General features: G+C 43.7%; 68 protein-coding genes. 63 read left to right on the top strand and 5 right to left on the bottom strand.

All coding sequences use genetic code 11. The features are described 5' to 3' along the window. The coding region (gene rpsI, locus ACRRQV_RS17665) for a 30S ribosomal protein S9 (protein WP_432533488.1) at nucleotides 1-62 on the top strand (62 nt) is incomplete at its 5' end. Between the two features lie 93 nt (nucleotides 63-155). On the opposite strand, the gene ACRRQV_RS17660 is transcribed toward rpsI, so the two are convergent. The 5 genes from ACRRQV_RS17660 to ACRRQV_RS17640 all read right to left on the bottom strand — a co-directional run bounded on the left by ACRRQV_RS17660 (nucleotide 156) and on the right by ACRRQV_RS17640 (nucleotide 3,278). Further along, nucleotides 156-1,295 carry a tyrosine-type recombinase/integrase gene (locus tag ACRRQV_RS17660; RefSeq protein WP_432533485.1) on the bottom strand — a complete coding sequence of 380 codons (1,140 nt, stop codon included), beginning with the start codon at nucleotides 1,293-1,295 and terminating at the stop codon, nucleotides 156-158. 54 nt (nucleotides 1,296-1,349) lie between these two features. Further along, nucleotides 1,350-1,547: a hypothetical protein gene (locus ACRRQV_RS17655; RefSeq protein ID WP_432533482.1), complete on the bottom strand. Its 198-nt coding sequence runs from the start codon at nucleotides 1,545-1,547 to the stop codon at nucleotides 1,350-1,352. Nucleotides 1,548-1,568: 21 nt separating this feature from the next. Further along, nucleotides 1,569-2,027: an ImmA/IrrE family metallo-endopeptidase gene (locus tag ACRRQV_RS17650; protein WP_432533479.1), complete on the bottom strand. Its 459-nt coding sequence runs from the start codon at nucleotides 2,025-2,027 to the stop codon at nucleotides 1,569-1,571. A 105-nt stretch (nucleotides 2,028-2,132) separates the two neighbouring features. Continuing rightward, nucleotides 2,133-2,855: a hypothetical protein gene (locus ACRRQV_RS17645; protein WP_432533476.1), complete on the bottom strand. Its 723-nt coding sequence runs from the start codon at nucleotides 2,853-2,855 to the stop codon at nucleotides 2,133-2,135. Between the two features lie 66 nt (nucleotides 2,856-2,921). After that, entirely contained in the window at nucleotides 2,922-3,278 is a 357-nt protein-coding gene (locus ACRRQV_RS17640; RefSeq protein ID WP_432533473.1) for a helix-turn-helix domain-containing protein, read from the bottom strand. 160 nt (nucleotides 3,279-3,438) lie between these two features. On the opposite strand from ACRRQV_RS17640, the gene ACRRQV_RS17635 reads away from it, so the two are divergent. The 62 genes from ACRRQV_RS17635 (at nucleotide 3,439) to ACRRQV_RS17330 (ending at nucleotide 46,001) form a co-directional block, all read left to right on the top strand. After that, nucleotides 3,439-3,666, top strand: a complete 228-nt coding sequence (locus tag ACRRQV_RS17635) for a helix-turn-helix transcriptional regulator (RefSeq protein ID WP_432533470.1) — start codon at nucleotides 3,439-3,441, stop codon at nucleotides 3,664-3,666. A gap of 90 nt (nucleotides 3,667-3,756) precedes the next feature. Beyond that, nucleotides 3,757-4,281, top strand: coding sequence for a hypothetical protein (locus tag ACRRQV_RS17630; protein WP_432533467.1), 525 nt, complete (start codon nucleotides 3,757-3,759; stop codon nucleotides 4,279-4,281). Beyond that, a complete protein-coding gene (locus ACRRQV_RS17625) occupies nucleotides 4,262-4,939 on the top strand; it encodes an ORF6N domain-containing protein (RefSeq protein WP_432533464.1) in 678 nt (225 codons plus the stop codon). Before ACRRQV_RS17630 ends, ACRRQV_RS17625 begins: the two co-directional genes overlap by 20 nt. 25 nt (nucleotides 4,940-4,964) lie before the next feature. After that, a complete protein-coding gene (locus ACRRQV_RS17620) occupies nucleotides 4,965-5,114 on the top strand; it encodes a hypothetical protein (RefSeq protein ID WP_432533461.1) in 150 nt (49 codons plus the stop codon). Between the two features lie 62 nt (nucleotides 5,115-5,176). After that, entirely contained in the window at nucleotides 5,177-5,410 is a 234-nt protein-coding gene (locus tag ACRRQV_RS17615; protein WP_432533458.1) for a hypothetical protein, read from the top strand. Nucleotides 5,411-5,453: 43 nt separating this feature from the next. Continuing rightward, nucleotides 5,454-5,747: a hypothetical protein gene (locus ACRRQV_RS17610; RefSeq protein ID WP_432533455.1), complete on the top strand. Its 294-nt coding sequence runs from the start codon at nucleotides 5,454-5,456 to the stop codon at nucleotides 5,745-5,747. Between the two features lie 71 nt (nucleotides 5,748-5,818). Further along, nucleotides 5,819-6,346: a hypothetical protein gene (locus ACRRQV_RS17605; protein ID WP_432533452.1), complete on the top strand. Its 528-nt coding sequence runs from the start codon at nucleotides 5,819-5,821 to the stop codon at nucleotides 6,344-6,346. Continuing rightward, nucleotides 6,334-6,468: a hypothetical protein gene (locus ACRRQV_RS17600; RefSeq protein ID WP_432533449.1), complete on the top strand. Its 135-nt coding sequence runs from the start codon at nucleotides 6,334-6,336 to the stop codon at nucleotides 6,466-6,468. The genes ACRRQV_RS17605 and ACRRQV_RS17600 overlap by 13 nt, the downstream gene beginning before the upstream one ends. Before the next feature lie 148 nt (nucleotides 6,469-6,616). Then, on the top strand, nucleotides 6,617-6,889 hold the full coding sequence (locus ACRRQV_RS17595; protein WP_432533446.1) for a hypothetical protein: 273 nt from the start codon (nucleotides 6,617-6,619) through the stop codon (nucleotides 6,887-6,889). 23 nt (nucleotides 6,890-6,912) lie between these two features. Then, nucleotides 6,913-7,170, top strand: a complete 258-nt coding sequence (locus tag ACRRQV_RS17590; protein ID WP_432533443.1) for a hypothetical protein — start codon at nucleotides 6,913-6,915, stop codon at nucleotides 7,168-7,170. Beyond that, nucleotides 7,157-7,513, top strand: coding sequence for a YqaI family protein (locus tag ACRRQV_RS17585; protein WP_432533440.1), 357 nt, complete (start codon nucleotides 7,157-7,159; stop codon nucleotides 7,511-7,513). The genes ACRRQV_RS17590 and ACRRQV_RS17585 overlap by 14 nt, the downstream gene beginning before the upstream one ends. Before the next feature lie 88 nt (nucleotides 7,514-7,601). Continuing rightward, on the top strand, nucleotides 7,602-9,575 hold the full coding sequence (locus tag ACRRQV_RS17580; RefSeq protein WP_432533437.1) for an AAA family ATPase: 1,974 nt from the start codon (nucleotides 7,602-7,604) through the stop codon (nucleotides 9,573-9,575). After that, nucleotides 9,575-9,784 (top strand): hypothetical protein, encoded by a 210-nt coding sequence (locus ACRRQV_RS17575; RefSeq protein WP_432533434.1) that lies wholly within the window; start codon nucleotides 9,575-9,577, stop codon nucleotides 9,782-9,784. The genes ACRRQV_RS17580 and ACRRQV_RS17575 overlap by 1 nt, the downstream gene beginning before the upstream one ends. A 1-nt stretch (nucleotide 9,785) precedes the next feature. After that, on the top strand, nucleotides 9,786-10,709 hold the full coding sequence (locus ACRRQV_RS17570; protein ID WP_432533431.1) for a recombinase RecT: 924 nt from the start codon (nucleotides 9,786-9,788) through the stop codon (nucleotides 10,707-10,709). After that, a complete protein-coding gene (locus ACRRQV_RS17565) occupies nucleotides 10,709-11,410 on the top strand; it encodes an MBL fold metallo-hydrolase (protein WP_432533428.1) in 702 nt (233 codons plus the stop codon). Before ACRRQV_RS17570 ends, ACRRQV_RS17565 begins: the two co-directional genes overlap by 1 nt. Nucleotides 11,411-11,439: 29 nt before the next feature. Continuing rightward, nucleotides 11,440-12,414, top strand: coding sequence for a DnaD domain protein (locus tag ACRRQV_RS17560; RefSeq protein WP_432533425.1), 975 nt, complete (start codon nucleotides 11,440-11,442; stop codon nucleotides 12,412-12,414). 247 nt (nucleotides 12,415-12,661) lie between these two features. After that, nucleotides 12,662-13,054, top strand: a complete 393-nt coding sequence (locus tag ACRRQV_RS17555) for a replication terminator protein (RefSeq protein WP_432533422.1) — start codon at nucleotides 12,662-12,664, stop codon at nucleotides 13,052-13,054. Nucleotides 13,055-13,094: 40 nt separating this feature from the next. After that, complete coding sequence (locus tag ACRRQV_RS17550) at nucleotides 13,095-13,805, top strand: hypothetical protein (protein ID WP_432533419.1); 711 nt, start codon at nucleotides 13,095-13,097, stop codon at nucleotides 13,803-13,805. A 76-nt stretch (nucleotides 13,806-13,881) separates the two neighbouring features. Further along, complete coding sequence (locus tag ACRRQV_RS17545) at nucleotides 13,882-14,055, top strand: hypothetical protein (protein WP_432533416.1); 174 nt, start codon at nucleotides 13,882-13,884, stop codon at nucleotides 14,053-14,055. A gap of 13 nt (nucleotides 14,056-14,068) precedes the next feature. Further along, nucleotides 14,069-14,785, top strand: a complete 717-nt coding sequence (locus ACRRQV_RS17540; protein WP_432533413.1) for a hypothetical protein — start codon at nucleotides 14,069-14,071, stop codon at nucleotides 14,783-14,785. Further along, a complete protein-coding gene (locus ACRRQV_RS17535; protein WP_432533410.1) occupies nucleotides 14,782-14,976 on the top strand; it encodes a hypothetical protein in 195 nt (64 codons plus the stop codon). The genes ACRRQV_RS17540 and ACRRQV_RS17535 overlap by 4 nt, the downstream gene beginning before the upstream one ends. Beyond that, nucleotides 14,957-15,397 (top strand): hypothetical protein, encoded by a 441-nt coding sequence (locus ACRRQV_RS17530; RefSeq protein ID WP_432533407.1) that lies wholly within the window; start codon nucleotides 14,957-14,959, stop codon nucleotides 15,395-15,397. The genes ACRRQV_RS17535 and ACRRQV_RS17530 overlap by 20 nt, the downstream gene beginning before the upstream one ends. Nucleotides 15,398-15,541: 144 nt before the next feature. After that, nucleotides 15,542-15,778: a hypothetical protein gene (locus ACRRQV_RS17525; RefSeq protein WP_432533404.1), complete on the top strand. Its 237-nt coding sequence runs from the start codon at nucleotides 15,542-15,544 to the stop codon at nucleotides 15,776-15,778. Nucleotides 15,779-16,112: 334 nt separating this feature from the next. Further along, a complete protein-coding gene (locus tag ACRRQV_RS17520) occupies nucleotides 16,113-16,544 on the top strand; it encodes a RusA family crossover junction endodeoxyribonuclease (RefSeq protein ID WP_432533401.1) in 432 nt (143 codons plus the stop codon). 2 nt (nucleotides 16,545-16,546) lie between these two features. Further along, nucleotides 16,547-16,738 (top strand): hypothetical protein, encoded by a 192-nt coding sequence (locus ACRRQV_RS17515; protein ID WP_432533398.1) that lies wholly within the window; start codon nucleotides 16,547-16,549, stop codon nucleotides 16,736-16,738. A 2-nt stretch (nucleotides 16,739-16,740) separates the two neighbouring features. After that, nucleotides 16,741-16,926 (top strand): hypothetical protein, encoded by a 186-nt coding sequence (locus tag ACRRQV_RS17510; RefSeq protein ID WP_432533395.1) that lies wholly within the window; start codon nucleotides 16,741-16,743, stop codon nucleotides 16,924-16,926. Then, nucleotides 16,923-17,069 (top strand): hypothetical protein, encoded by a 147-nt coding sequence (locus ACRRQV_RS17505; RefSeq protein WP_432533392.1) that lies wholly within the window; start codon nucleotides 16,923-16,925, stop codon nucleotides 17,067-17,069. Before ACRRQV_RS17510 ends, ACRRQV_RS17505 begins: the two co-directional genes overlap by 4 nt. Before the next feature lie 318 nt (nucleotides 17,070-17,387). Continuing rightward, nucleotides 17,388-17,816 (top strand): XtrA/YqaO family protein, encoded by a 429-nt coding sequence (locus tag ACRRQV_RS17500; RefSeq protein ID WP_432533389.1) that lies wholly within the window; start codon nucleotides 17,388-17,390, stop codon nucleotides 17,814-17,816. Continuing rightward, on the top strand, nucleotides 17,813-18,202 hold the full coding sequence (locus tag ACRRQV_RS17495; RefSeq protein ID WP_432533386.1) for a hypothetical protein: 390 nt from the start codon (nucleotides 17,813-17,815) through the stop codon (nucleotides 18,200-18,202). Before ACRRQV_RS17500 ends, ACRRQV_RS17495 begins: the two co-directional genes overlap by 4 nt. 62 nt (nucleotides 18,203-18,264) lie before the next feature. Beyond that, nucleotides 18,265-18,561 carry a hypothetical protein gene (locus ACRRQV_RS17490; RefSeq protein WP_432533383.1) on the top strand — a complete coding sequence of 99 codons (297 nt, stop codon included), beginning with the start codon at nucleotides 18,265-18,267 and terminating at the stop codon, nucleotides 18,559-18,561. A 32-nt stretch (nucleotides 18,562-18,593) separates the two neighbouring features. Next, nucleotides 18,594-19,091 (top strand): hypothetical protein, encoded by a 498-nt coding sequence (locus tag ACRRQV_RS17485; RefSeq protein WP_432533380.1) that lies wholly within the window; start codon nucleotides 18,594-18,596, stop codon nucleotides 19,089-19,091. An 88-nt stretch (nucleotides 19,092-19,179) separates the two neighbouring features. Next, nucleotides 19,180-19,374, top strand: coding sequence for a hypothetical protein (locus tag ACRRQV_RS17480; protein ID WP_432533377.1), 195 nt, complete (start codon nucleotides 19,180-19,182; stop codon nucleotides 19,372-19,374). Nucleotides 19,375-19,386: 12 nt separating this feature from the next. Continuing rightward, entirely contained in the window at nucleotides 19,387-19,875 is a 489-nt protein-coding gene (locus ACRRQV_RS17475) for a helix-turn-helix domain-containing protein (protein ID WP_432533374.1), read from the top strand. 139 nt (nucleotides 19,876-20,014) lie between these two features. After that, complete coding sequence (locus ACRRQV_RS17470; protein ID WP_432533371.1) at nucleotides 20,015-20,170, top strand: hypothetical protein; 156 nt, start codon at nucleotides 20,015-20,017, stop codon at nucleotides 20,168-20,170. Nucleotides 20,171-20,229: 59 nt separating this feature from the next. Beyond that, nucleotides 20,230-20,643, top strand: a complete 414-nt coding sequence (locus tag ACRRQV_RS17465; protein ID WP_432533368.1) for a DUF3908 family protein — start codon at nucleotides 20,230-20,232, stop codon at nucleotides 20,641-20,643. A gap of 80 nt (nucleotides 20,644-20,723) precedes the next feature. Next, nucleotides 20,724-21,305, top strand: a complete 582-nt coding sequence (locus ACRRQV_RS17460; RefSeq protein ID WP_432533365.1) for a helix-turn-helix domain-containing protein — start codon at nucleotides 20,724-20,726, stop codon at nucleotides 21,303-21,305. Further along, a complete protein-coding gene (gene terL, locus ACRRQV_RS17455) occupies nucleotides 21,286-22,716 on the top strand; it encodes a phage terminase large subunit (RefSeq protein ID WP_432533362.1) in 1,431 nt (476 codons plus the stop codon). Before ACRRQV_RS17460 ends, terL begins: the two co-directional genes overlap by 20 nt. Before the next feature lie 66 nt (nucleotides 22,717-22,782). Then, nucleotides 22,783-24,972 carry a phage minor head protein gene (locus tag ACRRQV_RS17450; RefSeq protein ID WP_432533359.1) on the top strand — a complete coding sequence of 730 codons (2,190 nt, stop codon included), beginning with the start codon at nucleotides 22,783-22,785 and terminating at the stop codon, nucleotides 24,970-24,972. A gap of 2 nt (nucleotides 24,973-24,974) precedes the next feature. Continuing rightward, a complete protein-coding gene (locus ACRRQV_RS17445) occupies nucleotides 24,975-26,201 on the top strand; it encodes a hypothetical protein (RefSeq protein WP_432533356.1) in 1,227 nt (408 codons plus the stop codon). Then, nucleotides 26,201-26,587 (top strand): hypothetical protein, encoded by a 387-nt coding sequence (locus ACRRQV_RS17440; RefSeq protein WP_432533353.1) that lies wholly within the window; start codon nucleotides 26,201-26,203, stop codon nucleotides 26,585-26,587. The genes ACRRQV_RS17445 and ACRRQV_RS17440 overlap by 1 nt, the downstream gene beginning before the upstream one ends. Nucleotides 26,588-26,602: 15 nt before the next feature. Continuing rightward, nucleotides 26,603-27,694, top strand: a complete 1,092-nt coding sequence (locus tag ACRRQV_RS17435) for a hypothetical protein (protein WP_432533350.1) — start codon at nucleotides 26,603-26,605, stop codon at nucleotides 27,692-27,694. 13 nt (nucleotides 27,695-27,707) lie between these two features. Next, on the top strand, nucleotides 27,708-28,061 hold the full coding sequence (locus ACRRQV_RS17430; RefSeq protein WP_432533347.1) for a hypothetical protein: 354 nt from the start codon (nucleotides 27,708-27,710) through the stop codon (nucleotides 28,059-28,061). A 1-nt stretch (nucleotide 28,062) separates the two neighbouring features. Then, nucleotides 28,063-28,479: a hypothetical protein gene (locus tag ACRRQV_RS17425; protein ID WP_432533344.1), complete on the top strand. Its 417-nt coding sequence runs from the start codon at nucleotides 28,063-28,065 to the stop codon at nucleotides 28,477-28,479. Further along, entirely contained in the window at nucleotides 28,476-28,847 is a 372-nt protein-coding gene (locus ACRRQV_RS17420) for a hypothetical protein (RefSeq protein WP_432533341.1), read from the top strand. Before ACRRQV_RS17425 ends, ACRRQV_RS17420 begins: the two co-directional genes overlap by 4 nt. Beyond that, the gene (locus ACRRQV_RS17415) at nucleotides 28,840-29,274 is read left to right on the top strand and encodes a hypothetical protein (protein ID WP_432533338.1); all 435 of its coding nucleotides are present in this window, start codon (nucleotides 28,840-28,842) and stop codon (nucleotides 29,272-29,274) included. The genes ACRRQV_RS17420 and ACRRQV_RS17415 overlap by 8 nt, the downstream gene beginning before the upstream one ends. An 11-nt stretch (nucleotides 29,275-29,285) precedes the next feature. Continuing rightward, the gene (locus ACRRQV_RS17410; protein ID WP_432533335.1) at nucleotides 29,286-29,639 is read left to right on the top strand and encodes a hypothetical protein; all 354 of its coding nucleotides are present in this window, start codon (nucleotides 29,286-29,288) and stop codon (nucleotides 29,637-29,639) included. Between the two features lie 12 nt (nucleotides 29,640-29,651). After that, nucleotides 29,652-29,894, top strand: coding sequence for a hypothetical protein (locus ACRRQV_RS17405; protein ID WP_432533332.1), 243 nt, complete (start codon nucleotides 29,652-29,654; stop codon nucleotides 29,892-29,894). A 2-nt stretch (nucleotides 29,895-29,896) separates the two neighbouring features. Then, nucleotides 29,897-30,709: a hypothetical protein gene (locus ACRRQV_RS17400; protein ID WP_432533329.1), complete on the top strand. Its 813-nt coding sequence runs from the start codon at nucleotides 29,897-29,899 to the stop codon at nucleotides 30,707-30,709. A gap of 25 nt (nucleotides 30,710-30,734) precedes the next feature. Then, nucleotides 30,735-31,217 carry a hypothetical protein gene (locus ACRRQV_RS17395; protein ID WP_432533326.1) on the top strand — a complete coding sequence of 161 codons (483 nt, stop codon included), beginning with the start codon at nucleotides 30,735-30,737 and terminating at the stop codon, nucleotides 31,215-31,217. A gap of 77 nt (nucleotides 31,218-31,294) precedes the next feature. Next, nucleotides 31,295-31,537, top strand: coding sequence for a hypothetical protein (locus ACRRQV_RS17390; RefSeq protein ID WP_432533323.1), 243 nt, complete (start codon nucleotides 31,295-31,297; stop codon nucleotides 31,535-31,537). A 42-nt stretch (nucleotides 31,538-31,579) separates the two neighbouring features. Then, entirely contained in the window at nucleotides 31,580-36,433 is a 4,854-nt protein-coding gene (locus tag ACRRQV_RS17385; protein WP_432533320.1) for a peptidoglycan DD-metalloendopeptidase family protein, read from the top strand. Continuing rightward, nucleotides 36,430-37,242 carry a phage tail family protein gene (locus ACRRQV_RS17380; protein WP_432533317.1) on the top strand — a complete coding sequence of 271 codons (813 nt, stop codon included), beginning with the start codon at nucleotides 36,430-36,432 and terminating at the stop codon, nucleotides 37,240-37,242. The genes ACRRQV_RS17385 and ACRRQV_RS17380 overlap by 4 nt, the downstream gene beginning before the upstream one ends. Nucleotides 37,243-37,259: 17 nt before the next feature. After that, the gene (locus ACRRQV_RS17375; RefSeq protein ID WP_432533314.1) at nucleotides 37,260-39,215 is read left to right on the top strand and encodes an SGNH/GDSL hydrolase family protein; all 1,956 of its coding nucleotides are present in this window, start codon (nucleotides 37,260-37,262) and stop codon (nucleotides 39,213-39,215) included. Nucleotides 39,216-39,288: 73 nt separating this feature from the next. After that, complete coding sequence (locus tag ACRRQV_RS17370) at nucleotides 39,289-39,645, top strand: hypothetical protein (protein WP_432533311.1); 357 nt, start codon at nucleotides 39,289-39,291, stop codon at nucleotides 39,643-39,645. 103 nt (nucleotides 39,646-39,748) lie between these two features. Then, nucleotides 39,749-42,016 carry a prophage endopeptidase tail family protein gene (locus ACRRQV_RS17365; protein ID WP_432533308.1) on the top strand — a complete coding sequence of 756 codons (2,268 nt, stop codon included), beginning with the start codon at nucleotides 39,749-39,751 and terminating at the stop codon, nucleotides 42,014-42,016. A gap of 12 nt (nucleotides 42,017-42,028) precedes the next feature. Continuing rightward, nucleotides 42,029-42,235 (top strand): hypothetical protein, encoded by a 207-nt coding sequence (locus tag ACRRQV_RS17360; RefSeq protein ID WP_432533305.1) that lies wholly within the window; start codon nucleotides 42,029-42,031, stop codon nucleotides 42,233-42,235. A gap of 133 nt (nucleotides 42,236-42,368) precedes the next feature. Beyond that, a complete protein-coding gene (locus ACRRQV_RS17355) occupies nucleotides 42,369-42,722 on the top strand; it encodes a hypothetical protein (protein ID WP_432533302.1) in 354 nt (117 codons plus the stop codon). Further along, nucleotides 42,706-43,065, top strand: a complete 360-nt coding sequence (locus ACRRQV_RS17350; RefSeq protein WP_432533299.1) for a hypothetical protein — start codon at nucleotides 42,706-42,708, stop codon at nucleotides 43,063-43,065. The genes ACRRQV_RS17355 and ACRRQV_RS17350 overlap by 17 nt, the downstream gene beginning before the upstream one ends. Before the next feature lie 15 nt (nucleotides 43,066-43,080). Further along, the gene (locus ACRRQV_RS17345) at nucleotides 43,081-43,329 is read left to right on the top strand and encodes a phage holin (RefSeq protein WP_432533296.1); all 249 of its coding nucleotides are present in this window, start codon (nucleotides 43,081-43,083) and stop codon (nucleotides 43,327-43,329) included. A gap of 1 nt (nucleotide 43,330) precedes the next feature. Further along, nucleotides 43,331-44,257 (top strand): N-acetylmuramoyl-L-alanine amidase, encoded by a 927-nt coding sequence (locus ACRRQV_RS17340; protein WP_432533293.1) that lies wholly within the window; start codon nucleotides 43,331-43,333, stop codon nucleotides 44,255-44,257. Between the two features lie 139 nt (nucleotides 44,258-44,396). Further along, nucleotides 44,397-44,762, top strand: coding sequence for a YolD-like family protein (locus tag ACRRQV_RS17335; protein ID WP_432533290.1), 366 nt, complete (start codon nucleotides 44,397-44,399; stop codon nucleotides 44,760-44,762). A 306-nt stretch (nucleotides 44,763-45,068) separates the two neighbouring features. Further along, entirely contained in the window at nucleotides 45,069-46,001 is a 933-nt protein-coding gene (locus ACRRQV_RS17330; protein WP_432533287.1) for an Abi family protein, read from the top strand. Nucleotides 46,002-46,215 lie beyond the last annotated feature (214 nt).

Genomic DNA, 46,215 nt, shown 5'->3' with positions numbered 1-46,215 from the left:
AAGAACGTAAAAAACCAGGTCTTCGTTCAGCTCGTCGCGCACCTCAGTTCTCAAAACGCTAATACAGCAATGTTTAAAGCCCTTTTCTCATTACGAGAAGAGGGCTTTTTTTGTGTGCAAAATAGGCTTGTGACCACCGTTTGACCACTGAATTTTCAAAGGGTCATATAGTCGACGAATTTCTTCGTGGTTTCTTGCTTCCGTTCCTTTGTAATATGGGTGTATAAATTCATGGTCGTGTCGAGACGCGCATGTCCCAATCGCTCTTGGACGTCCTTCATGGAGGCGCCAGAGGCAAAGAGCATAGAAGCATGCGTATGACGCAATCCATGGACGCCGATATCCTCTACGCCAATTCTTTTACATAACCGGGCAAGAACATCGTTTGGATAAGCAGATCGCAGGGGCTTAAGGTCCTGACGTGGAAATAAAAACTTATCAACTTTTGGATTCCCATTTACCATCCTTAATTCCTTGTTCATTTTAACCAGCTGTTTCAATAGTTTAAACGTCTGTTCGTCTACTTCCACATCTCGCAAAGAATTTTTGGTTTTCGGCGTCATAAGGAAAAATTCTTTGCTCCGCCAAAAGACCGTACGAGCTACCCGCACGCTATTGGTTTCCTCAATCAAACTAGTCTCTAATAATCCCGATAACTCGCCTTTACGAAGGCCTGAGACGAGAAACAGACGAATCATGAGGTAATCTCTAAAAGGTAGCTCTTGTTCTCCTTTGCTGATCACTTTCTGAAACACGTCCTTTTCCCAGAATTTCATTTCTTTTTCATTGTCGGCTAAGAATTGTTCTTCCTCCATTGGATATTCAATCTGTCCCATTGGATTTTTGAAGAGGTAATCATTTCTCATGGCGTACTTGAATACCAGATTTGCTTGAATTACATAGTCCTTATAAGAAGTCATATGATCAGCCAAATCATTTACGTATTTTTGGCAGTAGGCGCGGGTAATATCTTTCATTTTCAACTTAGCGAAATGCGGCAAGATGTGTTTCCGGAACTTGGATTCCTTCGTATATCGGGTGGATGGCTTGATTTTGCGCTTGTGCTTCTCATACCACTCATTGAATACTTCTTCGAAGGTTATATCCTCTTTTTTCTCCTCGCCTGTCATAAGTTCTCTCAATAGCTTTGCGGCTGCCTTTTCTGCATCGGATTTTCGCTTGAACCCTCTTCTTGTTGTTGATTTTCTATCGCCGGTGGCTGGATCCTTGCCGATATCCATCTTAAATAACCAACGCTCGCCGGATTTCGTCGTATATTTTTGGAATGATGCCACTGTTAAACCTCCTCTTTTCCATCCTTCTTCAAATCGTTGAATAGTAAAAGGTGGTTAGTTATTCAATTTGCCAAGTTCCTGTACGTCGATAGGATTGCCATAAGCATCGCTATACCCCTTAATTTCTCCACATAGCACGCCCTGACGCTTCACAATCCTTTTGAATACCAGAAATACTTCAGTTTCTCCGATACGTCCTGCGCCATTCTGCATAGCTTCTTTAATGTCCATATAGATTTGCTCGCCATTCATCGGAATCCCTCATTTCATTTTTTAAAAAGCCATATTGCGCAAATATTGTTCCAAGCGTTTCTCGGCAAAAACTCGCTCCACTCCAAATTTCTCCATGATCACCCAAACTGCTTCTCGTTCGTATGCCGGCAAGTCCATGCCCTCTAACATAAAAGAGGGGACACAGAGATTGTACGCGAAGTTAATGGCCTTCCATTCCTGCCATTCTCGCATCATAACTGACATTAAGGCTTGGTCTCCTTCGTGCCAAAGATGATGGCACAACTCATGTCCGAACTCCTGCCAGCGTTGATTATCTGGCTTTCGGCTATCCAAAAATATATGACCAGCAATGTACATAGCGTCATACGGCAAATAGTGGAGGACTAAGCCCAATCTGGAGGAAACGGTCTCTGTATTTAATTGATGAGGATGATAAATACTGAGGCGATGTAAGAGCTGCCGTATGTATTCTTCAAGATTGTTATAAGTTCTGCTCATACCACCACTCCTTTTAGAACAAATGTTCCCCTTTATTGTAAATTAAAACCCTACTTTTGAAAAGTAGGGAATAATTTCAAATTTTATTGAGTTAATATCTTAAATTTATTCATTAGAAACTTTTAGTTTAACTCGTTGTTCTTCGCCCATTTGTCCGGTTTCGGTATTCACGGCTCCATTTTCCACTTTCCATGGCGGATCCATGATAAGCGTCAGTTCTTTTGGTTCTGAACCATCTTCTAATGGAATGATAGAATATCCTTCGGCTTCTACTGGACCATAATAAGTTTGGTGGATAGGGTTACCTGTAAGAATACCTGACTCTGGAGATACTTGTTCTTTCGTATCCGTCACGATTGTCATGCCGCCAGAATAGTCTACATCGAACTCGTTGATGTTTTCGGCTTGAGTTGTGATAAGCAAAGCCCGTACTGTTTCTTTTTCTTCAAAGTCATATAGAAATTCTTCAGATGGTTTGAAATCGACTAGGAACGCAGTGAATTCTAAATTGAATCCTTCAAATTCAACGCGAATCATGCCTTCTTCGGTTTCTTGCTTAGGATCTTCTGCTTCATAAAATTGAATAGGATGAGCACTGCCTTCTGCTAATTCAGCAGCGTCCGCATACTCGAGGGAGGCTTCATCTGATTCAGTTTCGGGTTCTTCAACTTCGGTACTTTCCTCAGCTTCTTTTGCAGGCTCAGGTGTCGCTGGTTCAGTTGGTGCCGTCTCTTTTGGTTGATCAACTGGCTGACTCGCTTCTTCTGAACCGCAAGCGCCAAGCAAAAGCATACTGCCTAATCCGAAAAGGAATAATTGCTTTTTCACATGATAGCCTCCTAATAAAGAATGGTTTAATTTATTTAGTATTTGATTCAATAGGGGTTTTATAAATTACTTTTCATCAAGTGTTTTAATTATTTCCCAAGCAGCAAATAGAGCTTCACGTCTTTTTTCAGGACTGTCTTTGTACTCGCTGTATAGCTTGGATATTCGCGGGTCGTTTAGGAATTTTTCGAATTCTTCTTCATCGCTGCGCGGAGATTGTTTCTTTTCGTCACGGCCGAGGAGGTAATCGGTAGAAACATTAAAATAGTCAGCAATTTTTTGTAAAGTTTCATAATCAGGACGTCTTTTTCCTGTTTCGTATTTAGACATCGCATCATACGTGACTCCAAGAGCCTTAGCGAAATCTTCCCTAGAAAGGTTTTCTTTATCCCTCAATTTTCTAATGCGATCATGGACTTCCATTCGTTACACCTCCAACTATTCACTTTGTTTAATTTTATACTATTTGTCCAATGAAAAAATAAAATTGGACAAAATGTATAATTATTGTTGACTTTGGACAAATCGTCCTTTATAGTAAAAACAGATAGACAAAACGTCCAAAAAAAGAGAGGTGAAAAAAATGAGAAAAAAACTTAAGGAATTGAGAGAAGAAAGAAATCTTTCGGTTAAAGAGGCAGCAGAATTCCTTGGTATATCTGAATCCCACTATTACAAAATTGAAAGCGGACTTAGAAGTCCTAATTTCAAGTTAGCTGGTGAATTTGCTAAATTCTTTGGAACTAATGTTGATGAGCTTTTTTTTGGAAACGAATTAGACGAATCGTCTAAAAAGCGAGTAGCCATCTAAGGAAGGGGAGGATTAGCCGAAAGGAATGCTCTTACCAGGGCATCCTAAACCCTTGCTAGGAAATATTATGAAAAGAAAGGGGGCAGGGAGATGGATAAAATGAATATTCTTTCCTTCTTAGAAAAGCTAGATGAACTGGAAGCCCTTATTAAATACTCTTATAAAAATCCAAGAGCATTAGGCGATTCTCTCGATAACCTAAAACAACTGGAATCTTTGCTTTCCGCTTATCCATTTTTAGAAACTGCAGTTCAAATGGCGATTATAAATAATTTCATGTCTACAAGAGAAACAGAATTCGATAAGCATGCTTGGTTTTCTAAAAATTATAAGCATTTGTTGCCAGAGAGTTACGAGCTAACTTACCGTTCGAACGATCCTAAACATATTCCAGACTTTTGGTTGAAAAAATCAGAAACTTTCATTCCGGTAGAAATTAAACTTAAAGCCTTTACGGCCAGCAGCTTAAAGCAACTACAAAGATATATGGATTTTTATAAGTGTGATGAAGGTATTGCTGTCGGTGAAAAAGTAACATGCGATTTACCTGAAAACATTCTTTTCATATCATTCAACAATTCGGAGGTTGAAGCAAATGAACTTATCAGTAATTGAAAAAAGCGGGCAACGCGTTCTGACAACTATGCAACTGGCTGAATCTTTCGGAACTGATAGTAAAACAATCAATCGAAACTTCCAGCGTAATTCAGAAAGGTTCATTGAATCCAAACATTATTTCGCATTGACTGGCAATGACCTTCGGGAGTTTAAAGGGTCACGTCAAATTGACCCCACCCTTAAATATGCTTCTGTGCTTTATTTATGGACTGAAAAAGGCGCTTGGCTATTAGCGAAATCTATTAACTCTGACCAAGCTTGGGATGCTTACGAAATGCTAGTTGATGAATACTATAGAATGCAAAGTCAACTTAAACCTCTCTCAGAAAAAGAGCAGCTGTTGGCCTCGATGAGATTAACGATTGAAATGGCTAATGAAGTTGAGGATGTCAAAAAAGAAGTCACGGAGATTCGCTCGATGGTAGAAAACCAAATCACTTTGGACCACGGGGAGCAGCGGAGATTACAAATAGCGGTTTCAACAAAAGTTTATGAACTGGAGAGCAATCCAAGACTTCGGCCGAAATTGTTCCAGGAGTTATATCGAGAAATCAAGAATCGATTTGGGGTCGCTTCTTATAAAGATGTAAAACGCCAGGAACTACAAACTGCTATCAAATACGTTGATGCTTGGCTGCCTAGGAAGGTTTCCTGAAAGTTGAATGAAAAGGAGAGTGAAAATGGTGAAAACATTTATGACGCGATTAATCTATATCAGCCAAAAAGAGGATGAAAGAGTGAACTCAAAGGATGAAAAAGATAAAAGAAAACAACGCATTGAAAATTACGCACGTTCATTAGGCGACAGAGTGAAGAATGGACAAATCTAACTGTACAAACAAACTGTGAGCCGCATGAGACACAAAGTTAAAAGAAACGGAGGGGAAATCTTATGGAAAAATTTCTAGAAAATTTGAAAGAAGAATTGAACGAAATCAGCGACATTCAACCAATGATAACGGTGAAACGTTCAGATTTAGAAAACTTGATTAAGGCATACGAAAAACCATTATTTTCGAATCGCGAAGAAATTGAAGCAATTATAACGGCGCTTAAATATTACGAGAGTGAATTTGGATCAAATTCTGCTGAACGCCAAGCGCTCTTGACAATGCAGAAATTATAAAAAAGAAGGGACGTGAGGAGCGCCCCTTGAGGAGGGAAGAAACGTGGCAAGACAAATGGTAACCATTGAAAGTCTGGAGGATCAGCTCTTTCAGTTGAAGCTGGAGAAGGCCATTCAAAAAGCTTATGAAAAAGGGATTGAGGATGGGAGGAGCAAGTACTATTACCCGCCAGTTTTAAAAAAGGCGGATCTAGTAACCATCCTGCAGGTTGAAATGCCAACCGTAACGAAGCTCGTCGCGAATCCGACGTTTCCTCGGTTAAAAGATGTAAAAGCTCGGTATCCGCGGGATGAAGTGTTCAAGTGGATCGAGGAAAACACTGACTGTCTCGCTTAACCTTAACTTTATTTTACGAGACAAACATGAATAGAAAAAGATACCTAAACATTCAAAAGGAAGGTGAGGAAATGATAAAAAAATCAGCATTTACAGGGGACGCTGTTGAGAGGTTACTGGCCGCCAATGATATGAGCGGCGAGCAGTTAGCCGGGGATCTTAACATTTCCCCTCAGCACAGCAGCAACATCAAAAACAATCGCCGCACCATGCAGGCGGATATTGCTCGGGAGTCCATTGATATTTATGACCACCCAGCTTATAGCATGGATATTCTCTACGAGTTTTCAGGAGGGTTAACATCACCGGTTTTGCGCGGCAAAAACATTGAGCAGCACCGGCTGGCATTCAGCGCTAACGCTCAACGTGAAATTGAAGAGGGCCTTGAAAAGATTAAGGAAGTCTGTCTTGCAAAACCGCCAAGTTCATTGGATCGAGACGAAAAAGAATCGGTGAAGTCACTGATGGATGAATTACTAGATGCCCGCATTCATACTGACAACCTGCTTATGCAGCTGCAATTGGAATACAAAATATCGATTAAAGACAGAATCAAAGTGCTAGGACCTCAATGGAAAGCGAAAGGATGGTTGCAATAATGTTCATCGAAGCAGGCGAACCACTTTACTTACTTGGATCCATGTTCTTCATCTTTTTCATCGGATTGATGCTTGGGATGTTCTTCGGAAGCTACGAAGAAGACAACAAAAAAACCAATTGACGGCTAGGTCAATCGGCTTTTGATAGAAACTCTGTAATTCAAGTATAGCGAGAGCTTTGGCTCTCGTCAATAAGCCCGGGAACACCACTTCCTGCTTCATCCTTCCGGGCTTATTGATGGGATTCAACCATCAGGAAGAGGTGAAGAAATGAAAGAAGTTAGTGATACGGTTATTGATTTACAAGCTGGAAGCACGGAAATTATTGTTGGCAAAAAGTTTGTTGATATTGGTGACTTGAGTTGGAAATCAGAGCCGAATGGTTCCGAGTGTCTAACATTAAATGAGATTTTTGAACAATTGAAAACACAAAATGTCATTTATGTATGGGTTGAAATGGGATTAAGCGGTGTTATTTACCAGTGTAATAACTACGGTGATGGCAAATGGTATGTGCACGGAACGACAAAGGGCTATGCCTAATTTTTTAGAAAGCAGGGGAACAAATGCCAGCAACAGGTCAAGCAGCAATAGATTTAAAAACATTCGACGCATCCGAAAAGATGGCGGAGATCCGGAACATCATTCAGGTATCGGAGGAAGTCGGAAATATTGCAACCATCTTCGCTTATGAAAGCCTCGGTGACTCGCGTGAAACTCTCTTTATTTGCACGTTACTGAGAAACGATGGGCATCGGGTCGAATATCGCAAAGACATGATTATTGTGAAATCACGAAAGGAGAATGAACATGCGGAAAATTGAAGATTTGCAGGAATACCGCGACAACAAGGATTTGGACCATCGCCTCAGCAAGCTCTCCAGTCACGGGGAGACGCGCATCATTCGAAACATCATCAGCCAGGTTTGCTGGCATGGCCCGATCACACGGGAGTGGTTGGAAAAAGAAATCGAAGACCAAGAAAAGTTGGAAGCTGGAAAGCCTTACACCGCTGAGGATCATCCGATTGAAGATATGTTCGGCTCTGAAATTCAACCCGGCGACAAATGGTTCCAGGATTCAGCTGGCCGGATCGTGCTGGAAGACAACGCTGAGGATTACTTGATTGAAGTAGCGAAGGTTGAATTTTTCCGGGAAATAAAATGAGCCCGCTGTTGGAGCAGCGAGCTCGGTACCTTGAGGCAAGGAATAAAGATTATGTCCTCATTGTAACACAAAACTAGGAGGAATAAAGATGAAACAAGTCCGCATCAACCGCCTGACGCTTTCGAATTTTAAAGGAGTAAAAGCCTTTTCGTTCGATGCAAACGGCTCAGATATTCAAATATACGGCGATAACGCCACTGGAAAAACGACATTATTCGACAGCTTCTTATGGCTTCTCTTCGATAAAGACAGCCAAAACAAAAAAGACTTTTCCATCAAGACATTGGAAAACGGCAAAGCTAAACCAATGCTTGATCACGAAGTCGAATGCGAGCTGCTGGTTGATGGCCAAGCCATTACGCTGCGGAAAGTTTATCGCGAAAAATGGACGAAGACACGCGGATCTGCCGCCAAAGAATTTTCCGGCCATGAAACGGATTACTTCATCGATGGTACGCCCTTGAAAAAGGCGGAGTACAGCAAACGGATTGAAAGCATCATGCCGGAAGAGTTATTTAAGCTTCTGACATCACCATCTTATTTTAACGAACAGGTGAAATGGCAGGACCGCCGGAAGATTTTGCTCCGGGTCTGCGGTGAAGTCTCCAATGATGAAATCTTCAAATCCAATAACGAGCTGAAAGGCTTGGAACTGATTCTGAAAGGAAAGTCGATGGAAGACTTCCAAAAGACCGTGAACGCCCGCAGAAAAGCGATAAACGATGAATTGGACCGGCTACCGATCCGCATCGATGAAATCACTAAATCGATTCCAGCAGGCGACGGAAATCTTCCAGAATTGAAAGCCGAAGTTGCCAAGGTTGATACCGAAATCGAAGAGCTGCAGGCACAAGTCAGCGCCATTAAAAACGGCAACGCTATTTTGATGAAAGAAGGGGAGCTGCAGAAAGTCGAAATGGATATCACAAACTTCCGTCGCGACTTTGAAAGTGACTCGAAAGAAAAAGTGTATCAGTTGCGCGCTAAGCTCCAAGAGGAACAATCGAACCAGCAGACTTTCGTTTCCCGCAAAAAAGAAAAGGAACGCAATATTGCTTACAACAATGAAAATATCAACCGTATTGAACAGAATCTAGCGGCTTTGCGGTCGAAGTGGAAAGAAGTAAACGCCAAACTGCCTGCACATAACACGGAATGCGCTTGTCCGACATGTGGCCAGGAACTTCCGGAAGAGCAAGTGAAAGCGGCAGAAGAAAAAGCACTGGCTGCATTTAATCTTCAAAAATCAAATGAACTTCAAAAAATCAAAGACGAAGGGAACCGCGGCGCTTCGGATAAAAAACTATTCGAAGACGAAAACCAACGTTTCTTAGCTGAAATCGAAGAAATCAACGGTCCTATCGCTTCCAAAGAAAAAGCCATAGCCAAACTCACCGAAGAGCTGAAAGCTGTTGAAGGCAACGTGCAGGACGTATCAGAGAGCCAAAATTATCAAAAACTCTTGAACCGTAAAGAAGATATTCAAATCGCTATTTCAGAATTAAAGGAACGAGCAGAAGATGCTGCGGGCGACATCGGCGATGAGATCGAGGAGCTGAAAGCGAAACGCTCTGCTCTCAATGCAGAAATTGCTGTCTATGCGAATGTCGGCAACTTGCAAGCTCGCATTCAGGATCTGAAGGATCAAGAAGAATTACTCGCTGCTGAATTCGAAAAGCTGGAGCATCACCTATTCCTGACGGAAGAATTTATCCGGGCGAAAGTCAAAATCATGGAAGAGAAAATCAATGCCAAGTTTAAATTCGCTCGTTTCAAGCTGTTTGAAGAGCAAATCAACGGCGGTCTACAGGAAGTCTGCGAAACGTTGTACGATGGCGTCCCATACGGCTCTGGCTTGAATAACGCGGCGAAGATCAACGTCGGGCTAGACATCATCAATACGTTATCTGCGTTCCACGGCATTGAGGCTCCAATCTTCATCGATAACGCCGAAGCGGTCACCAAACTCATTGAAACGGATGCACAGCTTATCAGCTTGATCGTCTCGGAGCCGGACAAAGTATTGCGCATCGAAACACCAAAATTAGAGGAGGCTGTCTAATGCCATTAAAAACCTTTTATGAAATCAATGTAAGTGGACTACCGGTGTATGAAAAATTTGCTTCTTATCCATCTGAAGAAGAGATAGAAAAGGAAATCTATAAGCGCTTTCCCGACGGTTTCATTTACGACCAATATGCGAGACAGAACATCTATCCAAAAGTTCAAGTGAACAAGTTCTACAAACTAGATCAGGAAGAGGAGATTTAATATGACAACGCAACCACAGGAAAACCAAGTCAATCTGCCTGCTGAAAAACAAAATGCTATGGTGACGAGGGTCGCAGAAAAGGTTCAAAGCATGGTGGAAAACAATCAGATCAATATCCCAGAAAACTACTCCATCGTTAACGCAGTTCAAGCGGCGTACTTTAAATTAACAGAAGTCGATTTCAAAAAGAAAACGTCATTAATCGACACTGCAACAAAAGAGAGTGTCGCATTCTCCCTGCAGGATATGGCAATTCAAGCACTGAGCGTTGCGAAGAATCAGGGATACTTCATTGTCTACGGCGATAAGATGCAGTTCATCCGGTCCTATCACGGCACCCAGGCGGTCATTAAACGCATGAGGGGTGTGAAAGATATTTGGGCAAACGTCATCTGGAAAGGTGAGAAGTTCGAAGTTGAATACAACGATCGAGGGCAACTGGCTTTTAAATCCCACGAAGTAGATTGGAAAGCTGCATCCGGAAATAAAGATGACATTGAAGGGGCTTATTGCATTATCGAGCGTGATGATGGGGTTCAGTTTTTGACAGTCATGACCATGGCTGAAATTCAAACATCTTGGTCGCAATCAAGTATGGCAGCCGTACAAAATAAATACCCGCAGGAAATGGCAAAGCGGACCGTTATCAATCGCGCGGCCAAGGCATTTATCAACACTTCAGATGACAGCGATTTGTTCATCGGCGCCATTAATCGCACCACTGAAAACGAGTTTGACAATGAGCGGAAAGAAATCAATCCGGAATATGAAATCAAGCAAAAGGCAAATACTGAATCACTGGATATCAAACCGGAAATTATCGATATGCCAAAAGCTGAGAAACCGGCAGTCGAAGCCCAAACAGAAAAGAAAGCGGAGCCTGTCAAAACTGCAACTGCAGAAGACGATGCTCCACCGTTCTGATGATTGAAATCACGACACTTGCAACTGGTTCGAAGGGGAACTGCTACTACATTACCGATGGCACGACGCCCCTTCTGCTGGAAGCAGGCATCCGGTTTAAAGATATTCAACGGAAACTGAACTTCCAGACCAGACAAATAAAAGGCTGCCTTATCACTCACGAGCACAAGGATCATTGCAGTGGCTTACAGGATGTCCTAAAAGCCGGAATTGATGTCTATCTATCGCCAGGCACAAAAGAGGCCGTAAACATCCAGCATCACCGCTTAAAAGCGATTGAAAATAAAAAGCAATTCACTATCGGCACTTGGACCATTTTACCGTTCGATGTGCAGCACGATGTTTCAGAGCCATTCGGATTTCTATTGGTGAATACGGCAGGAGACAAATTGCTTTTCGCCACTGACACGTATTACATCAAATACCGGTTCGCCGGCCTAACGCACTTGATGGTGGAGTGCAATTACTCGCAGAAGCTATTGGACGAAAATATTTTATCCGGGAGAACACCGAAAGTCTTAAGAAAACGATTGATGCGATCCCACTTCTCTTTGGAGAACGTGAAGGAATTTCTAAAGGCAAATGACTTATCCAAATTAGAGGAAATTTGGCTGCTTCATTTATCGGATTCAAACAGCAACGAAGAGCAGTTTCGTCAAGAGGTAGCGGAGCTTACCGGCAAGATGATTTATATACCTTAAATAGATTTCGATAGGAAGGAGGTACGAGAATGCAAGGCTGGATAAAGATGCACCGCAGAATCACGGATCACGAAATATGGAACGACGTTACCACTTTCCGGCTCTTTACTTTACTTATGTTAAAAGCCTCTCACAAAGACGGAATAAAAATAAGAGGCATTGAAATCAACCGAGGGCAGTACCTCCGTTCCTATTCGAAATTAGCGGAAGACTTGGAATACAAAGAAGGTCGAGGCTATAAAAAAGTAGCGAAAAGCACGATTTTGAGATCTGTTAAGAAATTAGTTGATGAAGGCATGGTGTCGGTTCGCGAAACGGAACACGGAACGGTCTTCACAGTCTGTAAATACCATGAGTACCAAGGGTTTGATGGTGATAGCGAAACGACTAACGAAACGGATAACGAACCTTTAACAGAACGAACCCAGAACGAAGACGCAACGAAGACGCAACAAGAACAAGAACTTAAGAACTTAAGCACTAAAGAACCTTTATCTACTACATCTACAACTACATCTACAACTAGACCAGCAGCTGTTCCGGAAAATGGATTTGCAAAAGCGCTTCAAACATTTGAAGCAAACCTTTGTCGACTGTCTCCACTTCAAATTGAGAGCCTGGGCAAGTGGTTCGACGACTTTAACGAATCATACGAAATTATTGAAGAAGCTATCAAGATAGCGGCCGACCGAAATAAAAAAAATTATGGCTTTGTTGAGTACCTGTTCAAGGAATGGGCGGACAACAAACTCATGACGATCGAGCAGGTCCAATCGCATGAGCGGAACAAATTCAATAAACCAGTTATTCAACAAAGCCCAAGCAATTATCAACCGCGCTCAAATTACCGAAACGGTCCTATGCGTGAAGAGAAACTTCCTGAATGGTTCAACAAGCCAGAGGAAGAACAAGCGTCACAACCAGCTCAGAAAAGCACATACAACATTGAAGCGGAAAAACAAAAGCTGCTTGATAAATTAGCGGCAAGGAAGGGGTCAGGATAGCCGTTAGGTAGGTTCTGACCTCCTAACTAAGCAACATCAAAATTTTTTAACCCTCTACTTCCAATATTTTACCGAAAAAGGTGCAACCCTATCCGGGCCAAAAGTAAGTATAGGGAATTTTCTAACTATTAATAAAGCAATAATTGGCAACTGCATTTCAGCTTTGAAAACTGAGGGAACATGCAAGAGGAAGCACGGCTCGCTTTTGAATTGTTCCACTACTACAAACAGAAAAGAGGACTAAATCATGGCAACAAAAATTATTAATATTGAAACTTTTGCAGATGGCGCAGTAAACGAACGACTAAACTTGGAAATTCAAAAGGTTCTTGAAAATATCAACGACCTTAATACGGATCCGAAGAAGGCACGTACCGTTCAATTAAACATCAAAATTACACCTACTGAAAACCGGCAAACCGCGAGCGTTGACGTTAGCGCAAAAACGACTCTGGCACCAGCCGTCGCAATTCCAGCGACAATCATTCTGGACAAAGATTCTAACGGCAAGGCGACTGCGAAGGAACTAAAAAGTGGCGCAAAAGGACAAATGTACATTGACAAAGATGGCGACGCTGCAACCGATACGGGTGAAAAAGTCGAGGTCAAAAAACCATCTAATGTTGTCGGATTCAAATAAACACCACATATAAAACCAAAAACAGAAAAGAGGAAATTACATGTTAAAAGATTTATTCAACTATTTTAAAGAACACAACCGCCCAGAAATCGTCGAGACAAACGGCCATATTTATTCAACGCGCAGCTTGGAACGTCTGGACATTGAAAAAACCGTCCGTAGCTTGGAAGTTCGCAGCCTATCGGGTTTGATTGATTACATCAAGAGCGATTTCGATACAGAGTGCCCCTTCATGGTTCATGTTGTTAACCCTACAACGGTTCGACTATTTGATGCTTTGAACATCGACAACGACCGCCGAACGTACGTAGAAGCAAATGCCATGCTCCCATCCATTACGTTTGGGCGGTTCATGGACTTGGAATCATTCAATATCCAACTACAGGCAAAATTCGTTTCATCGGAAGACTCGAAGGCGCTGCTGCATATGACTGGATCCATTGTTGAAGACGAAGGGGTCACCACGGAAGATAACGGTGTCAGTCAAAAGGTCATTGCAAAAACAGGTGTTGCTACGCGCGGCGAAGTCGAAGTTCCAAATCCGTGTATCTTACGTCCCATCCGAACATTCGTAGAAATCGCGCAGCCAGAATCATCATTCGTATTGCGGCTGCAAAAAGGACCACAAGCAGCACTATTTGAGGCAGACGGTGGCGCTTGGGAAATATCAGCCATGCATTCAATCAAAGAATATTTGAGCAAGGAATTAGCGGAATTAATCGAAAGCGAAAAAGTTATTGTCATTGCATAAGTTATTAAGGGCCTGTGTAAATGGCCCTCTTTTTTCTAAAAATTCAATTCTCACTTAAAAGAAATGGGGAACGTGCATGAGGAAGCACAAGAATCTTTTAACGGCTGATGAAATCAAGCGCAAAAACTGGATTTATGAACTGGAAGCAATGGGTATCACTTCCGGGCCAAATAACGAACCGCTGCAAGAGTTAGGCTATTACGCCATTCGGGATCTGATGGTTCTTGAAAAAATTCGTCGGGAAGATTGAGGGGGAAAAGAAAATGACTTTTAAAATGACTATTGTAAACACTCGTCACGATTCACATGGAAAACAAGAAGATCGCGTTGTCGTTGAGAATGCACAGCCGGTATCTGGCGGAGCTGAATTATTGAAGTTAATACAAGCGGCTCTTCAAACCAAAGTTGATAAGTCGATCACCATCGAACCATTTGCTTTGGATGGCGAATCACTTGCTGACTTCGCTTTGAATAGGTACAAACCAATTCACGCAAAGACATTTAAATCTCCTGAAGCATCGCCGAAAGTAAGTATCACAGTTGATGCAGAGCAATTAAGAAAAGATGGGAAGCCTTCCATCCCGGCAGAAAAAGTAAAAGAGGCAATAGAAATTGCAGAAGGCCTCCCCAAAACAGTCGAGTTACTCGGTGCAAAAGATAACGGTTTTACAGTTGCCGAGAAGCTTGGATTGGTTATTGATAATCCGCCTGCAGAAATAATCAAAAAGAAGAATGAACAGGAAATTGTTCAAGTTCTGATTCGCTGTTTAGAATGCGGCTATAACGGTACCCATACCACATTCCGCCAAAATAAATTTATTAAATGCAAGTCATGTGGCGAAAAGTTGTTCTTAGATCGCGCTGCTGATGAATGGGGAGAAGAAGACTTCGACGGCAACGTTTATGTCGCGCAGGATCGTTATAAAACCGTTCGGGAACGCTGGGAAGAAAAGAATCTAGCGAAGGAGGAGTCCGAATGAAAAAGACCACACTAATCATCGGAACCCTTTTAGCTGCTGTACTGCTCGCAGGTTGCACGGAAGGAACGGTCATCTACCAGGACAAGGAAATGCCGATCAGCGAAGCACAGGAGCGCATAGCGGACCAACTGGAAGTCGAAAACCCGGACCGCGATTTGGAAGTGACCATTTATGACGAATCCGACGATTGAAATCCCGGAAAACCAAATGGACATCTTCGACATCTTGGATGCTCCAGCGGAAGAGACTGGTCCCGTTTATTTTCAAAAAGAATCAGCGAACTGGCAGCCGGCTAAAAACTTCCCTGCAGAAACAAATTGCCGAGTCGTTGGGATCATCCCAGAAAACGTCTGGGCGCCGAGTGAACGGAAATGGGTTGGCTCTTATCAAGGCCCGGACTGGGGAGAGCAGCAAGATACCTGGAGCGCTTATGTTTGGGCAATCGCCTTGCTGATTCCATATAAGGACCGAGCTGCAGACGATGCAAATGGTTGGGTGGCCGCGGCGGAGATTTTAAAAAAAGCTCGTGATCATAAGACGCTGATCACGTTGGAAGTTTGGGAGCACAATGCGGAGCTCTTCAAGGAGCTGGTAGTCATTGAATATCTTTAAAAAGCTGAAGGACATGTATGGCCGATGGGTGAATAAGCGCCGGCGGCCATCCGGTCCCAACCTTTATTTCTACTTGAACGGCCGGCAGTACCTAATAAAGCGGCGTTGAGTTATCGCGCCTAAAAATGAAAAGGAGAATGAAATATGAAAAAAGTAAAGTATATCGCAACAATGGTCGTGGAATTTGAAGTACAGGAAAACGAAGAAAAGGTTTATTATCCAGAAGGGTTGAATGAGCAGGCGTTGATTGCTGAAATGAAGTCAGATACTTTCTCCGAACTATTCGAAAATGACGTTAAATCTTTTCATGCGGAAGGCTTCCTTATTGAAGATGATGCAGTAATTGCTACTCATAAAGAGAAAATTTTCGAAGATTGTTAATCATAATCCGAACAAATAGCGCGATAAAGGAGGAAATTGGATGAATGCAATTGGCACTCGGATTTCTGTCGCTTGGAACAATCAGTGTGAAGCAATGAAGATTTCGCTTATCGCTGCAGGAAATATTGCTTTTGGGTTGGTGTGGATCCCGTGGATCTAAGAAAGCTGGACCACGAAAAGGAATTTTTGAATCCTGCGACTTGGGCTGAAATGAAACGTCGGAACATGACCGATAGACAAATTATGCAGGCATTTGGCATTCGACAATATTCGGTTTATCAATTCAAAAAGCAACACGGTTTAACGCGAAAATACATGAAAAATAGGTGAACCAATGAAAACCATCTTATTTGAAATCCTGGGCGAACCAGTTGCCCAAGGGAGACCGAGAGCCGGCAAGACATTTGCCGGTAAAACGGTTCTCATTGATCCAGCGAAGTCGAGAGACTTTAAGCAGTACGTTCGGTTGGTGGCAGCAGAACACGCTCCAAAAAAGCTTATAACAGGCCCTATTCACTTAAGTGTCGACATTTACAGACAAGCACCGAAAAAGTACCAGACAAAGCCGAAATTGGACTTAATTGAAAAGGGATTGCTGCGGCCCACAACTAAACCCGATTGCTCCAATTATTTAAAGGGCATCGAAGACGGTTTAAACGGGGTTATGTGGCAAGACGATTCGCAGATCATACAGGTCATTGTTCGGAAGTTCTATAGCCTGACGCCGAAAGTGGTCGTGCATATCTCGTATTTTGAGGAGGAATGAAAGTGATTTATAAAGAAATTTCTTTTCCAGCAGCATTGCAAATGATCGCTGAGGATAATTTAAAAAATTTGTTTTTTGAAAGTGATACGGGTCTGCGCAAAGCGACAGAATCCATGTTCTCTCTACAGACTTTGAAAAAATATAAATGGTTTAAGAAAATTCCGAAAGAAACTGAATTGGCGAAGGAGGAATGAGCATGACCTTAACTATGGTTCTTTGGGCAATCGGTGCAGCAGTCATCTTCGGACTAACCAACGCTTTCGCTTTCAACAGCGGCTTCCGTAAAGGCACAGACAAGGGCTACGAAGCAGGCGTTTCATCAAAAATTCATGAAATGCGCCCCGGCGTTTATCGGGTTGAGTATAAGGAGGACGCGAAATGACTTTGGTATTGAAAATCATCTTAATCATTATCATGTGCATCAGCTTCATGGGAGCCATTGCTGATAAAGAAGTTCGTCAATCGATGACGGCCATCTGCATCGCTTCAATTCTGGCGACGGTTACTGCGTTTATCTGGTTGTAGAGAAAGAGAGGGATGATTTTATGTACGGAATCAAGAACCGGGAACAGGCGCTAGAAATGTTGAGGGATTTAATGGACCACGGTTATCAGTACGTGGTAAGGGACGCAGGGTCAGAATATTTGTCATGCTTTTCCCTACGACCAAAGAAATACAAGGACACAGGATGGGGTTATGTGAACGCAGATGAACCCGGTGCGAAAATGGCTTATCCAGTACGCAATATCGACATAACAGAAATTAACCATACAAACCGTTCTGCGGTGTTAATTTCGGATTTACTTGAATTGTAGTCCAACCATCAGGCGAAGGAGGATCGCCATGAACTACTATCTTTTTGAAGCAAACGATTTCGAATTGAACCTGGTATTTGTGGAAGAGGAACTGCAAACCTTCCGGGAACTTTGGGAGAATGACATCAGCTTGAAAAAGATTGCGAAACAGATGCGGCGTCATCCGTCGGAGATTGCGCTGCTGGTGTTTGATCATGCAGAACGGGAGTTAATCAGGGAACGGCAACAAGGGTTACACGGACATGAAGGAGGAGCTTTTATGCGTATGGAACCGGTAATAATTTCCGAGACAGGGGAACTAAAGTTGGATATAATGGAGTTACCAGAGTCTTGCGTGCTTATCATTTCTCACGGCAAGGCTAAAATTGCTCCACTTCCGAAACATGCTGAAACAAGTATTGTGACGCATGATGGAAAGGTAAGTCGTGTCAGGTTTGATGAGGGGGAAGTATTTTGAATTGGCTTGAAAAATCAATAAATCTTACAGTATTAGATTTGACTATAATAGCGGTGGTTGGGGGATTTGTGGTATATGTACTAAGCAAAATATTCGATTACCTTTTCAACATCATTAGCACAAAATATTCAAAGTCGCTAAGAAAAGTTAGAAGATCTTTAAAGTATAAAAATATAAAAGAGTCGTTTGTAAGAAGAAAAATCCTAAAGTTAGGTTACGATCAAGCTTTATATGTTTTAGTTTCTAACGATGAATTTATGAGAATTCTTTACCCTAACGAACGTAAATATCTCAAAAAACACAAGGCGGAACACGAAGAACAGAGAAATAAAAGCAAAAAAGTCTTTGAGAGTGTTTATGGAAGTAATTCTACTCCCTGGAAATAAATAACTCCCACCAGTCAAACGGAGGACATCATTACAGTTAATTTCGACAAGGGGGAATTATTTTGAACGGCACAAACCTTAAAATATATGCGAATGAAAATGGAGAAATTCAAAAAATAAAAGTACAAAGATTTAAAAAGGAAGAAAAAGTATCGGATTATACAATGAAAGTTGGAAGTAAGCTCATTGTGAATCAATTGAATAAGCAAGCGAAGAAAAACCGTGGAAGAGAAGTAGAAGTTACGGGCTTTAAACGGGACGAAGAACGAAAAGGCCCGCTTAAAGCAAAAGTTAAATACTTAGACAACAATCGGGCGGGGTCTGTTGAAATAGGCGATTTGGATGTTATACAGAATTAAATCCCCTCTAAGTGGGATGAGGGGGAAGAGTATTGTCAAAGCAAGAGTGGATAGATTTAATTGTGGTTATTGCATCTATACTTTCGCCAATTGTGGCACTGGCAACAGCTGTCTATGCTGCAAAGTCTTCTAAAGCTGCACGTATAGCTGCTGATTTAAGTTTGAAAATGTATGAGGAACAAATTCAGGAAAAAGAAAATCAAAAAAAACAACTTTTTCACGTTGAATATCATAAATTATTAAATAGTCTTTACACGATACCGGAATTTGTAAGAAACCATCAAGAAAATAATTTTATTGATGTGCATTACTATAGGTATGAGTTAAAAGAGGCTTATCAAAGTTTTGATAAGGTGAACATTGAGGTTTTTCAATCAGAAGATATCGAATTCATTTTACATGTGAAAAAGAATTTAAAATTTCGGATTGATGAAATCGAAGAGCAAAAAGTGGAGGAATATAAACAATTACTTAGTTTGGCTGGCTTCGTCGAAGAGTTGTTTAGAGTTCTTAAACAAAATAATAAATAGTCCCACCAGTCAACTGGAGGACACTAATTGAGCTTAACAGCTCTTTTGGTGTCCTCTTTTTTATTTCCCAAAAAGGAGAGACAGCGAGATGAGAACAATGCAGCAGCAACTTATAGAAAAAGGGCTCTCAGAAGCTCGTATGCAAGAGAAAGACAATCAGAAGGCGCAGACAAGAAAGCATCCGAAAGAACGCCTCTCCGCATGGGAATGGGCAGAAATTATGGGCAGCAATCGAGATACTTTCAGACGTGTAAAAGGCGGAGCCATACGGCGGAATCGATAGGAGGGAATCGGAATGACGATCTGGGCAGATGAAATGATTTTGCAGTACAAAAAGCACCTTTCGGAATTGAAAAAGAAAGTGGCGAAACTGGATAAAAAGAACCCGCTGCATAAATTGGATTTGACGCAATACAACAGCATGATTGAGGAAATGGAATTTATTTTAAAGTGGCTGGAAACCGGCAGAGATCCAAACAATTACCGCGGCGCAGATAAAAGGGGCATCTACCAGCATCGATCATTCCAAAGCATGGATTTCATTCCGGACATTACCGAGCAGCTTGAAGAAGGGCCGAAGCATCTTTATATGTCGCCGGAAGAGAAAATCATTATGGCGGATATTTTTGCTGCTCTTTCATTTAGGGAACGGCATTGCTACATCCTTCATGTCGGCCGACAGATTAGTGTTGGAAAGATTGCAGAGGGTCTTGGAGTCGGTAAATCAACGGCTCAGAGCTATATTGAACGCGCTAAAAAGAAGATAGCGCAAAGAGTCTCATAATGTTCTTTGCCGTACGCTTGCCGTACGAAGTCGCTATATATGAAGGGGAGAAAAAAGAGGGGATGCGTTCGTGTGAATAGTCCCTCCCACAGCCCCGCAAAATTCGGGTGGTTAATTCATCCTCAAAGGAGTGTTTTGAATGGACAACAAACAGATTCTGGATATGGGAATTGATGTATTGAAATCTATTGATGCTAAGAATATTGAAAATGTGGATATTGATCGTACCGAATATGAAGATGGTTCTGCTACGATTTCCATTAGTGTAACGGCGCCAGCAAAAATTAGAGAATAATGGTTAAAAAGGATTTTATTCCTTCTCTGTAGAATAATTTGTAGAGGGGGTGAAAAAACATGGCAACCAACATATTTTCAAGATTAACTGATCACATGTATAAAAAATGGGGATTGACGACTGATACAGAAGATCAAATTTATTCTTTAGCTGTAATTGAAGGAGATGTGAAGTTCCTTTATGCTAAAAACTTCTTTAAGTCAGAAGCTTCACGAGAGGATGCAATTCTATTTTTATTCGAAGAGAATAGAGTTCGTACTGTTAAATTTTTAGATGATGGATCTATTGCTATAGAGACTTATCCTTTGTCTAGCATTAGAAAGGTTTCTTTGAATCATAAGGACAGAGGGTTTTCTATACTGAAAATTGACTTTGACAAGGATGTTTCCATCACCTTAGACAGTCATTCCGATAGTGACCATAAAAGCGGGGAACTACAAAAGATGATACTAGAAATTTATAAAACTTTATAAAATTTTTTCTAAGCATCTCTCTGGAGGTGCTTTTTATTATGTCTAAAAAAGCGAATAGCGCGAGAGTGGGTGGTAGAAAGATGGCTAAAGGCAAGTATGAAGAATGGTTGTCTGAAGAGGGATTGTTGAGGTTAGAAGGATGGGCGAGAGATGGACTGACGGACGATCAGATTGCTCAGAATATTGGCATCACAAGAAAGACACTGTTCAATTGGCGAGAGAAACACTTACCCATTTTACACGCCCTAAAAAGGGGCAAGGAAGTCGTGGACAGAGAGGTCGAGAACGCGCTGCTTAAACGGGCTCTGGGTTATGACTTTGAGGAAGTAACCATTGTAGCAGTGGAAGTTGGACAAGAAGAATATGATGAGCGGGTCCAAGCGGAAGTGGATGTTTGGAAACAGCAGAATCCTAAATGGACTCAAGAAGAATTGTATCGGTTCATTGGCACCATTCCTCGCTCGAAAGAAGTGGTCAGCAAACGAGTCGTGAAGCAAGTGGCTCCTGATGTGACCGCTCAAATCTTCTGGCTGAAAAACCGCAAGCCTGGACAATGGCGTGACAAGCAAGAAATCGAGCATAGTGGCGGATTGGAAAACAAGCTGGATCTCTCCGGCCTGTCTGTCGAGGAGTTGAGGAAACTTGCTCAAACTGACGGATAAGCAGCGGGAAGAGATTGCTAGACAAGCACAGGCAGAACTGGCTCGCCGCTCCTATCGGGATTATGTGGTCCATGTTCATCGCGGTAATTATAAGCACTTCCGCCATACTGAATATATTGCCGAACGGTTGGAACCGATTGCTCAAGGCAAACAGAAATATATGTTTATCGAAATGCCGCCGCGGCATGGTAAATCAATGACCGTTACCGAAAGCTTTCCGAGCTATTACCTTTCCAAGCGTCCGGAGAAGCGGGTTATTGCTGCTTCTTATTCGGATACATTGGCCAAGAAGTTTGGTCGTTTGAATCGAGCAAAGCTTGAAGAATATGGACCAGAGTTATTTGATGTGGGACTGTCGCAAATCAATGCTTCGCAAAGTAACTGGGATGTCGCAGGCTTTGGCGGCGGGATGATTTCAACTGGTATCGGCGGCTCCATTACAGGGCAAGGGGCGGACCTCTTAATCATCGATGACCCGTTTAAAAACTCGGAAGCGGCAAACTCTCAAACCATTCGAGACAAGGTATGGGATGAGTGGGAATCCACATTATCCACACGTTTACACAAAAACGCATCAGTCATCGTCATTATGACGCGCTGGCATGAAGATGATTTAATCGGTCGCTTGCTCGAACGTTCTCCATACGATTGGGAGCGGATTCGCATGCCGGCCATTGCAGAAGATGAAGATGATTTGCTCGGCCGGAAGGTTGGCGAGGCACTTTGCGCAGAGCTCGGCTATGACGAGAAATGGGCAAAAGATAAGATGACTGAAGTTGGTACCCGGACTTGGAACGCGCTATATCAGCAGCGTCCCGCTCCGGCAGGCGGTACTATCTTCAAGCGGGGTTGGTGGAAGTTCTATAAAGTTCCTCCTGCTCGTTTTGATGAAATCATTCAATCTTGGGATTGCACATTCAAGGATGCTGAAACTTCCGACTTTGTTTCTGGCCAAGTATGGGGACGAATTGGAGCGGATAAGTATCTGCTAGATCGAGTGAAAGAGAGAATGGGACTCAAAGCTACAATGCAGGCGATTCGCACAATGTCAGCCAAATGGCCGCAAGCCAGAGCTAAGTTGGTGGAGGACAAGGCAAACGGCACCGCAGTTATTGAAATGCTGAAAAGTGAAATACCTGGACTCATTCCAGTAGAACCAAAAGGCGGGAAAGTAGTCCGGGCTCAAGCAGTTGCACCAGAGGTGGAGGCAGGCAATGTGTACCTTCCTGATGGTTCTATTGCTCCTTGGATACATGACTATATTGGGGAATTCAGTACTTTTCCGTTCGGCAAGAACGATGATGATGTCGATAGCATGACGCAAGCATTATCGCGTTGGCATGAACCGCCAGAAGAAAGAAAATATGTGCTGCCGCCAATGATTCGCGGCATTAAGAGGGGAGGCAACTAATTGGGATTCCTAGATTGGATTAGACCACAAAGAAAACAAGGGCTTCGAAATAGAGTAAGAGCTGCTGTGGGCGATGCGAAACGGTCAAAACAAACCGAATACAAATGGGAGCAACAGTGGGGCCTTTACGAAAAGGTATTGAGCCGGAAATCGTACAGCTCAAAGGAAATCATCGATAGTTTACGCGTTATCCGGGATTTGAACCCGGATGCCAGCATGGCTATGTGGAACTTGCAGCGGTTGGTGAATAGCGGCTTTGAAGTGGAAGCGCTACGCCCCGATGGAACGGTTGATGATGCCATGACGGAAGAGCTCGAAGCTTTGGCTAAGCGTGTCGGTTCTCTTTATGGCGGCGGCATGGATCAGCTTGTAGGCGTTTGGACGATGGCCGGCTATACGAGCGGCGGCTTTGCTGCAGAAGTGGAATTGACGGAGAACCTGGATGATGTAGCGGAAATTCATGTTGTCGAAGCAACCTCTATTGATTTCATGCGGAACAAAGAAGGTAAAGTTGAAATGGTACAGCGGCAGTCTGACGGATCACTCAAAGTGTTGAATCCGGAGACTGTTTTTTATTATCCGCTGGATCCGGATGTCGGAGATCCATACGGCCGGTCGCCGCTCCTGCCGATTTTGCAGATTGTCTTTTTCCAGGTGCAGGTGCTTCGCGATCTCCAAAAGGTGATACATCATCAAGGGTATGAACGTTTTGATATTTCCATTGTTGAAGAGTCCGTAATGAAGGCAATTCCTGCCGAAATGCAACACGATGATAAATTAGTTGCGGAGTTCGTGTCAGAGTTTGTCGCAAGTGTCGATGAGAGTTTTTCTAAGCTCGAGCCGGATGCGGATTTCATTCATACCGATTCTGTAAAGGTCACGACTGCAGGCGGAGCGGGTGGCAAGTCGATGGACGCGACTCGAGTAATCGAAGTGATCAATCAGCAAATCGTTTCCGCTCTGAAGATGCTGCCGATTCTCTTAGGGCGCAATGAAGGCACAACTGAAACACATGGGACCGTCCAATGGCAAATATTCGTAGCGGGTGTGAAAAGCATTCAGCGAACGATTAAGCGCCTGCAGGAGCGGTCTTTTAACGTTTACCTACAAATCAAAGGGTTTCAAGGTCGAGCCCGCGTCACATTCAATGATATTCCGGTACGTAATGAACAGCAGGAAGCAGAAGCAGAGCAAACCCGCACGAATACGAAAATCATTCAAGTGCAGCAGGGCTGGATTGATAACGATGAAGCAGCTAATGCCATTGTTGGCCATGATGCAGTGGGAGCGGTGCAATCTACCAGTAATCCTGTTCTTGATCAGTTCCGGCCGCCAACCAATAGTGCTCGAATGATGGGAAAGACCAGAGCCGATGAAGATGCAGGCGACGACAGCAATTTAGCCTTCTTCGGCGGGACGGAAGAACCGTGGGCGGAGTCGGTCGCCGCGCTCACAGACCAAGCAGAGGACGCATTCAGCCGCTTCTTGGCATTTCAAGCAGAAACATATGTGGAGCGATTAAAGAAAGCGGGAACGCCGCCTACTCGAATCTTAGTTGAAGCTAGTCGAGGAGTAGCAGCGGGAGCGGGTTCGAAAGCTTTTAGGGAATGGGTTGAGAACAACATTCTTTTCGGCCGCTCCGAGCAATTAGGATTGTGGGATGAATTGGGGCGGGATTGGATGCAGCTGGCCGCGCTTGAAGCAGGGGAATTTAACGTCCTGTCATTTGATGCCGATGTTAATTTCAATCCTTATGACGAGAATCTTATGCGATCTCTTAGTGACCGCTCCCGCCGTACTGCCGAACTGATCCAGGATGTCACCGACGAGGACGTCATCATGGAATTATGGGACGTTGTAGCCGATGGTAAGTACAGCATCAATAAAGGGGCTGCCGCTATTCGTGAATCACATGGATTCAGCAAGAATAGAGCCAAGGTGATTGCCCGTACCGAAATGATTGGAGCGGCCCGAACCGGTCAGTTCCATTCCGACAAACAAAGCGGCATGGTTATTGGCAAGACGTGGAAAGCCGCGCTTCAGGACCGTACAAGACCCGGCCATCAAAAAGCGAATGAACAGACGGTTCCTTTCGAGGAGCCTTTTGTCGTTGAGAATAGAAAAGGTGAAGAGGAGCAGCTGCTTCATCCGGGGGATTCTTCTCTCGGGGCTACTGCTTCCAATCTGATTCAATGTCGCTGTTGGTATAAGCGGATTCTTGAAGGCGAAGAAGATAAATTGAAGGGAGGTGAATAAATTTGGGGGAAGAAAGCACAGTCTTGCATTTACCAGCACGCATTATTCTGTCGCCTGATGCTGCTCCAAGTACCGATTTGGATTTGGAGAAGATTAATCGGCACACATTGGAACTGGTGGCTGCATCAGAAATTTTTACATTCAGCGGCCATTGCTCGAACGATCGCATGGATTCGCATTTTACCCGCATGGATCCAATGACAACACTTCGGAATTACGCTGAGGATTTATCAGGCGGTGTGAGCTTGCAAGAAGGCCATAACATCTATGTGAATCCATACGGCCGCTCCTATGACGGCGAAGTGATTACACAAGGCGATGAGAACGGCGTATCGAATGCAGTTCGCGGCAGCTGGTACATCATGCGCGGCATTTCGGTGAATGGCAATAAGACAGACGACACAATTCGACAAATCAAAGCGGGCATTGTCCGGGACATGTCGGTAGGATTCGCGGGCGGTTCTTATCGCTGCGGCAGTTGCGGCAAAGACCTATGGAATTCAGATTGTCCGCACATTCCGGGACTTGAAGATGAACACGGCCGCATGTCATTTGCTTGGATTGTAGATGCTCGTTTACGCGAAGTATCGACGGTCTATAAGGGCTCAACGCCTGATGCCTATATCGATAAAGCGCGGGAGTATGTGAAGCAAGGGCAAATGGAATTGGATAAAGTGCATCAATTGGAGCAGCGATTCAACGTCCGTTTGGATGATGGAAGCCGCTCCTTTTATATTGCAAATAAACAGAAGGAGGCAGGAGCCAATATGACTTTATTGGAACAACTGAGAAGTGAATTGAAAGAAAACAAAATTGAAAAGCGGGCCGTATTAGAGGTGCTGGAAACGGAGGGGGAGAAATTCCGTCAGCCAGATGACATTGCCATTCGAAATGAGTTAGGCGATGCCGCTACACCAGAAGGCGTGAAGCAGCTGAAATCAGAAGCGGAGCAAGGGCGCCAGTATTTGGCTGATTTAGTAGACAGCGCTGTTAAAGCCCGTGTACGTGCTCAAGGCGAAGGGTTTAAAGAGGAATCATACAAAAACTTGTTGGTTCGCTCTGCAGATATCGAATACATCAAGGATGAAATCAAATCTTATGACGAAATAGCGAATCAACGCTTCACTGGTGGTCGTCAGACAGAAGGCGATAACTTAGGTGGTCGTCATATCGAAGAAAATGGAGAAAAAATCTACGTATCGGAAGCATACAAAGGAGGCAATGAATAATGGATCAAATCGGCGGAATCGTACCAGATAGCTATGGACTATCATTAACTGTTTATGCCACGGATGCAACACCAGAAAATCCAATCATGCCAGGAGAAGTCTTGGTATTAGCTAATACAGGAGCATATCAAGCACGCCGGGCAGCGGCAGGAGAACCGGTTCAATTAATTTCTAAAGACACTGCACGCGATGTGGATACTCCACTTGGCGTTCATGCTGCAGGGTTCTCTCGCAATAACTCTTTCAAGTACACAGGGGAAATTGCTGTAGGAAATTCAGTGGAAGCAGATGGAGCGGGCGGCGTACGCGCAGCAGCAACGGCTAACGGAACTTATGTGGCCAAAGTAGATACAGTACGTAAAAAAGTAGAAGTATTAATTCCGTAAAGGGGGAAAAGACGAATGAATTTTACAGGTAAATTTAAAAACAGTCGCGGCGAAATCGTCGAATTTAAAAATGGCGGTGATCTTCGCTCCGCTATGAAAGCATCGGTCAAAAAAGACCGAGTTATTGCTCCATTAGCAGACGATATGATGGCCAAGAACGATTCGGCAGCATTTCGCTCTTATCTAGCAAGCGAAGGGCTAACAGTAAAAGACGCCGTTCGTGCATTAGGAATTGAAAATATTGATGCCCACCAAGTTCGTGAATTATATGCGAACGACAACACGAAGCCGCTCTTTAACGCCGTCTTAGAAGATGGATTCCGTCAAGGATATGAAGCCGCTGGGCGTGCAAACGAATTAGTCGCTAAAACAATCACGATGGATCAAATGAGCTACCAGTATTACTACCGTGAAACTGGAGAGAACGATGAACTCGACATGAAGAACGTTGGGCAAGGCGCTCCTATCCCGGTTGCAACGATCAAGCTGAACCAAGATAAAACCATCTTCGTTCACAAACGTGGAGCGGGTATTGAAATCACGGATGAAGCACGCTCGATGCGTTTTGATTTGCTTGCTTTGCATTTGTTGGAACGTGGTCGCCAGATTGGTCGTACAGACGAGAAGGTAGCAATCCACCGTTTGTTGAACGGCTACTTTAAAGATGGCTTTGACGCTCCGAAAACAATGGGCGTGAAAACAGCAAATGACTGGAAGCTTTCGGATATTTGGTATGCACAGCAAGCCCATAACCAGAAATACGGGCTTTCATTCAACCGCACCGTCATGAACTTGAAAACTGCAGAAGCCTGGGCGACTCAGAAAGAAGCGAATGGCACACTGATTTTCATGAATGAATTGAAACAAGGCGATATGCCGAATGTCTTGAACACAGTGCCGTTCATCTCGGATCAGATTCCAGATAACCGCATCATGTTGGTTGATACAACTTCTGCGCTTGCTGAGTATTCATTCAAGCCATTCTCTGTAGAGAACGAACGCAATGTGAAAACGCAGGTTGAAGGATCATACGCTACAAAAACATCAGATTACGTGCCATTCAATCCGGATGCTCGTCTTGTCCTGACATTGGATGCAGCACGATAAGGAGGCAGTCTTAATGGCTAAAATCGATACAGCTAACGAAATCATCGCTGAGTTTCCGGACAAAGGCTATGACGTGGAAAAATTAAAAGAAGAGCATACGCAGGAAGAGTTGGACCAGCTGCAGGCAGAATTGAGAGCGGCACAGCCCGCTCTACCTGTAGAACCGCCTCCTGAGGCAGAACCGGCCGAGGCTAAACAGTCGACTGAAGAGCCGGCTAAGAAGAAATATAAGCTCGCGGATCCGGAAACATCCTACCAAGAAGTCGAATTTACTTTAGCTGGAGACCAAGAGAAGGAGCTGCCAGAGAATCCATCGCCATTCCTGGCAGGCTATATCCGCTCCGGATTTATTGTTGAGGTGAAGTGATATGGCATTTGCAACGGTCGTTGAAGTAAAAGACGAAGCGGCGTTCGATGAAATCAACGAAATGGAAGATTCGAAGGTCCAGAAACTGATTGAGCGAGCTGAAGCGTGGATCCGTCGATTCACTGGCCGAAGCTTTGCAGAAGAAACACGCAGTGAGAAACTGGCTGATTTGAAAACAGCTACCATCTTACTGGTCGAGTTTCTATGGTTCCAAGATCAACCGGATATGAAGGAAGAAGCCTTTGATACCGTGCAGTCTGAAAAAATCGGCTCGTACTCGTATACGAAAAAGAATGCAGCGTCAGGAGAAACGACGGGTGTGGCCGAACTGGACCACATCCTTTTGTCGTTGCGTATTCCACCTGCAGCCAAACCGCTAGTCTTTTTTGCTACTCGGCCGAGCGGAGGGATTCGATGAGCCTGAGACGCTTACTGATTCACCTATGCACAATCGTTACGCCAGGGCAAAAGGTTGGGGAAAACGCCTACGGAAAGCCGATTTATAAAGACGTGATAACGAATGACGTCCCGTGCCGAGTAGACCAGATTAAACAAGCTGTCACATCGGATCCTTACGGGACGGATTTCATCACCAAAAATTTATTGGTCCTAGGGCCGGAGCAAACCTTTTTGGAGACTTCGCGTTTTTCGGATATCCGAGATAAAAAAGGAAATCCTGTCCTCGAAGGAAGTTTCGGGATTGAGAGCAGTAAGCCGGCTTATGGCCGCCGAAGCTTGCATCATCACGAAATCACTTTGAAAAAGGAGAGTGGTGCCAATGCCTAAAAGCGGAATGAACTTCAAAGTTAATCTTGATCCGTCTTTGAAGGAGCGGTTTTCTGATGCGCAGCTGAAAGAAGCCCGAAAACGAGCCGTGGAAGCGGCTGGTATGGTTTGGGCCGATGAAACAAAAGAGGTTACGCGCGAAGATGATCACATTGACACCTCTCTCTATATCAATTCAATCGGGTATGTTACCAACTTCGCTGCAGATCCGAACAGCGAAAAGGGCAGCAAACAAGCGACAGAATCTGATGTAATTCATGAATTGATTGAAGAAGAGGACCGGACGACTTTGCAAATTGGTTCGGCTGTCAGCTATGCGGAATTTCTGGAAAAGCGCTACAACCTCATGGCTCGTGGCTTAGATCGAGCGGAACCACGAATGAAGTTAGTAGCCGATGCACAAATTAAACGGACATTAGGTTTGTAAGGGGGGATTCGATGATTGATTATGTAGATCCGATTCCACCTGTTTATGCCTTTTTCGAAACGAATACGGACCATCATATCGATGCCAATACATTTCAATCAAATATCACCGAAGGATTACTCGTTCGCTCTGCAGGCGGACGAGCTTTTTCGCGTATTCAAATGATTTACCGCTCTAAGGACGAGGTAGGCGCGATGGCCAGTTTAATCGAATGCATGAACCTGCTTGAGCGAAATGCTTCAGACATAACCGCCTTGCGCGGATCTTGGTGTGAGCGGGAAGGGAATCCGATTCCCTCTTTTGATGACGATACCGATTCATATGAAGCATGGGTGTACATGAGATTCGAACACATAGAAGCATAAGGAGGAATCAGCATGGCTGAAAAAAATGAAATCAAAACTGAAAAGAAAGTACCTGAGCAACGCAAAATCGTTTGCAAAGGGCCAAAAGATAAAAATAGCGGGGCAGCTGCTCTTCGCTTGCCAAAACTAAGCAAAAAGAAAAAGCCTTTTGATATTCACGAAGGGCAAACGCTGGTCGTTGGCCGTGACATTCCCGAAGAAACAGCAAATCAATTATTGCAGATGGAAGCATGGAAATTTGAGGAGGTTAATTAATTATGGCAGATATTTATAACGTTAATTCAAAGAACTTTGTTGGTGGCCCTGGTCGTTTGGTCGTAGCAGATATGAGCATCGATGCTCCTGAAACGATTGCCGATGTCATGGACACAACCGCTCCACATAATTTAAAAGCCGGCTGGCGTGATCTAGGAGCTACGAACGATGGTATTGCTATTTCTCGTGGTTTTGATACAGAAGATTTTGAAGTGGATCAAGTGATGGGAGCGGCGGATACAGACGTCACCGGCTTCACTCATTCGCTGTCTACGAACCTTGCAGAAAACACGGTCATTAACCGTCAGTTAGCTTTAGTCGGTGGGACTATTATCGAAACAGCAGCGGCTACTGGTGATACGCAATTGCTTGCTGGTGCATTAGCGGCTGGCGCGAAAATCGTAACGCTCACAGCAGCAGATGTCGCGTTTAAAGCAGGCGGGTGGTTGGAATTATCCGGTGGCGAGTTAAAGAAAATCGCTTCTGTAAATGGTGCAACTATCGTCTTGGAAAAAGGCGTAGAAAAAACCTATGCTACAACTGATAGCGTAGCACCGGTCACAGCACTTCCGACAAAACGAATCGGTTACGGTACCGACGGAAATGTTCCGTTTAACCGATACGCATTAATCAGCCAGAAGAAAGATGGCACGCTTTACATGGCCGTTATCCGAAAAGCAAAAGTAACAGGCGATGATAAAGAGCAAAGCTTCAGCAAAGAAAAACGTCTATTGCCGCTTGCCCTTGCTGCCTTCCCGGAAGATGGCGTACCGCAAAGCGAAAACGTATTTTACGAAATCGAAGAATCTATCTAAAAAATATTAGGGGGGCTTTTTGCAAATGGCTAACAAATTAAAATCATTGGATATTAACGAAACACTAGGTTCAATCACACTTTCCGATGGGGTAACGTCAATCGACGTTCCTCGTTTGGATATGAGCAAAATTCTCCGCATCGTGAAATTTATCGGTGTAGATGGATTGAAAATTTATAATGGCGCACGCGAAGTGTTGTTGAATGAAGAACTTACAAGATTTGAACAATTAGCGACAGTCATTGAAGATCTATCGGAAGAACAATTGATTCGAGTTGTCGCCATTATTTTAGAAGTCGACGACAAAGAAGCGCTGAAGCTTGATTTGAACGAAGTGTTGGATGTCTTGATCGTGCTCGCTGACAATACCAACCTCGATAAAACTTTTACTCAAGTCCGGGCGTTGGCCAAGAAGATGTTCAACGTGGAACTTCCGGACTTCAAGGCGAAAATGCAGGAAATGTTCGAAGTAGCGGACGAGGAACTGAAGGCGGAAATGAGCGCCTAACTCTCGATGGCTTCATCAATCGTATCATTAAGCAGATTGAATTCGTTTCCTCTTATTACCGGTATACGGAAGAGTATGTGCTCAGCCATACACCGGAATGGATTAAGCGGAAATATGAGCAAGCGGTCGAAGAGAAGTACAACGACAGCCGGACACGGACTTTTGAGAACTTCAGAGGACTGATGCTGCTTGCTGATACGCTATTCAATAAAGGTGAGGGCGCGAAAGAAATTGCTCCATCATTTGAAGAAATAACTAAAGAAAAAGCCGAATCAGCACAGGAAGAATTTGTTGGTGGAAGCTGGTGGAAGCCGGAGTAATTTATCCGGCTTTTTTATTTTGCCAAAGAAAGGAGGAAACTTATGGCAACAACTGGTGGAAGCAATATTGAAATCACAGCGGATTCCAGACAAGCGAACCGTTCACTGGGTACATTTTTCCGGAACTTAGAAAATTCGGGACGCCGCGTGAATCGTGTCATGAACAACCTGAATCCATTTGATCGAATGGAGCGTGAAGCCAATCGGTTGAATCGTAGTATCGGGCGCCCGATTGCCAATCTACCGAGTCATTTACAGCCGTTCCGGGAACAAATTACGGAAGTCCGAACTGAATTAAGGGACTTGGGCCGGCAAGGTGGAGAAAGCCTCGACAAGTTAGCTAGAGCTGCAGTAAAAAGCAGCATCGGCGCAGAAAAATTAACCAGTGTAACGGACTCAGGAAAAAAAGCGGCAAAAGTGATTCAAGATTTGACCGAAGAAACCCGGAAAGCTCAACTGGCCGTCATGGGGTTAAATGAAGATGGCACCATTGCGATTGATACCGACGAATCTCAGCGTCGCTTAGCATCTTTTCGCGACGGCTTAGATGACACCCGGCGAAAACTGGAAACCTTGCGCGATGCTGGAGATATGGGAAGCTATGTTTCCGGTATGCGGAATGTAGAACTTGCGTTAGCGGACGTTGATCGTGCCATGCAGGCGGCTGCTCGGGGTGGCCAAGGCTATCAAAGAATGCTGCGGGAAATGGGCATTTACACGAGCGACACAGCTAATCAAATGGCCATCGACATGGAGCGGTTCCGCGGGCGGTTCTTAAGAAATATCGACATCATGAATTCTCGTTCGACTTTATCGAAGAAGATGATGGACTTTTTGCCCGAGACCAGTCGCATTCAAGCGATTGATCGATTCTTCTTAAACGTTAGCAATCGTTTGGAGAATGTCGCGAAAAAGGGGACCGCGGCCAATCTGGCGATCGAAATCCTCGGTCGCGATGCTCCGATGAAAAAGATTATGGATTTAACGAATATGATCAATCAAGGCGTCATGGGCGTTCAGCAGCTCGCTATTACGGCAGGGGTTGTCTTTGGCATTTTTACAGGAATCATGGCGAAGGCCGCTACGGGTCCGTCCCCCTCTGAAGTGGCGGCGGATGCCGGAAAGGCTTTGGCTGAATACCAAAAAGAAGTACAAGACCGTGCTGACGAAATCATGAATACTTGGAGTGCTTTTGAAGACATTCAGTTAAAAGCTTTGTCGCCAAGACCACTCCGCAAAAATCTGCGTGAACAAATAGACGTCTTGAAAGATTGGGAAGCCGATCTAAATGAGCTGGAATCCCGGACGAAGAATAAAGACCTGATGCAATATTTGCGCGGTTTAGGTCCGGAAGCCGCTATGGAGATACAGGCGTTGAATGACCATACCGATGAAGGCCTTTCCGAATGGGTGGCTCTGTGGGAAGAAAAGAGCAAAATCGCTACACGAGCCGCCATGACAGAACTGGAATGGATGAAGGAACAAACTGACGCGACCATTAAAGCTATGCAAGATTCGATTACACCTTTAGCGATTGCATGGGAGGACTTCCAGCAAACGTGGGCGAAAGCAATGACGCCATTTGTGAAAACGTGGGGCATCGTGGCTGCAGTGGTGGTTGATGGCGCAACAGCAATCGGGAATTTCATTAATAAATTAAATGAGTTGACGCCTCAAATCACAGCGGCGGGCGGGATGTTCCTTTACTTGTTTACCGGTCTCACGTTAATTCTAGCCCCATTAGGAGTTGGTATCGGACTGATAAAAGGGATGCGCGCAAACTTCTCAGCCTTGTTCTTAATGATTAAGCCGGGTGTTGTGGCATTCTTCAGAGTAGCGGGAGCGGCAACCGTCATTTCAGGCGCATTGGTTGCTTTAGGCCTTGTCTTTTATAATTTGTGGACGAATTCGGAGCGGCTGCGCGATGTCTTGACCACGGCCTTTATCATCATCCGCGGTGAAATTATGGGCGCGATCAGTCAGATTAAACCCCAATTCTCAGCATTGCGGGATGCCTTCAACGAGATGGTCGAGCAATTCCTGGGTAAAGGAAATTCACTGAAAGATATTTGGCGTTTAATCGGCGATACTGTAGCTGAAATCATTTCAAACATCATGACCAAATACTTGCCGGCATTTAAAGCGGGTCTTGCGAATATGGTGGACGGAGCAAAAGGGATTATCGGTTCCTTAATTGCAATGTTTGGAATGCTGCATAGTTGGTGGACCGATAACGGACCAACAATTATTGCGATTGTTACCGCTACGTTCTCAGGTATAAAAACAGTGCTTTCAGAAGTGATTCAGTTCCTTGGAAAGATCCTAGGGCAAATTGTCGGGTTCTTCAAATCGGATGGCGCTCAAATTCTGGCAGCTGTTCAAAACATTTTCGGTTTTATTCTTAAGGTCATCCAATTTATTATGCCTGCAGTCCTTTGGTTGGTTAAATCCGTATGGAAAAACATTCAAGGGGTAATCAATGGGGCACTAAATGTCATAATGGGCGTCGTTAAAATCTTCTCAGGTTTATTTACAGGCGACTTCAAGAAAATGTGGGAAGGGGTTAAACAGCTCTTCTTTGGTGCGATTGAATTTATTATCAACTTTGTTTCGCTAACATTTTACGGAAAGATTCTTGGAGGCGTGCGAATCTTCATCACGGCGTTCAAAAGCGGATTAGGAGCCATGTGGGAAGCCATCAAGATGCTGTTTAAAGGCGGCGGAACCGTAGCTTTTTCTTATGTTAAGCGAGCATGGGACGATATGCTGGTTGCAACAAAAACGATTGTCGGGAATGTAGTTACCTATTTCAAAAACACGTGGGATTCCATTAAGTCCATTAGTATGGGATTATTTACAGCTGTAAAAACGATTTTTACGACTGGTTGGAATTCTGTTGCCAATGCCACTTCGTTTGCTTTATTCAAAGTCGGCGAGTTTATTGTGAAAGCATTCAATGCCATCAAGACATTCTTGGGGAATATCGTTGTAGGCTATTACAATCTCGTGAGCAAAATTTGGAATGGCATCTGGACATTGACTAAAACAGTCTTTGGTGGCATATTCCGGACAACTAAAGAAATCTTTACTGGAATCTATAATTTTTACAAATCAATTTTTACAACAATCTTCAATTTCTTGCTGAAAATAATTGATCGAATTTACATTACCTTCTCGGCAGGTTGGAGAAATATCAAGGTTTCAACCCAAGATAATTTCCGAGCAATCTCTACGTTTTTCAAAGATATCTTCGGAACCATCCGTAGTTTCATTGGAGGAGCGGTAGATGGAATTTCAAGTAGAATTTACGGAGTTTGGAGCGGGATTAAACGATTCACCGGAACCGCATTTAGAGATGTATTTACATCCGTAAAAAATAGATTCAATGATATTATCGCATCTGCGAAAGCCTTGCCAGGAAAAATTGGTGAGGGAATTAAATCGATGGCTGGGAAAGTGAAAGGCGGCATCACGGCAGTCATTAATACCATGTCCAAGACATTAGGCAAAGGTATGAACGGAGTCATCAAAGGGATTAACTGGGTTCTAAATAAACTCGGTGTAAATATCGAAATTGCAGAATGGGATGTTCCGCAATATGCACAAGGCACAGGCTCCCACCCAGGTGGCCCGATGATTGTCGGGGATGGAAAAGGAACCAACGCCGGTCCAGAACTCATTCGCAAACGTAATGGAGATATGATGTTGTCCCCTGATAAACCTACGCTTGTGAACGGAGAGAAAGGGACGCAAGTCCTCTCTGCTAAAAAGACAAGACAATTTTTAGAATCGATTCCTGCCTATAGCAAAGGGACAGACCTTTGGAACAAAACCAAAAAAATTGGTGGGAAGGTTAAAGAGGGAGCCACTCATGCTTGGGATAAAATCAAAGATGGTGGTAAGAAAGTAATTGATACCGCTTTTGATGTATTTGATTATCTTAAAAATCCTAGTAAATTGTTAGATGTTGCACTTGAGACTTTAGGAATTATGAAACCGAGTGGCGCTGATTTCGCGGCTAATATGGCCAAAGGAGCTTGGAATAAAGTCAAAAGCGGAGCAGTGAGTTTCGTTAAAGGGAAATTGAAAGATTATGACGGCGGAGATGGCAGCGGAAAAGGACCGGGCTTCGGCCCTGCTTTCGGGAATTCTTCTGGCTATGGCTGGAGGAATCACCCGATTACCGGAGATCGCAGATTTCACGCCGGCGCCGATTATCCGGCTCCTTTAGGAACATTGATTAAAGCTCAAGCAGCCGGCCGAGTCATTAAAGCGGCTTATCACAATTTGCGAGGGAACTTCGTCCAGATCAAGAGCGGTATTATGGAACGGATCTATCAGCATAACTCACGAAATCTTGTGGGCGTAGGCGATATGGTTCGCAAAGGACAAGGGGTAGGGACAGTCGGCAGCACGGGAGCATCAACTGGACCCCACTTGCATTACGAAGTCCTGAAGAACGGAAAACACATCAATCCAGCGGGATACTTCAAGGGCGGCATCGTGAAAGCGAAGCAGCTGGCGTGGGTAGCTGAAAAAGGGATGGAAGCCATCATTCCGCTTGTTACAAATCGGGCAGAAGGATTAAACATCTGGAAGCAGGTTGGCGAGTATTTCGGCTTTAACATGGATGCCTTTATGAATCAGGGCACACAGGAAATGAGCTTTGCGGGCGGTGGTGCAGCTGCACTTCCAGACATGTCCTCAACCGGACAGCGTTTGGGTCAAATGTTTACGCCTTCTAGCGCGCAGGCGCCTACTATTTCCGTAGTTGTTACGCCGGCGCCAGTCAATATTGACGGTGAGCATTTAACAGACATTATGTTTGATCATGTCGATTCAAAATTCGTCGGACAAGCTGAAAGAGAAGATTACTTTAAGGGGAGAACAAAATGAACTTGATCAGCCTTTTTGATGCAGCTGGAAACAAGATAGATGTGGCAAAATACGGTCTGACCGGTTCGGGATTGGTCATCCCTTCTCCTTCCTACCGAGAAGAAAGGGATACGATTCCTGGACGTGATGGGGAAATCTCTCTCGGTCGCGATTTGGAGCCTCGGCAGTTAAGGGCTCCATTTCGTATGAAAGCGGCTGATTATGAGGATGCATTGCTGCTGCGGGACGAGCTGTATGCGCTCTTCTCCAAGGCAATGTATATTGGTGAGACCAAACAACCCGGCAAGTGGTGGCGTATCCGAATGGTCGAAGGGTGGACGCCGGTTCGAGTTAATCCCTGGACTTATAAGATGGATATTCCTTTTTATTGCGAAAGTGGAAAAGCGGAATCATATGGATCCACTGCCGATGCGCTCAATTGGGACGCAGACAAATGGCAGTGGGGCATGGGTTTGTCGCCAGATGAATTTGGCTATGAAAAAACGACAACTCGATTCATCATTCATAATGCGGGTCATGTGTCCGTAGATCCGCGGCAAATGCCTTTGGTCATTACTTTGAAAGGAACGGCAGCCAGTTTCGTCGAAATCATCAACCATACGACCGGGGAGACTTTCCGATACGATGGGAAGCTGAACGCTTCCAATACGCTAACGATAAACGGCATTCGCTTTTTAATCGATGGTCTTTCTATCTTACGACAAACCAATAAAAAACTGATTACGCTCGCTCCGGGCGCCAATGACATCGAGGTCAAAGGCGTGACGGTGGAGCGTATTTTCTTTGATTTCAAATTTTATTATTTATAAAGGCGGGTGGTGAATGAATGAAAAAATTAAATGAGACTTCGAACGAGTTATCGAGGGCGGAACTCGTTAAGTTGAAAGAAAACTGGACTATTATTGACGGAAATTTTGAAGAGGTCGGCAAAGCAGGACCAGCTGCGGAAGCTGCAAAAAAGGTAGCGGAAGCCGCAAGAGCAACTGCGGATTCTGTTAAAGGGACTGCGGATGGAGCAAAGAAAGTTGCGGAAACAGCTAATAGTATCGCAGAGGATGCAATGGGAATAGCCAATACCGCAAAGAATGCTTCAGAGAATGTTCAAGTTCAATTAAGCAACCTTGTAGTAAAAGGTGATTCTAGTCCACAAGCAGTTCAGGCAAGCATTGGATTTGATGGGACCGATTATGGAGGAGTTTTAAAGGCTCGTTTAGATGCCGAGCAGCAGAAGGTTAATCAAAAGCTGGTGAATATAGGAAATGGCATAACTACAATAAGCCGTGGGGACTTAACTCCTTTTATTCTTCAAAATGGTAGAAAGGTTTTAATTTCAGGTGATAGCCTTGCAACAAACAGGCATCCTTTTGCACCGTTTACCGGCAATAATAATGCATACGATTATAAACCGGGTATGTTGTCTTGGTCTCATATGGTAAGAGACGCGATTCATAGGGCAGACGAGTATTTTATTTCCGTCAAAGACTTGCTTATGCGGACTAAAACGACGGCGGCCAAGTTCAACTATTTTCCGAACGCCAGTGCATACACGCTCGCCTTTAACGGCATTGTGGCGGAGCTTCAAACGACCAGTAACACGGAAGAATTCATTCTCTTGTATCGCCATGCCAACAAACAAACCAATAAAGCTTACGTTCATATGGCACACAATCCCTTAAACAATGCCTGCAGTTTCGATGTCTATGTGGACAATGTTTTCGTAAAGAATGTGAATAATAATGGTGTAGGAAAAGCATACCAGGGACTTGATTCCTTGGTAATTGAACTGACTGTTCCCGGCGACAACCAGTACCACGAAATCAAACTGACCAACTTTGTTCAAACAGCTGCCACTCCGGACAGTGCAGGCAATCGAGTTGTATTCCTATATGGGATTGGCAGTAAACACACGAACGTTTACCTAACCGGTCAAGGAGGAACCACTTCTCAATGGATGCGGGATAATTTGCAGGAACGCATTTTGCAATACAGTCCAGACGTCGTTTTTTTGGTAGAAGGAGCAAATAACCTATTTCAAAATATTCCGGTTGAAACATTCCGCACTGACATGCAAACCATCATTACTGCGATTCGAGCCAACAACCCACGGACGGAAATTGTCTTGTTATCCACTACGCAAATGAGCGACTATCCGTTAAGTCAGATACTGCCTTTTGCAGATGCGACAAGGGAATTGGCACAGTTGAATAATTGCTATTTCATCGACTTGGTTCGTTTATTTGCGAACTTGGATCCGACTCTATGGAGAATTGATAATGTCCACATGTCGATTTTCGGAAACGACATATTAGCGAATACAGCTATGGATCTTGTATTCAAAGGGGCTAACTATTCGAAAGAATTGATGAGTGGGAACGAAGCGATTTATATTCAAAACAAAAAGTATCCGGTGCCCTATGAGCCAGCCGGTTACGGACGCATTCAATATTCATCGACTACCGGCGCCTTCACAATCCCTTTCCAATCTTCTGAAGGGTTGATTGTATCAGCAGCCCGTGTGGGAAATAATCAAATCAAGTTGGTGTTCAAAGCGAATACGGTTATGACGATTGATGGCGTGATTAGAAATGGCTTTTTATATGACATTTCTATTAAGCCATTTGCGACTGCCGGAAATGTTCCTGGATTAACTTTCGACATCGTTGTCGGTGGTTGGGATAAAAACGAAGCGATCATTAACTTGAAAAAGGCTGGCGGAACGGCTTTGACGGATGTGGATTGGACAACTTTCGCTGCGGACTTCAAGTTTATCGTGTCATATTAAGCATACGCAAAACTATTGACCAACTTCGCTGTTTATGGTTACAACTAAAACAGAAAAACAAGGAGGTACGTCAATGGGAAAAATTATTTTGAAGGTAAAGAAAAAACATCGACGAGAAGGAGATCATATCGCCTACTTCGTATACGAGATGTATGACGAGTCGATATACGCAGGTGGAACAACGGTTAATTGTCGGCATGTGGAGAATTACGAGCGACTGATGTTTACAGATGAAAAAGCCCAGGGTCAAACAAATCTCTTTTATCTTGAAGAAAACGAAAACGAAGTGTTCTTCGAGATTAAGGAAGCTCAAATTCCAATGATTAAAACAACCGCAATTGAACTTACTGGAGAGTTCCCGGGAAATTATTCGTTGCAATATGCTGAATTCCTTCGACGATTATCGGCGCAAGGAATCATCGGGCGATAACTTGATATTGGAACCTATTGTTGATTAACTGAATTCGAGATATTAAGGCGAAGAGTGTCCATCCGGGCGCTCTTTTTTCTATGCATAAAAAGGTGGTGAGATTTTGTTATTAGTCCGTAATATGGCTGGAGAAGAAGAATACTTGGCTGATTTCAAAGCCCTGAGTCGAAATCGGAAAGTTAATGGGGAGAAGACGCTTTCCTTGACCGTTTTTCCGACTGAAAAGAACGAACATGCATATCCTTTGGTCGAAGAAGAATCGATCATTACCTTCAAAGACGAAGAATACGTGATTAAGAAGTTCGGCGGACGGAGCATCGGCAATAAATTCTTGAAGCAAGTTGAGGGCATTCATAAGTTCTTCCCGGACATGATCGATCTTCGGCAGCGCAAAATTCATAACGGATCCATGACGTTTGCAGCGGCTTGTCAGTTCGTCTTTGAGAATTCGGGATACACCTATGCAATTATAGACAGCTTCGACGCTAAGGAATTTGAAAACTTTGGTGGAAAAAATCGGTTGGAATTACTGCAGATACTGCTAGACCGGTTCCAGGCTGAGATGGAGATTGTCGGCAAGCAGGTGCGGTTCAAAAAGAAAATCGGCAATGACACCGACTTTCAGTTCCGTTACGGCTTTAATGTTAAAACGTTCAGCAGAGACGTAGATACGTCCAACTTATCAACCTATATCAAAGGGTACGGTAAGAAAAAAGAAGAGACCGATGTCCTTAGCGGTATTGGCATTCCTTATGCAAGCCGAGCTGGAACCTATTTCACAGAACCAGGCTTAAATGTCCTGGCAACTGATAAAGTAGGCGCATCCTTTAAATTCTCTTTCACCGGTACCGGATTCGACTTTGAAGTCATTCTTAACTTTCTCGGAGGGGTTTGGGAGTTCTCTATTGATGGTTCTCAAACTCAACGAATTTCTACGTTTAAAGATGTGACGCGAGAAGACAAGATAGTTCCGGTCATTCGGGGACTGGAACACAAGCTTCATAACGTGGTTGCTACGTTTGTCGGGGCAGATACGAAGAACCCTTATACGAAAGGAAAAGGAGCGCCGGCGCCAATTGCTTACCTAAAAAGCGGTAACATCATTAAGCTGTATCGGGAACTTGTCGGTGATGAACAATATGTGGCCATTGCTGAATACACAAGTCCCAATGCGGAAATCTATGGGATTCGAGATGCCGGCGACTTCGAGGACGAACGTTTCACGTCAAATGCTACGTTGCTGGCAGAGATTAAAAAACTGTTGCAGGATACGCCAGAAGTTTCGCTTACAATCGATTTTGTGGATTTAAGGGCTGCGGGTTATCCATATACGGTTCCAAATGAAGGAGACCGAGTATTTATCATTTATGAGCCGGCGGACGACTTGGAAGTAGAGACACGGCTGATGGAAGTAAATGAAGAATATGATGTAAACCTCAACCCAATCCGGACCAAAACGACATTAGCGAACTACAGCAAGACGTTTTCGGGCACCATGTTTGGCAATGTACAAAAGACGCTGAAAGGCATCATCAATGACGATGGCATCATCAAATACAATGTCTTGGATGAAGCTGTAAAGCTGGCTACCGAGGCGATTAAATCAGCACAGACCGAACTGGACTTCACGAATGGGATTACGGGCCGTGATAAAGAAGATCCGAATCTACTTACGCGATTCACGAGCCGCGGAATTGGTGTCTCGAGTGATGGGGGCAATACGTTCCCTGAAGCGATTACCGGCCATGGCGTTACGACATCGCTTTTAACTGCAGGAGCGATTCACACCAATAATATCGCCATCATCGGTGACAGTTTGTTCTTCTGGGATGGCAGTGGATTCCACAGCATTGATCCAAATGACTTGGAGCGTTTTGTGAAGATTACCGGTGGCTTTTTGGATATTTCAAAAGGCGCCATTTCTATCACCCGGCCAGATGGTTATGTCGTCATGAATAACGGGCTTCTGCAAAATGATTTTTCGATACAACCTCCGAACCCGACATTTCGTAATAAGGACACGGTATCTGAGCAAGGGGTTTATTGGTCAACGACTGAGGTAGAACCTCAGAACTGTGAATCCTATTCTTATTCCCACAAGAGCCGTTTACTGCGAATCCATGCGGTTATTCATGATGTGGGCAGTGGCAAGGGCGCTCGTATAGCAGTTGTGGATATAACAACCGGCGAAACGCTTGCCCAAGCAACGCGCTACAATCTCACACATGATGAAGCGACAGCGAATCCAGTTATTCTTACTGTAGATTTAGGTACACCGACTGGTAACTTCCGCAGTATTTATATCCGATTGAATACCACTGTGGGCGGGACAGCTCGAGGGCGAATCGTCCGCATATGGCTCGAACAATAAGGAGGCAGTAAGATGAATGAAAAAGTTCAATTATTTGTGAAAGTTGACAGTCAAGGGAATATCAAAGAGGAATACAGCGGTCGAAATATTGTAATGACGGAACCGCAGCATTATTGTTTTATCGTGGATGAGGCCGTTGCAAATAACGTCGTGCAATATAAGGTTTTGATCGATGAAGAAATGGTACCGCAGTTGGTATTGAAAGAGAGCGCTGAATAGGCGCTCTTTTTGTTTTGCTCAAATATAGGGGGTGATTCCAAATAGATAAATTAAGCACAAAAGATGAGAGAAAAAAGGGGGATGGGGATGAATGGAGGAACGAAAAATGAAACCAGTAACGGTTGTTGAAATTATGTTGTCCTACATCTCACTCGGTTGGGCTTACGTCTTATTCAGCTCACCTCAATTATTTGAGAGTTCGCAAAGTTGGAATGAAGTCGAAGCAATTGCTTCCTATGAATGGGTGGTAGCCAGCTGCGCATTTATTTGCGCCATTACCAAGGTGATCGGTATGGCGCTCGGCAATGCTCGGCTGCGGCGCATCGGTTTGCTGATGTCTGCAGTATTTTGGGTGATTATCGCTGCAGGCATGTTGATCTCCACAGGTGGGTTAAATATGAATACAGGTTTTATAGCTTATTCCGGAATTGCCGTCATGAGCTTGTGGACCAGTAAGGAAGTGGGAGTGAATGGCAGAGTCCAATAGCTATATAGAGCAACAGCTTGCAGACTTGAAATCGCAATTTAATGATTACAAGAAGGACATGAAAGAAGAAATGCGTGAGTTAGAAAAGAAAGCAGATGCGGCACTACGTAGCTCAAATAACCTGGACATTTCAATGAACTATGTAAAAGATGCCGTTAAGGATATGAAGGAGCTCTTAGCGGGCTTTGTCACCGTACAGAATACGCAAAACGACAAGATTGACGATTTCATCAACTCGGACAGCCGGCGCAACTCAAAAAATACGTTTGTTGTTTCGATTCTGCAGGTTGCTGCCGGAATCGTCGTAGCGGCTCTTGGATTTTGGGCAAAAGGCAACTTATAAAAGGAGGCAACACTTATGAAACCAACAGTACCTTTCGACAGAGGAATGATTATTCGCACAGCCGTCTTGATCATCGCATTAATCAACCAATTTTTAGTGAATGCAGGCTATTCGCCGCTGCCGTTTGACGACGCTTGGGTAGAAACGGCTGTCACGACCGTTCTCACCATTGCCGCAGCTATATGGGTCTGGTGGAAGGATAACCGCGTCAGCTACCAAGCTCGGCGTAATGAGAAGTATTTGAAGGATAAGGGGTTGAAATAAGATGGCAAAAGCAGAAGATTATACCGTCGCAATTGATGATGGCCACGGCCCACAGACAGCTGGTAAGCGGACTCCGTATATTGCTGCCCTTGGTCGCCAGATCCGGGAGAATGAGTTTAACAAAGCCGTGGTCAACTTGCTCGATAAAGAGTTGAAACGCATTGGATTCAAAACGGTCCAGACAGCGCCAACGGATATCGATACGCCGTTGAAAGAACGGACCAATAAAGCGAATGCTGCAAAAGCGAATTTGCTGATTTCCATTCATTTCAACGCGATGGGCAACACGTTCGCTTATTCATCAGCCAAAGGATTCTCCGTCCATATTCAGCCAGCGGATAAAGCGAACCCGAACAGCGGATCCCTCAAATTTGCTAAACTCGCTGTGGAAGAATTGGCAAAAGGAACTGCGCAAGTAAATCGGGGCGTTGTCGGCCAGGATCTTCACATGACACGCGAGACGAAGATGCCGGCAGTTTTGGTCGAGTGCGGATTCATGGATGATTTAGACGAAGCAATGCTGATGATCAACCCGTCATTCCAAAGAGAAGTGGCCCAAGAACTGGCCCGAGCAGTTTGCCGGTATTTCGGTGTGAAGTATATAGAAGAAAAACCGCAATCATCAAAACCCGCAGCACCGGTTAAACCAAAGCCTGTTGAGAAACCAGTCACCAAACCAAAGGAGGAAGACGACATGTTAAAACAAGCCATTGTCATCGGTTCGTTAAACGATTACGCAGCAGCTGAAATTCTATCGATTCGAAAAGGGATTCCGATTTTCCCTCGCAACGCCATTAAGGGCGAAGTGGCCAAAGAGTTAATCGTAGTTGGTGGGGATAAAAAAGGGTTGAAGGCCGATAAGGTGACGAACCTTTCGGGTGCAACTCGATTTGAAACTGCTGAAAACGTTAAAAAATATCTGAAGTAACGTATAATTTATTTAGTGTATTGCTATACAAGCCTTCTAGCGGAAACTAGGGGGCTTTTTTATTTGCCAACTTCCATTGCTTTCCTCTATTCCTTCAGATAAAACGAGAACAAATGTTCTTATATAAGGAGTGGTATTCATGGGAAAAATAAACAAACAAATGAAACAGGTCGGCGATATCAAAGACCGGGGCAATATCAAATGGCAAGGCTTGTTCTTATCTGAACACGTTCAGATGCTCCGTGATCTGCGCAAAGAAAAAAGTAAGATGCCCAAGCCGAATCTCGACGAATACGACATGCAGCTGATCTCCGAAGAAATGGACTTAGCGTTGAAGCGCCAATGTGATGTGGTCATCCATACTTGGAAAGACGGGGAAGTAACGCGGCACCATGGGACGATTGCGAATATTGATATACAAAGACGAGAGTTCTTTATGGAAGATCCATTCAAGAGCCATCGACTAAATTTAGACGAAGTTGTCTCGGTAAATATGGTGGATTAAAAGTAAAACCTCTACCTTTATTAGTGAGAACTCTTGTGACTTAAAGTGAATTAAAGAGATTCAAAGGAAAACAGCGGAATTTGACGCATTTTAGAACAATATAGAACAAAATAGAACAAAATAGAACAAAATGAGAGAATCTGGGTTGACGCAGTAAACTATAGGGTATATTATAATAAGACCAAAGCCACTTCGCAGTATGCAAAGTGCATGGTCCTATAAAAATATTTAATAGTAGTACTTTCTTCGGAGAATACCGCAGTTACCTTAAGTGGGCTGCGGTTTTTATTGTATAGAGGTGATTTTATGGCAAGGATAAACCATCAGCATAAACCTTTTAAGAAACGGAAAAGCTTAGTAAAGCTACTTGCGGGTAGAAATCTTCAGATTAATAGAAGAGATAAAACCTTTAAAAAGTATAGTTACTATTATTTGATCAATGGATATTCTAGCGTTTTCATACATAACGTCAACAATACCATTCCTGATTATACTGGTGCTTCAATTGATTACTTTGTAAGAATGGAAGAATTTGATTTCGAAATAAGAACAAGAGTACTTAAAGAGATATTGAGAATTGAAAATAGGGTTAAGAACCATGTGTTTTATGTTTTCGCAAGTTATCATGGTGATCAGGATTACTTAATTCCAAGTAATTTTGATACCTTTGGCAAAATTAATAAAAAGAAAAATGTATATGCCCTCTTATCAAAACTGAACAATAAGATTGCTCAAAACTGTAACACGGACAGTTCTAGAAATCACGCTGCGTTCAATCACTATATAACTCAGCATAACAATATACCGCCTTGGGTTTTGAAACTGGAATTGACTCTGGGAGAACTCAGTAAGTTTTATTCTAATTTACAAAGTCCAGTTAGGCAAACGATTGCCAAGGAGTATAAAGTGCAGGAAAATGTTTTGGGCACGTTGTTGTATTTTCTGTCTCAAGTTCGAAACAAATGCGCACATAATGAAAGGATTTATGATGCTAAGCTAATCACTAAGCTACCTATAAATCCTTATCATACACATTTCAACATTCAAAAAAGAAACAATTTCTTTGCGGTATTAATTGCGCTAAAGTTTTTAATGACCGCTGAAGAATATAAGAAGTTTATTGAATACATTGATACTCAGTTAACTGAGCTCAAGCAGGGCATCCCCACTGCTTACGTCAATTCGATATTGACTATAATGGGGATACCTTCGAATTGGAAAGATGTATGCACCATTTAGAATTCTGAGGCGGTCAACGTTATTGACCACCACTTGACCACGAATACAATATTATTGAGTATTATTATATAGAAGAAACTCGATTTTTAATTTTTGCTTTTAGTGCTTTGAAACACCCTATATCACTCAATATTATTGGGTATTTCGGCAGCATATAAGAACGTAAAAAACCAGGTCTTCGTTCAGCTCGTCGCGCACCTCAGTTCTCAAAACG

Origin of the sequence: Planococcus sp. YIM B11945 (assembly GCF_050864155.1) — a bacterium.
In the GTDB taxonomy this organism is placed as follows: Bacteria; Bacillota; Bacilli; order Bacillales_A; family Planococcaceae; genus Planococcus.
Note: the sequence above shows the minus strand (reverse complement) of the source record. Positions and strands in the feature narration are given on the sequence as shown.

Coding starts and splice junctions, on each gene's coding strand:
- ACRRQV_RS17335 (WP_432533290.1), top strand. CDS start 44,397: ATGGGAAAAATAAACAAACAAATGAAACAGGTCGGCGATATCAAAGAC.
- ACRRQV_RS17550 (WP_432533419.1), top strand. CDS start 13,095: ATGTTAAAAGATTTATTCAACTATTTTAAAGAACACAACCGCCCAGAA.
- ACRRQV_RS17560 (WP_432533425.1), top strand. CDS start 11,440: ATGCAAGGCTGGATAAAGATGCACCGCAGAATCACGGATCACGAAATA.
- ACRRQV_RS17590 (WP_432533443.1), top strand. CDS start 6,913: ATGCCAGCAACAGGTCAAGCAGCAATAGATTTAAAAACATTCGACGCA.
- ACRRQV_RS17585 (WP_432533440.1), top strand. CDS start 7,157: ATGCGGAAAATTGAAGATTTGCAGGAATACCGCGACAACAAGGATTTG.
- ACRRQV_RS17525 (WP_432533404.1), top strand. CDS start 15,542: ATGAAAAAAGTAAAGTATATCGCAACAATGGTCGTGGAATTTGAAGTA.
- ACRRQV_RS17555 (WP_432533422.1), top strand. CDS start 12,662: ATGGCAACAAAAATTATTAATATTGAAACTTTTGCAGATGGCGCAGTA.
- ACRRQV_RS17630 (WP_432533467.1), top strand. CDS start 3,757: ATGGATAAAATGAATATTCTTTCCTTCTTAGAAAAGCTAGATGAACTG.
- ACRRQV_RS17350 (WP_432533299.1), top strand. CDS start 42,706: ATGGCAGAGTCCAATAGCTATATAGAGCAACAGCTTGCAGACTTGAAA.
- ACRRQV_RS17545 (WP_432533416.1), top strand. CDS start 13,882: ATGAGGAAGCACAAGAATCTTTTAACGGCTGATGAAATCAAGCGCAAA.
- ACRRQV_RS17420 (WP_432533341.1), top strand. CDS start 28,476: ATGAGCCTGAGACGCTTACTGATTCACCTATGCACAATCGTTACGCCA.
- ACRRQV_RS17430 (WP_432533347.1), top strand. CDS start 27,708: ATGGCTAAAATCGATACAGCTAACGAAATCATCGCTGAGTTTCCGGAC.
- ACRRQV_RS17395 (WP_432533326.1), top strand. CDS start 30,735: ATGGCTAACAAATTAAAATCATTGGATATTAACGAAACACTAGGTTCA.
- ACRRQV_RS17465 (WP_432533368.1), top strand. CDS start 20,230: ATGGCAACCAACATATTTTCAAGATTAACTGATCACATGTATAAAAAA.
- ACRRQV_RS17480 (WP_432533377.1), top strand. CDS start 19,180: ATGAGAACAATGCAGCAGCAACTTATAGAAAAAGGGCTCTCAGAAGCT.
- ACRRQV_RS17410 (WP_432533335.1), top strand. CDS start 29,286: ATGATTGATTATGTAGATCCGATTCCACCTGTTTATGCCTTTTTCGAA.
- ACRRQV_RS17460 (WP_432533365.1), top strand. CDS start 20,724: ATGGCTAAAGGCAAGTATGAAGAATGGTTGTCTGAAGAGGGATTGTTG.
- ACRRQV_RS17370 (WP_432533311.1), top strand. CDS start 39,289: ATGGGAAAAATTATTTTGAAGGTAAAGAAAAAACATCGACGAGAAGGA.
- ACRRQV_RS17530 (WP_432533407.1), top strand. CDS start 14,957: ATGACGAATCCGACGATTGAAATCCCGGAAAACCAAATGGACATCTTC.
- ACRRQV_RS17400 (WP_432533329.1), top strand. CDS start 29,897: ATGGCAGATATTTATAACGTTAATTCAAAGAACTTTGTTGGTGGCCCT.
- ACRRQV_RS17575 (WP_432533434.1), top strand. CDS start 9,575: ATGCCATTAAAAACCTTTTATGAAATCAATGTAAGTGGACTACCGGTG.
- ACRRQV_RS17540 (WP_432533413.1), top strand. CDS start 14,069: ATGACTTTTAAAATGACTATTGTAAACACTCGTCACGATTCACATGGA.
- ACRRQV_RS17470 (WP_432533371.1), top strand. CDS start 20,015: ATGGACAACAAACAGATTCTGGATATGGGAATTGATGTATTGAAATCT.
- ACRRQV_RS17510 (WP_432533395.1), top strand. CDS start 16,741: ATGACCTTAACTATGGTTCTTTGGGCAATCGGTGCAGCAGTCATCTTC.
- ACRRQV_RS17475 (WP_432533374.1), top strand. CDS start 19,387: ATGACGATCTGGGCAGATGAAATGATTTTGCAGTACAAAAAGCACCTT.
- ACRRQV_RS17505 (WP_432533392.1), top strand. CDS start 16,923: ATGACTTTGGTATTGAAAATCATCTTAATCATTATCATGTGCATCAGC.
- ACRRQV_RS17635 (WP_432533470.1), top strand. CDS start 3,439: ATGAGAAAAAAACTTAAGGAATTGAGAGAAGAAAGAAATCTTTCGGTT.
- ACRRQV_RS17625 (WP_432533464.1), top strand. CDS start 4,262: ATGAACTTATCAGTAATTGAAAAAAGCGGGCAACGCGTTCTGACAACT.
- ACRRQV_RS17580 (WP_432533437.1), top strand. CDS start 7,602: ATGAAACAAGTCCGCATCAACCGCCTGACGCTTTCGAATTTTAAAGGA.
- ACRRQV_RS17340 (WP_432533293.1), top strand. CDS start 43,331: ATGGCAAAAGCAGAAGATTATACCGTCGCAATTGATGATGGCCACGGC.
- ACRRQV_RS17570 (WP_432533431.1), top strand. CDS start 9,786: ATGACAACGCAACCACAGGAAAACCAAGTCAATCTGCCTGCTGAAAAA.
- ACRRQV_RS17330 (WP_432533287.1), top strand. CDS start 45,069: ATGGCAAGGATAAACCATCAGCATAAACCTTTTAAGAAACGGAAAAGC.
- ACRRQV_RS17600 (WP_432533449.1), top strand. CDS start 6,334: ATGGTTGCAATAATGTTCATCGAAGCAGGCGAACCACTTTACTTACTT.
- ACRRQV_RS17440 (WP_432533353.1), top strand. CDS start 26,201: ATGGATCAAATCGGCGGAATCGTACCAGATAGCTATGGACTATCATTA.
- ACRRQV_RS17385 (WP_432533320.1), top strand. CDS start 31,580: ATGGCAACAACTGGTGGAAGCAATATTGAAATCACAGCGGATTCCAGA.
- ACRRQV_RS17520 (WP_432533401.1), top strand. CDS start 16,113: ATGAAAACCATCTTATTTGAAATCCTGGGCGAACCAGTTGCCCAAGGG.
- ACRRQV_RS17605 (WP_432533452.1), top strand. CDS start 5,819: ATGATAAAAAAATCAGCATTTACAGGGGACGCTGTTGAGAGGTTACTG.
- ACRRQV_RS17405 (WP_432533332.1), top strand. CDS start 29,652: ATGGCTGAAAAAAATGAAATCAAAACTGAAAAGAAAGTACCTGAGCAA.
- ACRRQV_RS17360 (WP_432533305.1), top strand. CDS start 42,029: ATGAATGAAAAAGTTCAATTATTTGTGAAAGTTGACAGTCAAGGGAAT.
- ACRRQV_RS17655 (WP_432533482.1), bottom strand. CDS start 1,547: ATGAATGGCGAGCAAATCTATATGGACATTAAAGAAGCTATGCAGAAT.
- ACRRQV_RS17355 (WP_432533302.1), top strand. CDS start 42,369: ATGTTGTCCTACATCTCACTCGGTTGGGCTTACGTCTTATTCAGCTCA.
- ACRRQV_RS17375 (WP_432533314.1), top strand. CDS start 37,260: ATGAAAAAATTAAATGAGACTTCGAACGAGTTATCGAGGGCGGAACTC.
- ACRRQV_RS17425 (WP_432533344.1), top strand. CDS start 28,063: ATGGCATTTGCAACGGTCGTTGAAGTAAAAGACGAAGCGGCGTTCGAT.
- ACRRQV_RS17500 (WP_432533389.1), top strand. CDS start 17,388: ATGAACTACTATCTTTTTGAAGCAAACGATTTCGAATTGAACCTGGTA.
- ACRRQV_RS17595 (WP_432533446.1), top strand. CDS start 6,617: ATGAAAGAAGTTAGTGATACGGTTATTGATTTACAAGCTGGAAGCACG.
- ACRRQV_RS17435 (WP_432533350.1), top strand. CDS start 26,603: ATGAATTTTACAGGTAAATTTAAAAACAGTCGCGGCGAAATCGTCGAA.
- ACRRQV_RS17650 (WP_432533479.1), bottom strand. CDS start 2,027: ATGAGCAGAACTTATAACAATCTTGAAGAATACATACGGCAGCTCTTA.
- ACRRQV_RS17345 (WP_432533296.1), top strand. CDS start 43,081: ATGAAACCAACAGTACCTTTCGACAGAGGAATGATTATTCGCACAGCC.
- ACRRQV_RS17565 (WP_432533428.1), top strand. CDS start 10,709: ATGATTGAAATCACGACACTTGCAACTGGTTCGAAGGGGAACTGCTAC.
- ACRRQV_RS17615 (WP_432533458.1), top strand. CDS start 5,177: ATGGAAAAATTTCTAGAAAATTTGAAAGAAGAATTGAACGAAATCAGC.
- ACRRQV_RS17415 (WP_432533338.1), top strand. CDS start 28,840: ATGCCTAAAAGCGGAATGAACTTCAAAGTTAATCTTGATCCGTCTTTG.
- ACRRQV_RS17535 (WP_432533410.1), top strand. CDS start 14,782: ATGAAAAAGACCACACTAATCATCGGAACCCTTTTAGCTGCTGTACTG.
- ACRRQV_RS17640 (WP_432533473.1), bottom strand. CDS start 3,278: ATGGAAGTCCATGATCGCATTAGAAAATTGAGGGATAAAGAAAACCTT.
- ACRRQV_RS17380 (WP_432533317.1), top strand. CDS start 36,430: ATGAACTTGATCAGCCTTTTTGATGCAGCTGGAAACAAGATAGATGTG.
- ACRRQV_RS17620 (WP_432533461.1), top strand. CDS start 4,965: ATGGTGAAAACATTTATGACGCGATTAATCTATATCAGCCAAAAAGAG.